Annotated in this window: 56 protein-coding genes (2 of these 56 cut by a window edge); 31 read left to right on the top strand and 25 right to left on the bottom strand. The window is 68.4% G+C overall.

Features of this window, described 5'->3' with window-relative positions:
• On the top strand, positions 1-575 hold the 3' portion of the coding sequence (gene pdxT / locus ACAG25_RS07655; protein WP_370487734.1) for a pyridoxal 5'-phosphate synthase glutaminase subunit PdxT. The gene continues 49 nt to the left of window position 1, outside the view; the window shows 575 of its 624 coding nt (coding positions 50-624); the start codon falls outside the window, past its left edge; its stop codon occupies positions 573-575.
• Here pdxT and ACAG25_RS07650 read toward each other — a convergent pair.
• Positions 561-1,136, bottom strand: coding sequence for a TetR/AcrR family transcriptional regulator (locus ACAG25_RS07650; RefSeq protein ID WP_370487733.1), 576 nt, complete (start codon positions 1,134-1,136; stop codon positions 561-563). The genes pdxT and ACAG25_RS07650 overlap by 15 nt on opposite strands.
• A gap of 139 nt (positions 1,137-1,275) precedes the next feature.
• Between ACAG25_RS07650 and ACAG25_RS07645 the strand changes: the two genes are divergently transcribed.
• Complete coding sequence (locus ACAG25_RS07645; protein ID WP_370487732.1) at positions 1,276-2,130, top strand: SDR family NAD(P)-dependent oxidoreductase; 855 nt, start codon at positions 1,276-1,278, stop codon at positions 2,128-2,130.
• 6 nt (positions 2,131-2,136) lie between these two features.
• Here ACAG25_RS07645 and ACAG25_RS07640 read toward each other — a convergent pair whose 3' ends face one another.
• Complete coding sequence (locus ACAG25_RS07640) at positions 2,137-3,348, bottom strand: acyl-CoA dehydrogenase family protein (protein WP_370487731.1); 1,212 nt, start codon at positions 3,346-3,348, stop codon at positions 2,137-2,139.
• A gap of 151 nt (positions 3,349-3,499) precedes the next feature.
• Between ACAG25_RS07640 and ACAG25_RS07635 the strand changes: the two genes are divergently transcribed.
• From ACAG25_RS07635 to ACAG25_RS07605, 7 genes are all read left to right on the top strand, one after another.
• The gene (locus ACAG25_RS07635) at positions 3,500-4,252 is read left to right on the top strand and encodes a YebC/PmpR family DNA-binding transcriptional regulator (protein WP_370487730.1); all 753 of its coding nucleotides are present in this window, start codon (positions 3,500-3,502) and stop codon (positions 4,250-4,252) included.
• 46 nt (positions 4,253-4,298) lie between these two features.
• Positions 4,299-4,649, top strand: a complete 351-nt coding sequence (locus ACAG25_RS07630) for a hypothetical protein (protein ID WP_370487729.1) — start codon at positions 4,299-4,301, stop codon at positions 4,647-4,649.
• Between the two features lie 74 nt (positions 4,650-4,723).
• A complete protein-coding gene (gene ruvC, locus ACAG25_RS07625) occupies positions 4,724-5,314 on the top strand; it encodes a crossover junction endodeoxyribonuclease RuvC (protein WP_370487728.1) in 591 nt (196 codons plus the stop codon).
• Entirely contained in the window at positions 5,311-5,898 is a 588-nt protein-coding gene (gene ruvA, locus ACAG25_RS07620) for a Holliday junction branch migration protein RuvA (protein WP_370487727.1), read from the top strand. Before ruvC ends, ruvA begins: the two co-directional genes overlap by 4 nt.
• A 4-nt stretch (positions 5,899-5,902) precedes the next feature.
• On the top strand, positions 5,903-6,973 hold the full coding sequence (gene ruvB / locus ACAG25_RS07615) for a Holliday junction branch migration DNA helicase RuvB (RefSeq protein ID WP_370487726.1): 1,071 nt from the start codon (positions 5,903-5,905) through the stop codon (positions 6,971-6,973).
• A gap of 65 nt (positions 6,974-7,038) precedes the next feature.
• Positions 7,039-7,728 (top strand): hypothetical protein, encoded by a 690-nt coding sequence (locus ACAG25_RS07610; RefSeq protein ID WP_370487725.1) that lies wholly within the window; start codon positions 7,039-7,041, stop codon positions 7,726-7,728.
• 160 nt (positions 7,729-7,888) lie between these two features.
• Positions 7,889-8,233, top strand: a complete 345-nt coding sequence (locus tag ACAG25_RS07605; RefSeq protein WP_370487724.1) for a hypothetical protein — start codon at positions 7,889-7,891, stop codon at positions 8,231-8,233.
• A 4-nt stretch (positions 8,234-8,237) separates the two neighbouring features.
• Here the strand turns inward: ACAG25_RS07605 and ACAG25_RS07600 are convergent, their stop codons facing one another.
• Positions 8,238-9,671, bottom strand: a complete 1,434-nt coding sequence (locus tag ACAG25_RS07600; protein ID WP_370487723.1) for a gamma-aminobutyraldehyde dehydrogenase — start codon at positions 9,669-9,671, stop codon at positions 8,238-8,240.
• 34 nt (positions 9,672-9,705) lie between these two features.
• Positions 9,706-11,037, bottom strand: coding sequence for a 4-aminobutyrate--2-oxoglutarate transaminase (gabT, locus tag ACAG25_RS07595; protein WP_370487722.1), 1,332 nt, complete (start codon positions 11,035-11,037; stop codon positions 9,706-9,708).
• Positions 11,038-11,299: 262 nt separating this feature from the next.
• On the opposite strand from gabT, the gene yajC reads away from it, so the two are divergent.
• From yajC to ACAG25_RS07565, 6 genes are all read left to right on the top strand, one after another.
• Positions 11,300-11,623: a preprotein translocase subunit YajC gene (gene yajC, locus ACAG25_RS07590; RefSeq protein ID WP_370487721.1), complete on the top strand. Its 324-nt coding sequence runs from the start codon at positions 11,300-11,302 to the stop codon at positions 11,621-11,623.
• 86 nt (positions 11,624-11,709) lie between these two features.
• On the top strand, positions 11,710-13,518 hold the full coding sequence (gene secD, locus ACAG25_RS07585) for a protein translocase subunit SecD (protein ID WP_370487720.1): 1,809 nt from the start codon (positions 11,710-11,712) through the stop codon (positions 13,516-13,518).
• A gap of 3 nt (positions 13,519-13,521) precedes the next feature.
• Positions 13,522-14,790, top strand: coding sequence for a protein translocase subunit SecF (gene secF, locus ACAG25_RS07580; protein ID WP_370487719.1), 1,269 nt, complete (start codon positions 13,522-13,524; stop codon positions 14,788-14,790).
• A 5-nt stretch (positions 14,791-14,795) separates the two neighbouring features.
• Positions 14,796-16,442, top strand: a complete 1,647-nt coding sequence (locus ACAG25_RS07575) for an ABC transporter substrate-binding protein (RefSeq protein ID WP_370487718.1) — start codon at positions 14,796-14,798, stop codon at positions 16,440-16,442.
• The gene (locus tag ACAG25_RS07570) at positions 16,439-16,975 is read left to right on the top strand and encodes an adenine phosphoribosyltransferase (RefSeq protein ID WP_370487717.1); all 537 of its coding nucleotides are present in this window, start codon (positions 16,439-16,441) and stop codon (positions 16,973-16,975) included. Before ACAG25_RS07575 ends, ACAG25_RS07570 begins: the two co-directional genes overlap by 4 nt.
• Before the next feature lie 38 nt (positions 16,976-17,013).
• Entirely contained in the window at positions 17,014-19,377 is a 2,364-nt protein-coding gene (locus ACAG25_RS07565; RefSeq protein WP_370487716.1) for a bifunctional (p)ppGpp synthetase/guanosine-3',5'-bis(diphosphate) 3'-pyrophosphohydrolase, read from the top strand.
• Here ACAG25_RS07565 and ACAG25_RS07560 read toward each other — a convergent pair.
• A complete protein-coding gene (locus tag ACAG25_RS07560) occupies positions 19,361-20,341 on the bottom strand; it encodes a hypothetical protein (protein WP_370487714.1) in 981 nt (326 codons plus the stop codon). The genes ACAG25_RS07565 and ACAG25_RS07560 overlap by 17 nt on opposite strands.
• Before the next feature lie 4 nt (positions 20,342-20,345).
• The gene (locus ACAG25_RS07555) at positions 20,346-21,233 is read right to left on the bottom strand and encodes a peptidylprolyl isomerase (protein ID WP_370487713.1); all 888 of its coding nucleotides are present in this window, start codon (positions 21,231-21,233) and stop codon (positions 20,346-20,348) included.
• A 75-nt stretch (positions 21,234-21,308) separates the two neighbouring features.
• On the opposite strand from ACAG25_RS07555, the gene ACAG25_RS07550 reads away from it, so the two are divergent.
• The 3 genes from ACAG25_RS07550 to ACAG25_RS07540 all read left to right on the top strand — a co-directional run bounded on the left by ACAG25_RS07550 (position 21,309) and on the right by ACAG25_RS07540 (position 23,906).
• A complete protein-coding gene (locus ACAG25_RS07550; protein ID WP_370487712.1) occupies positions 21,309-21,974 on the top strand; it encodes an MBL fold metallo-hydrolase in 666 nt (221 codons plus the stop codon).
• Positions 21,975-23,246 carry a histidine--tRNA ligase gene (hisS, locus tag ACAG25_RS07545; RefSeq protein WP_370487711.1) on the top strand — a complete coding sequence of 424 codons (1,272 nt, stop codon included), beginning with the start codon at positions 21,975-21,977 and terminating at the stop codon, positions 23,244-23,246.
• A 111-nt stretch (positions 23,247-23,357) separates the two neighbouring features.
• Positions 23,358-23,906 (top strand): hypothetical protein, encoded by a 549-nt coding sequence (locus tag ACAG25_RS07540; protein ID WP_370487710.1) that lies wholly within the window; start codon positions 23,358-23,360, stop codon positions 23,904-23,906.
• A 76-nt stretch (positions 23,907-23,982) separates the two neighbouring features.
• On the opposite strand, the gene urtE is transcribed toward ACAG25_RS07540, so the two are convergent.
• Genes urtE through urtA form a run of 5 tightly spaced genes read right to left on the bottom strand, consistent with a single transcriptional unit; the run spans position 23,983 to position 28,765 of the window.
• On the bottom strand, positions 23,983-24,675 hold the full coding sequence (gene urtE / locus ACAG25_RS07535; RefSeq protein WP_370487709.1) for an urea ABC transporter ATP-binding subunit UrtE: 693 nt from the start codon (positions 24,673-24,675) through the stop codon (positions 23,983-23,985).
• Positions 24,675-25,508 (bottom strand): urea ABC transporter ATP-binding protein UrtD, encoded by an 834-nt coding sequence (gene urtD, locus ACAG25_RS07530; RefSeq protein WP_370487708.1) that lies wholly within the window; start codon positions 25,506-25,508, stop codon positions 24,675-24,677. Before urtD ends, urtE begins: the two co-directional genes overlap by 1 nt.
• Entirely contained in the window at positions 25,505-26,614 is a 1,110-nt protein-coding gene (gene urtC, locus ACAG25_RS07525) for an urea ABC transporter permease subunit UrtC (protein WP_370487707.1), read from the bottom strand. The genes urtD and urtC overlap by 4 nt, the downstream gene beginning before the upstream one ends.
• On the bottom strand, positions 26,611-27,495 hold the full coding sequence (gene urtB / locus ACAG25_RS07520; RefSeq protein ID WP_370487706.1) for an urea ABC transporter permease subunit UrtB: 885 nt from the start codon (positions 27,493-27,495) through the stop codon (positions 26,611-26,613). Before urtB ends, urtC begins: the two co-directional genes overlap by 4 nt.
• A gap of 4 nt (positions 27,496-27,499) precedes the next feature.
• Positions 27,500-28,765: an urea ABC transporter substrate-binding protein gene (gene urtA, locus ACAG25_RS07515; protein ID WP_370487705.1), complete on the bottom strand. Its 1,266-nt coding sequence runs from the start codon at positions 28,763-28,765 to the stop codon at positions 27,500-27,502.
• A gap of 265 nt (positions 28,766-29,030) precedes the next feature.
• Here urtA and ACAG25_RS07510 point away from each other — a divergent pair, with 265 nt between their 5' ends.
• Positions 29,031-29,456, top strand: coding sequence for a hypothetical protein (locus ACAG25_RS07510; RefSeq protein WP_370487704.1), 426 nt, complete (start codon positions 29,031-29,033; stop codon positions 29,454-29,456).
• A gap of 1 nt (position 29,457) precedes the next feature.
• Here the strand turns inward: ACAG25_RS07510 and helR are convergent, their stop codons facing one another.
• Positions 29,458-31,659, bottom strand: coding sequence for an RNA polymerase recycling motor ATPase HelR (gene helR, locus ACAG25_RS07505; RefSeq protein ID WP_370487703.1), 2,202 nt, complete (start codon positions 31,657-31,659; stop codon positions 29,458-29,460).
• A gap of 55 nt (positions 31,660-31,714) precedes the next feature.
• Here helR and ACAG25_RS07500 point away from each other — a divergent pair, with 55 nt between their 5' ends.
• Entirely contained in the window at positions 31,715-32,722 is a 1,008-nt protein-coding gene (locus tag ACAG25_RS07500) for an Rv2578c family radical SAM protein (RefSeq protein ID WP_370487777.1), read from the top strand.
• A 151-nt stretch (positions 32,723-32,873) separates the two neighbouring features.
• A complete protein-coding gene (locus ACAG25_RS07495) occupies positions 32,874-33,413 on the top strand; it encodes a hypothetical protein (RefSeq protein ID WP_370487702.1) in 540 nt (179 codons plus the stop codon).
• Between the two features lies 1 nt (position 33,414).
• Here ACAG25_RS07495 and ACAG25_RS07490 read toward each other — a convergent pair whose 3' ends face one another.
• The 4 genes from ACAG25_RS07490 to ACAG25_RS07475 all read right to left on the bottom strand — a co-directional run bounded on the left by ACAG25_RS07490 (position 33,415) and on the right by ACAG25_RS07475 (position 37,854).
• Complete coding sequence (locus ACAG25_RS07490) at positions 33,415-34,674, bottom strand: acyl-CoA dehydrogenase family protein (protein ID WP_370487701.1); 1,260 nt, start codon at positions 34,672-34,674, stop codon at positions 33,415-33,417.
• Entirely contained in the window at positions 34,671-35,822 is a 1,152-nt protein-coding gene (locus ACAG25_RS07485) for an acyl-CoA dehydrogenase family protein (RefSeq protein ID WP_370487700.1), read from the bottom strand. The genes ACAG25_RS07490 and ACAG25_RS07485 overlap by 4 nt, the downstream gene beginning before the upstream one ends.
• A 43-nt stretch (positions 35,823-35,865) precedes the next feature.
• Complete coding sequence (locus ACAG25_RS07480) at positions 35,866-37,095, bottom strand: amidohydrolase family protein (protein WP_370487699.1); 1,230 nt, start codon at positions 37,093-37,095, stop codon at positions 35,866-35,868.
• A gap of 129 nt (positions 37,096-37,224) precedes the next feature.
• Positions 37,225-37,854 (bottom strand): TetR/AcrR family transcriptional regulator, encoded by a 630-nt coding sequence (locus ACAG25_RS07475; protein ID WP_370487698.1) that lies wholly within the window; start codon positions 37,852-37,854, stop codon positions 37,225-37,227.
• Positions 37,855-37,963: 109 nt separating this feature from the next.
• Here ACAG25_RS07475 and ACAG25_RS07470 point away from each other — a divergent pair, with 109 nt between their 5' ends.
• Entirely contained in the window at positions 37,964-38,848 is an 885-nt protein-coding gene (locus ACAG25_RS07470; RefSeq protein WP_370487697.1) for an acyl-CoA thioesterase, read from the top strand.
• Here ACAG25_RS07470 and ACAG25_RS07465 read toward each other — a convergent pair.
• Genes ACAG25_RS07465 through ACAG25_RS07455 form a run of 3 tightly spaced genes read right to left on the bottom strand, consistent with a single transcriptional unit; the run spans position 38,826 to position 41,922 of the window.
• A complete protein-coding gene (locus ACAG25_RS07465; protein WP_370487696.1) occupies positions 38,826-40,478 on the bottom strand; it encodes a DUF885 domain-containing protein in 1,653 nt (550 codons plus the stop codon). The genes ACAG25_RS07470 and ACAG25_RS07465 overlap by 23 nt on opposite strands.
• Positions 40,471-41,367: a neutral zinc metallopeptidase gene (locus tag ACAG25_RS07460; protein ID WP_370487695.1), complete on the bottom strand. Its 897-nt coding sequence runs from the start codon at positions 41,365-41,367 to the stop codon at positions 40,471-40,473. Before ACAG25_RS07460 ends, ACAG25_RS07465 begins: the two co-directional genes overlap by 8 nt.
• A gap of 48 nt (positions 41,368-41,415) precedes the next feature.
• A complete protein-coding gene (locus tag ACAG25_RS07455) occupies positions 41,416-41,922 on the bottom strand; it encodes an SRPBCC family protein (RefSeq protein ID WP_370487694.1) in 507 nt (168 codons plus the stop codon).
• Positions 41,923-42,061: 139 nt separating this feature from the next.
• Here ACAG25_RS07455 and aspS point away from each other — a divergent pair, with 139 nt between their 5' ends.
• The 3 genes from aspS to ACAG25_RS07440 all read left to right on the top strand — a co-directional run bounded on the left by aspS (position 42,062) and on the right by ACAG25_RS07440 (position 45,262).
• The gene (gene aspS, locus ACAG25_RS07450) at positions 42,062-43,837 is read left to right on the top strand and encodes an aspartate--tRNA ligase (RefSeq protein ID WP_370487776.1); all 1,776 of its coding nucleotides are present in this window, start codon (positions 42,062-42,064) and stop codon (positions 43,835-43,837) included.
• Positions 43,834-44,283, top strand: coding sequence for a nitroreductase family deazaflavin-dependent oxidoreductase (locus tag ACAG25_RS07445; protein ID WP_370487693.1), 450 nt, complete (start codon positions 43,834-43,836; stop codon positions 44,281-44,283). The genes aspS and ACAG25_RS07445 overlap by 4 nt, the downstream gene beginning before the upstream one ends.
• A gap of 73 nt (positions 44,284-44,356) precedes the next feature.
• Entirely contained in the window at positions 44,357-45,262 is a 906-nt protein-coding gene (locus ACAG25_RS07440; protein WP_370487692.1) for a DUF4436 family protein, read from the top strand.
• Here the strand turns inward: ACAG25_RS07440 and ACAG25_RS07435 are convergent.
• Positions 45,259-46,446: an acetyl-CoA C-acyltransferase gene (locus ACAG25_RS07435; RefSeq protein ID WP_370487691.1), complete on the bottom strand. Its 1,188-nt coding sequence runs from the start codon at positions 46,444-46,446 to the stop codon at positions 45,259-45,261. The two genes, ACAG25_RS07440 and ACAG25_RS07435, sit on opposite strands and share 4 nt — an antisense overlap.
• Before the next feature lie 95 nt (positions 46,447-46,541).
• Here ACAG25_RS07435 and ACAG25_RS07430 point away from each other — a divergent pair, with 95 nt between their 5' ends.
• The 4 genes from ACAG25_RS07430 to ACAG25_RS07415 all read left to right on the top strand — a co-directional run bounded on the left by ACAG25_RS07430 (position 46,542) and on the right by ACAG25_RS07415 (position 51,671).
• Positions 46,542-47,009 (top strand): winged helix-turn-helix transcriptional regulator, encoded by a 468-nt coding sequence (locus ACAG25_RS07430; protein ID WP_370487690.1) that lies wholly within the window; start codon positions 46,542-46,544, stop codon positions 47,007-47,009.
• A gap of 63 nt (positions 47,010-47,072) precedes the next feature.
• On the top strand, positions 47,073-49,697 hold the full coding sequence (locus ACAG25_RS07425) for a circularly permuted type 2 ATP-grasp protein (protein ID WP_370487689.1): 2,625 nt from the start codon (positions 47,073-47,075) through the stop codon (positions 49,695-49,697).
• Positions 49,664-50,593: a transglutaminase N-terminal domain-containing protein gene (locus tag ACAG25_RS07420; RefSeq protein WP_370487688.1), complete on the top strand. Its 930-nt coding sequence runs from the start codon at positions 49,664-49,666 to the stop codon at positions 50,591-50,593. Before ACAG25_RS07425 ends, ACAG25_RS07420 begins: the two co-directional genes overlap by 34 nt.
• Positions 50,586-51,671 (top strand): putative zinc-binding metallopeptidase, encoded by a 1,086-nt coding sequence (locus ACAG25_RS07415; RefSeq protein ID WP_370487687.1) that lies wholly within the window; start codon positions 50,586-50,588, stop codon positions 51,669-51,671. The genes ACAG25_RS07420 and ACAG25_RS07415 overlap by 8 nt, the downstream gene beginning before the upstream one ends.
• A 6-nt stretch (positions 51,672-51,677) precedes the next feature.
• Here the strand turns inward: ACAG25_RS07415 and ACAG25_RS07410 are convergent, their stop codons facing one another.
• Complete coding sequence (locus ACAG25_RS07410) at positions 51,678-52,466, bottom strand: SDR family NAD(P)-dependent oxidoreductase (RefSeq protein ID WP_370487686.1); 789 nt, start codon at positions 52,464-52,466, stop codon at positions 51,678-51,680.
• Between the two features lie 89 nt (positions 52,467-52,555).
• Between ACAG25_RS07410 and ACAG25_RS07405 the strand changes: the two genes are divergently transcribed.
• Both ACAG25_RS07405 and ACAG25_RS07400 read left to right on the top strand, forming a co-directional pair.
• The gene (locus ACAG25_RS07405; protein ID WP_370487685.1) at positions 52,556-53,395 is read left to right on the top strand and encodes a DUF3097 domain-containing protein; all 840 of its coding nucleotides are present in this window, start codon (positions 52,556-52,558) and stop codon (positions 53,393-53,395) included.
• Positions 53,396-53,405: 10 nt separating this feature from the next.
• Positions 53,406-54,734, top strand: a complete 1,329-nt coding sequence (locus tag ACAG25_RS07400; protein ID WP_370487684.1) for a replication-associated recombination protein A — start codon at positions 53,406-53,408, stop codon at positions 54,732-54,734.
• A 32-nt stretch (positions 54,735-54,766) separates the two neighbouring features.
• Here ACAG25_RS07400 and ACAG25_RS07395 read toward each other — a convergent pair whose 3' ends face one another.
• The 4 genes from ACAG25_RS07395 to ACAG25_RS07380 all read right to left on the bottom strand — a co-directional run.
• Positions 54,767-55,267, bottom strand: a complete 501-nt coding sequence (locus tag ACAG25_RS07395; protein ID WP_370487683.1) for a hypothetical protein — start codon at positions 55,265-55,267, stop codon at positions 54,767-54,769.
• 103 nt (positions 55,268-55,370) lie between these two features.
• On the bottom strand, positions 55,371-55,622 hold the full coding sequence (locus ACAG25_RS07390) for a hypothetical protein (protein WP_370487682.1): 252 nt from the start codon (positions 55,620-55,622) through the stop codon (positions 55,371-55,373).
• A gap of 140 nt (positions 55,623-55,762) precedes the next feature.
• Positions 55,763-56,074 carry a hypothetical protein gene (locus ACAG25_RS07385; protein WP_370487681.1) on the bottom strand — a complete coding sequence of 104 codons (312 nt, stop codon included), beginning with the start codon at positions 56,072-56,074 and terminating at the stop codon, positions 55,763-55,765.
• On the bottom strand, positions 56,074-56,107 hold the 3' portion of the coding sequence (locus ACAG25_RS07380; RefSeq protein ID WP_370487680.1) for a hypothetical protein. It continues 314 nt past the right edge of the window; the window shows 34 of its 348 coding nt (coding positions 315-348); the start codon falls outside the window, past its right edge; its stop codon occupies positions 56,074-56,076. The genes ACAG25_RS07385 and ACAG25_RS07380 overlap by 1 nt, the downstream gene beginning before the upstream one ends.

Below are 56,107 nucleotides of genomic sequence, written 5' to 3'. Positions count from 1 at the left end.
GGGTGCTCGCGCTGCAGGGCGACACCCGAGAACATCTTCAGGCGTTGCGTGCCGCCGGCGCCGAAGCCGTCACCGTGCGTCGTGTCGAGGAGCTGAATGCGGTTGATGCACTGGTGATTCCGGGTGGCGAGTCCACGACGATGAGCCATCTGCTGCGCGAGTTCGAACTGCTCGAACCGTTGCAGAAGCGCCTCGCCGACGGCATGCCGGCCTACGGGTCGTGTGCCGGGATGATCCTGCTGGCCGGAGAGATCCTCGATGCCGGGGTACCCGGGCGCGAGGCGCTGCCCCTGGGCGGTCTCGACATCACCGTGCGGCGCAACGCTTTCGGGCGGCAAGTCGACTCCTTCGAGGAGGATCTGGAGTTCGCCGGCATCGACGGTCGGGTGCGGGCGGTGTTCATCCGCGCTCCCTGGGTGGAGCGGGTGGGCCCCGGGGTGGAGGTGCTGGCCACCGCCGCGGGCCATCCGGTGGCGGTGCGTCAGGGCCGGATGCTCGCGACGTCGTTTCATCCCGAGGTGACCGGCGACCGCCGGGTCCATGCGATGTTCGTCGAATCGCTACGGGCGGGGTGAGCGCAACCCCAGGGTGCGCCGGCCTGCGGTGACCAGTTCGTCGCGCAGCCTGTCGGCGTCGCCGTCGCGGTAGTCCACACCGACGGCAGCCGAGATTCCCGCCATCACGATCGCAGCCTTGACCTGGCCGCCCAGGCCCGGTTCGACACCTGCGAACAGATCCATCTGTCGGGCGACGATCGCCCCCCAGGCCGGGCGTGTGCGCAGCAGTTCGCCGACGCTCGGGTCCCCGGTGAGCACGGGGATCAGCGTGCGGTTGGCCACCGCAAACGCCGCGAACCCGCTCAGCATCGCTTCGGCCTGCGCCCGCGGGGTGCGCTGGGAACCGGCGCCGGCGACCAACTGCGCAAGGTCGGTGATGACCGGCTCGACGATGGCTTCCAGAAGCTCCTCGCGGGTTCGGAAGTGGTGGTAGATGGCAGATTTCGTGAGCCCGAGCTCGTCGGAGATCATCTGCAGCGAGGTCCCCGCCACGCTGTGGCGACCGAACAGCTCGATGGCGGTGTCGATGAGCCGCTGGCGCGTGGTGCCGCTCACAGTCCCACCATCCAGGTAGAACATCTAACAATTGCCGATCGGCTGACCATTCGTACAGTCTATAGCTGTACGATTGGTCAGTGTCCGGCTGTACGCTTGGTCAGTTGGATCTGGCTCCAGGAGTGTGCTCGACCGGCAGTGCCCTCCACATGAAAGAGGAATCATGACAACCGATTTCGCCCGCAAGGGGCGCGCCGCCTTCGATCTGTCCGGCAAGGTGGTGGTCGTCGTCGGGGCCGGCCAGATGCCGGGCGACACCACAGGCAACGGTCGGGCCACCGCGATCCTGGCTGCCCGCCACGGCGCCGAGTTGGTCGCTGTCGACATCAACCTCGAGTCGGCGCAAGAGACCGCCGACATCATCACCGCCGAAGGCGGCAGGGCCTACGCGGTGTACGCCGACGTCGCCGAAAAGCAGGACTGCCAGAACATCTTCGACACCGTGCTGCAGCGCAGCGGGCGCGTCGACGGGATGGTCTACAGCGCGGCGGTCAATCCGCCGTTCGACTTCGAGACCAATTCGATGACCGTGGAGAACTTCAACCGCGGCATCAACGTCAACATGCTCGGGGCCTATCACTGCAATCTCTTTGCCGCGCAGTGCATGGAGAAAAACGAGGGCGCCTCCACCGGCAGCATCGTCAACCTCTCTTCGATCGCCAGCCTGAAGAACGAGATCGGGCTGAACATCGGGATCATGCCGTACGCCCTGGGCAAGTGCGGGCTGAACTACATCACCGAACTCACCGCGGTCCAGTTCGCCGCCTCCGGCGTGCGGGCCAACACCCTGATGCTCGGTCCGATCGACTCGACCCTGGGCAATCACGACTCCCAGGAGTTGTTCAATCACACCCCCGAGGAGGTCGCCGAGGCCTACGGCGAGGTCGTGAACCTCAAGATGGGCAAGGCCAGCACCTGGGAGACGGCCTACGCCGCCCTGTACCTGCTCGCCGACGAGTCGCGGTTCATGACCGGTCAGCAGATCCGGCTGGACGGAGGCGCTGCGCTGGTGCGCTGACCCCGGTCAGCGTAGCGGCAGCCCGGTGATCGCACGGGCCATCACCAGACGCTGAATCTCGCTGGTGCCCTCGAAGATCGTGAAGATCTTCGCATCGCGATGCATCCGCTCGACGGGGTAATCGCGGGTGTACCCGTTGCCGCCGAGGATCTGGATGGCCTCGTCGGTGACATAGACCGCGGTCTCGCTGGCCACCAGCTTGGCCATCGAGCCCTCGGCGGACTCGAAGGCCTTGCCGTTGCGGGCCATCCAGCCGGCCCGGTACACCAGCAGCCGGGCGGCGTCGATACGTGCCTTCATGTCGGCGAGCTTGAACGCGACCGCCTGGAACTCGCCGATCTTCCGACCGAATTGCTCACGCTCGCAGGCGTAGTCGCGCGCATACTCATACGCCGCGCGCGCCACGCCGACCGCCATGGCGCCGACGGTGGGCCGAGTGCGCTCGAACGTCGCCAGCGCGGCTTGGCCGGCGGCCTTCTTGCCTTCACGCACCTTGGCGATGCGCGCGTCGAACTTCTCCTTGCCGCCGACGATCAGCCGGCCGGGAATGCGTACGTCGTCGAGCACCACCTCGGCGGTGTGGGAGGCGCGGATGCCGTGCTTGAGGAACTTCTGTCCTTGGGAGAGTCCCTTGGTGCCCGGCGGGATGATGAACGACGCCTGCCCGCGGGTGCCGAGTTCGGGATGGACCGACGCGACCACGACGTGCACCTCGGCGATGCCGCCGTTGGTGGCCCAGGTCTTGGTGCCGTTGAGCACCCATTCGTCGGTGGCCTCGTCGTAGCGCGCGCGGGTCAGGATGGCGCCGACGTCGGAACCGGCGTTGGGTTCCGAGGAGCAGAACGCGGCGACCTTGGGGTCGTCGATGCTGCCGAACATCTGCGGGACCCACTCGCCGACCTGTTCCGGGGTGCCGTTGGCGGCCAGCGATGCCGCCGCCAGTCCGGTGCCCAGGATCGCCAGCGCGATGCCTGCGTCCCCCCAGAACATCTCCTCGAAGGCGACGATCATCCCGAGGCCGGTGGGCTCGGCGGCCTGCTCGGCGAAAAACTCCATGGAGTACAGGCCGATCTTGGCGGCTTCTTGGATGATCGGCCACGGCGTCTCTTCGCGTTCGTCCCACTCGGCGGCCGCCGGACGGACCACGTCGGCGGCGAACTCGTGCACCCACTTCTGCACGTCGAGCAGATCGGAGGACAGCTCCAGGGAGAAGGTCATGACGCCGATCTTACTGCGGAGTAAGATCGGGGTCATCGCGGTGTGTCGGACCTAACAGCGGACCCCTGTTGTCCCATGTGGTGGGGCAACAGTCCTGGCCGCCGTAAACTGGGCAATCGACTCTGATGTCGGCGGAAGAGGTAGTACCTGCATGAGCGGCCATTCCAAGTGGGCCACCACCAAGCACAAGAAGGCCGTGATCGACGCGCGTCGCGGCAAGAACTTCGCCAAATTGATCAAGAACATCGAGGTGGCGGCCCGGACGGGTGGCGGTGACCCGGGCGGAAACCCGACGTTGTACGACGCGATCCAGAAGGCCAAGAAGAACTCGGTCCCCAACGACAACATCGAGCGCGCGCGCAAGCGCGGCGCAGGTGAGGAGGCCGGCGGCGCCGACTGGCAGCCCATCACCTATGAGGGGTACGGACCCAACGGCGTGGCGATCCTCGTGGAGTGCCTCACCGACAACAAGAACCGCGCCGCAGGGGAAGTCCGGGTGGCCATGACCCGCAACGGCGGCAGCATGGCCGACCCGGGCTCGGTGTCCTACCTGTTCTCCCGCAAGGGAGTGGTGGTCCTGGAGAAGAACGACCTGACCGAGGACGACGTCCTGACCGCGGTTCTCGATGCTGGCGCCGAGGATGTCAACGACCTAGGGGACAGCTTCGAGATCCTCTCCGAACCCACCGACCTCGTCGCGGTCCGCACGGCACTGCAGGACGCCGGGATCGACTACGAGTCGGCGGAGGCCAGCTTCCAACCGTCGGTCACGGTGCCACTCGACGTCGAAGGCGCGCGCAAGGTGATGAAGCTCGTCGAGGCGCTCGAAGACAGCGACGACGTGCAGGACGTCTACACCAACGCCGACATCCCCGACGAGGTCCTGGCGCAGCTCGAGGACTGACGTCCTTCGGCTCACGCCGGTGCCGGCTGGGCCGTAGGCTCGCTCCGTGCCGCACATCGAAGGTGCCGACGGCGTGCGCTGGTCGGTGCGTCGCCACTGGATGCCGCTGCTCCATTACCTGGACATGGCCAGCTGGGGCAACAGCACGTTCGGGGCGGTGATGTTCGTCCTCGCGCTGCCGTTCATACTGGCCTGGCCGTTCTGGCTCCTGGCCAAATTCTGCGGTGTGCCGTGGAAGGTCGTGGTCAAGCGCGACGACGACGAGGTCGCGGTGGAGAAGATCACCGGCTGGCGGGCCTCCGGTCGACGCATCGACGAGATCGTGCGCGGCGTCCAGATCTGCGGTCGGGTGATCGAGCCGGGGGAGCAGGTGCAGGATCTGCGGCCCTACACCTGAGGTGTGTCGCACCGGCCCGCGTGTCGGCCCTGACGCTAGGCTATCGAACAAATGTTCTCGTCGAAGGGGCTGGCGTGCGGGTGATGGGAGTCGATCCCGGACTGACCAGGTGCGGTCTGTCGGTGATCGAGAGCGGCCGCGGCCGCCAGGTTGTCGCGCTCGACGTCGACGTCGTGCGCACTCCCGCCGATCACCCTCTCGCGCACCGGTTGTTGGCCATCAGCGACGCTGTCGAGCACTGGCTCGACACCCACCGTCCCGATGTCCTGGCCATCGAGCGCGTGTTCTCCAACCAGAACGCGAACACCGCGATGGGGACCGCCCAGGCCGGCGGGGTCATCGCACTGGCCGCGGCGCGACGCGACATCGACGTCCACTTCCACACTCCCAGCGAGGTCAAGGCGGCCGTCACCGGCAACGGACGCGCCGACAAGGCGCAGGTCACGGAGATGGTCACCAGAATCCTTGCGCTGCAACAGAAACCCACACCCGCCGATGCTGCCGACGCCTTGGCGCTCGCCATCTGTCACTGCTGGCGGGCCCCGATGATCGCGCGGATGGCCATGGCCGAGGAGATGGCCGCCGAACAGCGCCGCAGGTACCAGGCCACTCTCAAAGCTGCGAAGTCCGGCAAGGCCGGCCCCAGGGTGAGGAGCGCGACGTGATCGCCGCGGTCCGTGGTGAGGTCATCGACATCGCGCTCGACCATGCGGTCGTCGAGGCCGCGGGGGTGGGTTACAAGGTGATGGCGACGCCTTCCACGCTGGCCACGCTGCGGCGCGGCGAGGAAACCCGCCTGATCACCGCGATGATCGTGCGCGAGGACTCGATGACGCTCTACGGCTTCACCGACGCCGACGCCCGCGACCTGTTCCTGACCCTGCTCGGGGTCTCGGGGATCGGGCCGAGCATTGCGTTGGGTGCGCTGGCCATCTACGACGGCCCGGCGCTGCGCCAGGCCATCGGGGACGGTGACATCCCCGCGTTGACACGAATTCCCAAGGTGGGCAAGAAGACTGCCGAGCTGCTGGCCCTCAGTCTGCGAGACAAGATCGGCGCGACCACAGCCGCCGGCGTGACCTCGAGCACGGTTCACGGAGTGCGCGGCCCGGTCGTCGAGGCTCTGATCGGCCTGGGCTTCCCGGCCAAGCAGGCCGAGGAGGCCACCGACAAGGTGCTCGCCGACCAGCCCGAGGCCGACACCTCGACCGCATTGCGCGCCGCGTTGTCGATGCTGGGGAAGAAGTAGCACCATGGGCCGATTTCCCGAAGGAGGCTCGGCCGACGATCCCGAGGAGCGGGACGTCTCACCCGCGCTCACCGTGGGGGAGGGCGACATCGACGCCAGCCTGCGCCCACGCTCGCTGAGTGAATTCATCGGTCAGCCCCGCGTCCGGGAACAGCTGCAACTGGTACTCGAAGGTGCCAAAAACCGTGGCGGCACCCCGGACCACATCCTGCTTTCCGGCCCGCCGGGGCTGGGCAAGACCTCGCTGGCGATGATCATCGCCGCCGAACTCGGCTCCTCGCTGCGGTTGACCTCCGGTCCCGCGCTGGAACGCGCCGGAGACCTGGCTGCGATGCTGTCGAACCTGGTCGAGCACGACGTGCTGTTCATCGACGAGATCCACCGCATCGCCCGCCCGGCCGAGGAGATGCTGTACCTGGCGATGGAGGACTTCCGGGTCGACGTCGTCGTCGGCAAGGGCCCCGGGGCCACCTCGATCCCACTGGAGGTCGCGCCGTTCACGCTCGTCGGCGCCACCACCCGCTCCGGCGCGCTGACCGGACCGCTGCGGGACCGTTTCGGTTTCACCGCCCACATGGACTTCTACGAGCCCGCCGAGCTGGAGCGCGTGTTGACCCGTTCGGCCGGCATCCTCGGGATCGCGCTGGGCGCGGAGGCGGCCTCCGAGATCGCCCGCCGGTCGCGGGGCACGCCGCGCATCGCCAACCGGCTGTTGCGCCGGGTACGCGACTACGCCGAGGTTCGCGCGGACGGCGTCATCACCCGCGACATCGCCAAGGCCGCCCTGGAGGTCTACGACGTCGACGAACTCGGCCTGGACCGACTCGACCGGGCGGTGCTGTCGGCGCTGACCCGCAGTTTCGGCGGCGGACCGGTCGGCGTGTCCACCTTGGCCGTGGCGGTGGGGGAGGAAGCCACCACGGTCGAGGAGGTGTGCGAGCCGTTCCTGGTGCGGGCCGGCATGATCGCCCGCACCCCGCGCGGGAGGGTGGCCACCCAGTTGGCCTGGACCCACCTCGGCCTCACCCCGCCGGCGGGCGCGGTCGGGTTGGGGCAGTCCGCCCTCTTCGACTGAGCCTCCGGAGCGGTTATCGGGTCCCGGCACCGGGTATCCGCACCGCATACCCGAGGAGGCACATCATGGTTGACACATCTACCCGTCCCCGTGGGGGCAAGCTGCAGATCCCGCGCAGCCGCGGCGCACTCAGCGGACTTCTCGTGATGGTGTTGGGACTGTGGGGCGCGCTGGTGCCGTTCATCGGCCCCAACTTCGATTTCGCGTTCACCCCGGATCAACCCTGGGTCTGGACCATGGGCCGCGGTTGGCTGGAGGTCCTGCCCGGCGCGGTCGCCGTCCTGGGTGGCCTGCTGATGCTCGTGTCGCGCAACCGGGCCACCGCCATGCTCGGCTCGTGGTTGGCCGTCGGTGCCGGCGCGTGGTTCGTCATCGGGCGGGCGTTGGCCGGCCCACTGGGTCTCGGCTCAGCCGGTGTCCCGGTCGCCGACACCGAGTCCAAGCGCGTCTGGCTCGAGCTGACCTACTTCTACGGCCTCGGTGCGCTGATCGTGTTCCTCGGTGCGTTGGCGCTGGGCCGGCTGTCGGTGCGCAGCGCCCGTGACATCGCCTATGTCGAGACGCGCACCGCGCCCCACACCCCGGTGGCCGCGGAGCCGCATCCGGTTGTGGCGCAGACCGACACCGGACCGGTCACCCGGAACGACGACACCACCGTGCTCGATGCGCCCCGGCCCGCCGGGAAGGTGGGACGGCGTCGGCCGTCGCTGTTGAGCCGGTTCCGGCATCGCAACGACCGGAAGTTGACGGTGTGAGGCTGCCAGCGAAAGCTCCTGTGGCGCAGGCGATAACCTGCGCCACAGTGGTGTAGGCGGCGTTAGATCCGACACATTCGGGCGGTCGCGGGGCGGTTTCGGCCGGTGCTGGCGTTACGGTAGATGAATAGCTTTGCTAATCATCTTAGGAGGCCAGATCGTGCACCCGCATTCGGAGCGGCTGTCCGAATTGTTCTCGTCGCGCCTGACGGTTCCGGCCGACGACGACGTCGCCGGCATCGTGCTCGGGCCGCGCCTGCCGGGTCTGTGCCGCGCTCTCGGTGTGCCGGAGCGGGATTGGTGGACGATCGCCAGGCTGACCGACCGGCTTGCCGAGCCGGCCACTCTCGACGCGCTGGGTGCCTACGTCGACGTCCTGATCGCCGAGAGGTGCCGTCAGCCCGGTGACGATCTGATCAGCGACCTCATCGCCTACCACGTGGACGGCCAGGACCTGACCGCCGACGAGATCCGCGAACTGGTCGTCGATCTGATCGCGTTCTGACCGGTCAGCCCGTGTAGGCCATCACGTGCTTGATGCGGGTGTAGTCCTCCAGCCCGTACATCGACAGGTCCTTGCCGTGCCCGGACGACTTGAACCCGCCGTGCGGCATCTCGGCCACCAGTGGAATGTGGGTGTTGATCCACACGCACCCGAAGTCCAGCGCCGAGGACACCCGCAGCGCCCGTGACACATCCTTGGTCCACACCGACGACGCCAGACCGTACTCGACGCCGTTGGCCAAGGTGACCGCCTCGTGTTCGTCGGTGAACGACTGCACGGTGATCACCGGTCCGAAGATCTCCTGCTGGATCAACCTGTCGTCCTGGCGCAACCCGCCGATCACCGTGGGCTCCACATAGAATCCCTTGTCGCCCTGGCGATTCGCGCCGACCGCCACGGTCGCGTGCGACGGAATGTCCGAGAAGAACGAAAGTACGCGGTCCAGTTGGGCGGCGTTGTTGACCGGCGGCACCCAGGCGTCCTCGTCGTCGGCGGGTCGGCCGAACGTCGTCGTCGCACCCTTGGCCTGCTCGGCCAATGCGGCGGTGAGATCACCGGCGATCGATGCCGAGGCGAGCACGCGGGTCGCCGCGGTGCAGTCCTGTCCGGCGTTGAAGTATCCCGCTGTGGCGATGCCTTCGGCAGCAGCGGAGAGGTCTGCGTCGTCGAACACGATCACCGGCGCTTTCCCGCCCAACTCGAGGTGGGTGCGCTTGAGGTTGCCCCCCGCGCTGGTGGCCACCGCACGTCCCGCTGCCACGGACCCCGTGATGGCCACCATCTGCGGTGCCGGGTGGGCGACGAGGTTCGCTCCGGTGACCCGGTCACCGGTGACCACGTTGAGCACGCCGGGCGGCAGGTGCTCGGCGGCCAGCTCGGCGAGCATCACCGTGGTCACCGGGGTGGTGTCGCTGGGCTTGATGACGACCGTGTTGCCGGCCGCGATCGCCGGGCAGATCTTCCAGATCGCCATCATCATCGGGTAGTTCCAGGGGGCCACCTGGCCGATGACGCCGACGGGCTCGCGCCGGATCCAGGAGGTGTGGTCGGCCATGTACTCCCCGGCCGACTTGCCCTCCAGCACCCGGGCGGCGCCGGCGAAGAACCGGATCTGGTCGACCATCGGTGGGATCTCTTCGACGGCGGTGACATGGTTGGGCTTGCCGGTGTTGCGGCCCTCGGCGGCGACGAGCGCGTCCGCGTTCTTCTCCACCTCGTCGGCGAAGTCCAGCAGTGCCTTCTGCCGCTGCGACGGCGTGGTGCGCCGCCACTGGGCGAAGGCCTTCGTGGCGGCGGCGTATGCCGCATCGATGTCGTGCTCGTTGGACACCGGTGCCGTTCCGTACTGCTCGCCGGTGCTGGGGTCGATCAGGGGCATCGTCGCTCCGCCGGCCGAGTCGACGAGCTCTCCACCGATGAAGTTCTGCACCGTGGTCATGGGTTGGGCTCCCTGTCGTGGTCGGGGACTTCGATCAACGGTCGGTAAGGGCTCGGGCCACCACGTCGAGGCCCTCGGCCAGAAGTTCGTCGCTGATGGTCAGCGGCGGCAGAAAGCGCAACACATTGCCGAACGTGCCGCACGACAACACGATCACGCCTTCTCGATGGGCGGCCGCGCACACCGCTCGGGTCAGGTCGGGGTCGGGCTCGCGGGTGCTCGCAACCACCAGTTCCACGGCGATCATCGCGCCGCGGCCCCGGACGTCACCGATTCGGGGGTCGTCGGCCTGCAGGCGGTGCAACCGGTCTTTCATCAACGCCTCGATCTGCACGGCACGCCCCACGAGTCCTTCGGCCTCGATGGTCTCGATGGTCGCCAGCGCGGCCGCGCACGCGATCGGGTTTCCGCCGTAGGTGCCGCCCAGGCCGCTGACGTGGGCGGCGTCCATGATGTCCGCGTGGCCGGTGACCGCCGACAGCGGCATGCCGCCGGCAATACCCTTCGCGGTGACGATCAGGTCCGGGACGATGCCCTCGTGTTCGCAGGCGAACATCGTGCCGGTCCGGGCGAAACCGGTCTGCACCTCGTCGGCGACGAAGACCACATCGTTGTCCCGGCACCATTGCAGCAGCGTGGGCAGGAAGCCCTCGGCGGGCACGATGAAGCCACCCTCACCCTGGATGGGTTCGATCACCACCGCCGCGAGGTTGCCTGCGCCGACCTGCTTGTCGATGACGTCGATCGCCCGGCGCGCCGCCAGTTCCCCGTCCACGGCACCGAATTCGGCGTCCCGGAACGGATATGACAGTGGCGCGCGGTAGACCTCGGGAGCGAACGGGCCGAAACCGTGCTTGTACGGCATCGACTTCGCGGTCAGCGCCATCGTCAGGTTGGTCCGGCCGTGGTAGGCGTGATCGAAGGCCGCGACCGCCTGCTTGCCCGTGTAGGAGCGGGCGATCTTCACCGCGTTCTCCACCGCCTCCGCGCCGGAGTTGAACAGCGCCGTGCGCTTCTCCCCGTCACCGGGAGTGAGCCGGTTGAGCGCCTCGGCCACCGCCACATATCCCTCGTACGGCGTCACCATGAAACAGGTGTGGGTGAACAGTGCTGCCTGCTCGGTCACGGCGTCGACGACGCGGGGCGCCGAGTTGCCGACTGTGGTCACCGCGATACCCGAGCCCAGGTCGATCAGCCGGTTCCCGTCGACGTCCTCGACGATCCCGCCGAACGCGCGCGCGGCGAACACCGGCATCGTGGTGCCGACCCCGCGGGCCACCGCGGAGGCCCGGCGTGCCATCAGTTCGACCGATCGTGGGCCGGGAATGGCGGTGGTGAGCCGGCGACTCTGCTCGAGGACACTCACGCAGAAGAACCTCCTGGACCTGGTGCATCGAGCGTAGGCCACCTCAACACAATCCGTCGGTATCAGCGCGGAAATGCCGTGGAATCAGGCTATGACTCCTGCTTTTCCGACGGAATCCGTCGTCTGTGGGTGGCGGGTGAGGGAGTCGGCGGGCAGTGGCACACTGGTCAACGACTTCCGCACCACTCGGAGACACTCGGAGCCCCCGGACTATAGGTAGGGTTCTTCCACGCACGAACCGATACGAAAGATTTTTGCCGTCATGGATCTGGTCATCTTCCTGCCCCTGCTCATCATCATGGGCGCCTTCATGTTCTTCGCCTCGCGGCGGCAGAAGAAGGCGATGCAGGCCACCATCGACCTGCACAATTCGCTGCAGATCGGTGACCGCATCCACACCACGTCCGGACTGCAGGGCACGATCACCGGTATCAGCGACGATTACGTCGACGTCGAGATCGCCCCGGGCGTGGTGACGACGTGGATGAAGCTCGCGGTGCGGGATCGCATCACCGACGACCTCGACGACGACATCGAGCTCGACGAGTCGCCGGCCGACGCACCGAACACCAAGACTGACAGCTGACATCCCAGCTTCAGCACGTACGCTGTTGCCGTCGCGAACGCCCATCGGCGCACTTGACGAACTGATCCCGAGGAGACTGTAAACACGTGGCATCGTCTTCGGCGCCGGTGCAGCCATTCCGCTATCTGGCCCTCTTCCTGGCGCTGCTGATCGGCGCCTACCTGCTGGTGTTCCTGACCGGGGACAAGAAGGCCGAGCCCAAACTGGGTATCGACCTGCAGGGCGGCACACGTGTCACCCTGACCGCCCGTACCCCCGACGGTTCGGCGCCCACCCGGGAGTCGCTCAACCAGGCGCAGCAGATCATCAGCAGCCGTGTCGACGGGCTGGGCGTCTCCGGCTCCGAGGTGATCATCGACGGTCAGAACCTCGTCATCACCGTCCCCGGCAACGACGGCACCGAGGCCCGCAGCCTCGGGCAGACCGCACGCCTCTACATCCGGCCGGTGATCCACGCGATCCCGTCGGAGGCGGCGATGCCACCCGAGGAAGAAGGTGCGCAGGGCGCACCACCGGGAGGTGCCCCCGGGCTCCCGCCGGGGGTGATCCCGGGAATGCCGCCCGGCGGGCCCGGCGCCCCGCCGGCCCCCGGCGCCCCCGAACAACCGGCGCCGCCCGCGCAGGAACCCGCGCCGCAGCCGCGGCCGTTCCCGCAGCAGCCCGCACCCAGCCCCAGCCCCAGCCCGAGCCCTGAGCCGGCCCCGAGCCCGGCCCCCGGGCCGGGTCCGGACGCCGACACCTTCGCACCGCCGCCCGGCGCGCCGTACGAGAACAACCGCGACGTCCCGCTGGCCACCCGCATCCAGGACGAGAAGAAGCTCCGGCAGAGCGGCGAGCAGGCCATCCAGATCCTGGCCCTGCAGTTCCAGGCCACCCGCTGCGACGACGAGGACGTCCTGGCCGGCAACGACGACCCGAACCTGCCGCTGGTCACCTGTTCGACCGACGGCCAGGAGGTCTACCTGCTGGACAAGGCGATCATCAGTGGCGAGGAGATCGCCAACGCCAGCTCGGGTCTGGACCAGCAGCGCGGCGAGTACGTCGTCGACGTCGAGTTCAAGAGCGGCGCGTCCAAGACGTGGGCCGACTTCACCGCGGCCAACGTCGGCATGCAGACCGCATTCGTCCTGGACTCCAAGGTGGTCAGCGCACCTCAGATTCAGGAAGCGATCCCCGGCGGCCGCACCCAGATCACCGGGCAGTTCAACCAGGACACCGCACGTGAACTGGCCAACGTGCTCAAGTACGGGTCGCTGCCGTTGTCCTTCGAGTCCTCCGAAGCCGAGACGGTGTCCGCCACGTTGGGCCTGTCCTCGATGCGGGCCGGCCTGATCGCCGGTGCCGTCGGACTGGTCGCGGTGCTGCTCTACGCCTTGCTGTACTACCGCGCGCTCGGCCTGTTGGTCGCGTTGTCCCTGGTCGCCTCCGGCGCCATGGTGTTCGCGCTGCTCGTGTTGCTGGGCCGCTACATCAACTACACGCTCGACCTCGCCGGTATCGCTGGTCTGGTCATCGGTATCGGTATGACCGCGGACTCGTTCGTGGTGTTCTTCGAGCGCATCAAGGACGAGATCCGGGAGGGCCGGTCGTTCCGGTCGGCGGTCCCGCGGGGTTGGGCGCGCGCCCGTAAGACGATCCTGTCGGGCAACGCGGTGACCTTCCTGGCCGCGGCGGTGCTGTACTTCCTGGCGGTCGGACAGGTGAAGGGCTTTGCGTTCACCCTGGGCCTGACCACGATCCTCGACGTGACGGTCGTGTTCCTGGTGACGTGGCCGCTGGTGTTCCTCGCCTCGAAGTCCGCCCTGATGGCCAAGCCGTCCCTCAACGGGCTCGGCGCGGTCCAGCAGATCGCCCGGGAACGACGAGCGGCCGCGCACGCGGCGGGACGGGGCTGACCCATGGCACGCAACCGAACCGAGGACCTCGACTCGACGGCGATCGAGGCGCCCGATCTGGAGTCGGCCGCGGCCGACGCACCCAAGCACGGGTTCTTCGTCCGGCTCTACACCGGCACCGGCGCCTTCGAGGTCGTCGGACGACGCAAGCTCTGGTACACCGTCAGTGCACTGATCCTGTTGGTGTCGATCGGCGCGATGCTGATCCGCGGTTTCACCTTCGGTATCGACTTCGAGGGCGGCACCAAGGTGTCCTTCCCGCGCGGTGACGGCAGCATCAGCACCTCCCAGGTCGAGACCGTCTTCAACGACACGATCGGCAGCCCCCCGGAGTCGGTGGTGATCGTCGGCGCCGGCGACTCGGCGACGTTCCAGATCCGGTCGGAGACGCTCAGCAACGAGCAGACCGAGGAGTTGCGCACCGCGCTGTTCGACGCGTTCCAGCCGGTCGGCGCCGACGGACAGCCCTCCAAGCAGGCGGTGTCCGACTCGGCGGTGTCGGAGACCTGGGGCGGCCAGATCACCCAGAAGGCGCTGATCGCGCTGGGCGTGTTCGTGGTGCTCGCCGCGATCTACATCACCGCGCGCTACGAGCGCTACATGGCCGTCGCCGCACTGGCCACCCTGATGTTCGACCTCGTCGTCACGGCAGGTGTCTACGCCCTCGTCGGTTTCGAGGTCACGCCCGCCACCGTGATCGGTCTGCTGACCATCCTCGGCTTCTCGCTCTATGACACGGTCATCGTGTTCGACAAGGTCGAGGAGAACACCGAGGGCTACGAACACACCACCCGCCGCACCTTCGCCGAACACGCGAACCTGGCGGTGAACCAGACGTTCATGCGCTCGATCAACACCAGCGTCATCTCGACACTGCCGATCGTCGCGCTGATGATCGTCGCCGTCTGGCTCCTCGGCGTCGGCACGCTGATGGACCTCGCCCTGGTCCAGCTGGTCGGTGTGATCGTCGGTACCTACTCGTCGATCTACTTCGCCACGCCGCTGCTGGTCAGCCTGCGCGAGCGCACCGAGCCGGTCCGCAAACACACCCGCAAGGTGCTCAACCGCCGCGCGGCGGCGGCCCAGAAGGCCGGCAGCGCCGAACTCCTCGACGCCGACGACACCGAGAGCGTCGTCGAAGAACCTGCACGGACGGTGACGGTGCCCGCCACCCCGGCGCCGGACAAGCCGGCACCCGGCGCTCGGCCGGTGCGGCCGACGTCGAGTCGGACGGGGCGCCCGTCGGGTAAGCGAAGCCCGCGGAAGCAGTAGCAGCAGTGGCACGACGTTGGGCCGCGCTGGCGACGGTGGCGGCGGTCGTGGCCGGTGTCGGCCTCAGCGCGTGTTCGCGCGGCTCCGCCGACACGATCGACTACGCCGTCGACGGCGCGCTGGTCACCTACAACGCCAACACCGTGGAGGGCGCGGCCTCCGGAGGTCCCCAGGCATTCGCCCGCGTGCTCACCGGGTTCAACTATCACGGCCCGGAAGGGCAGGTGGTCGGTGACCACGACTTCGGCACCATCGCAGTCGTCGGCCGGACCCCGCTGATCCTCGACTACGAGATCAAGCCCGAGGCGGTCTACTCCGACGGGAAGCCGATCACCTGCGATGACATGGTGCTGGCCTGGGCCGCGCAGTCCGGCCGCTTCCCGGCGTTCGACGCCGCGAGCCGCGCCGGATACGCCGACATCGCAGCCATCGACTGTGCCCCGGGTCAGAAGAAGGCCCGGGTGTCCTTCGCCCAGGACCGGGGCTTCGTCGACTACGGGCAGCTGTTCGACGCGACGGCACTGATGCCGTCCCACGTGATCGCCGACGAACTCCAACTCGGTGAGGGCGGGGTTACCGCCGCGCTGCAGAACAACGACGGACCCGTCGTCGAACGGGTGGCCACGGCGTGGAACACCATCTGGAAGCTGACGCCCGACGTGGATCTGGCCAAGTTCCCGTCGTCCGGTCCCTACAAGCTCGACGCGGTGACCGAGGCCGGTGCCGTGCAGTTGGTGGCCAACGACAAGTGGTGGGGCACCCCGCCGGTCACCGAGCGGGTCACCGTCTGGCCGCGCAGCGCCGACCTGCAGGACCGGGTCAACGAAGGCGCCTACGACGTGGTCGACATCGCCGCCGGATCGTCGGGGACGCTGAACCTGCCCGAGGACTACATCCGCACCGACTCGGCGTCGGCCGGCGTCGAGCAGATGATCTTCGCCCCGCAGGGACCACTGGCAGCCGTTCCGGCCCGGCGCGCCCTCGCGTTCTGCACCCCGCGCGACGTGATCGCCCGCAACGCCGAGGTGGCGGTGGCCAACGCCCGGCTGAACGCCGCCACCGAGGACGCCTACAGTCCGGCCGAGGCCACCCCGCAGGCCGGCGAGTTCACCGTCGCCAACCCCGAGGCGGCCCGCACCGAGTTGGGTGGTCAGCCGCTGACGGTGCGCATCGCCTACCAGTCGCCCAACGCCCGGCTTGCCGCTGCGGTGGGCGCCATCGCCGACGCCTGCGCGCCGGCCGGCATCACCGTCGAGGATGCGGCCGCGGAGAACACCGGGCCGTTGTCGTTGCGCAACAACGAAATCGACGTGTTGATCGCCGGCGTCGGGGGAGCGGCCGGCAGTGGCTCCTCGGGCTCGTCGGCGATCGACGCCTACGCGCTGCACAGCGGGAACGGCAACAACCTGTCGCGCTACGCCAACGAGCGCATCGACGGGATCATCGCCACCATCGCGGTCACCTCCGATCCGAAGGAGCTGGCGCGTCTGCTCGCCGAGGCCGGACCGATCCTGTGGGGTGACATGCCGACCCTGCCGCTGTACCGGCAGCAGCGCACCCTGATCACGTCATCGAAGATGTACGCGGTCAGCAGTAACCCGACCCGTTGGGGCGCCGGCTGGAACATGGACCGCTGGAGACTGGACCGATGACGGAGCCCTCCGGCGACATCGCCGACGTCATCGCTTCGCTGCTGCGCGAGGTCCCGGACTTCCCCGAGCCCGGAGTGCAGTTCAAGGACCTCACCCCCGTCCTCGCCGACCCCCGGGGTCTGGCCGAGGTGTGCGCGGCGATCGCCGAAGCCGCCCGCGGTGCCGATCTGATCGCCGGCGTCGACGCGCGCGGTTTCCTGCTGGGCGGCGCGGTGGCGCTGCATCTCGGCATCGGCGTGCTGGCGGTGCGCAAAGGCGGCAAACTGCCGCCACCGGTGTTGAGCCAGACCTACGACCTCGAGTACGGCACCGCCACCCTGGAGGTCCCGGCCGACGGCATCGCGCTGGCGGGCCGATCGGTTGTCGTCATCGACGACGTGCTGGCCACCGGGGGAACACTGGCAGCGACCAACCGGTTGCTCATGTCAGCAGGTGCCACGGTGTCGCGTGCCGTCGTGATGCTCGAACTGACCGGGCTCGGTGGCCGAGCAGCGGTGGCGCCGGTCCCGGTCACCAGCTTGTACACCGTCTGAACGGGATATCCTGCCCAGAGCGAGTCCTGGAGGTGAGTATGGCCGACGAGGTCCCAACCGGTCCGCGCACGGGCCAGGCCGTCCAGCCGCCACCGTCACCCCCTGCCGCCGACGCGCCGGCGTCGGAGGTCGCCAAGACCTCGACCAGCGCGTCGCGGCGCGTCCGCGCCCGTCTGGCGCGACGGATGACCTCGCAGCGCAGCGCGATCAATCCGGTGCTCGAACCGTTGGTCTCGGTGCACCGGGAGTTCTACCCCAAAGCCAACCTGACCTTGCTGCAGAAGGCCTACGAGGTCGCCGAGCAGCGCCACGCCGACCAGATGCGCCGCTCGGGTGACCCGTACATCACCCATCCGCTCGCGGTGGCCAACATCCTCGCCGAACTGGGCATGGACACTACCACGCTCATCGCGGCGCTGCTGCACGACACCGTCGAGGACACCGGCTACACGCTCGAGGCGTTGACCGCGGAGTTCGGTGTGGAGGTCGGTCATCTGGTCGACGGCGTCACCAAGCTGGACAAGGTCGCGCTCGGCACCGCCGCCGAAGGCGAGACCATCCGCAAGATGATCATCGCGATGGCCCGTGACCCGCGGGTGCTGGTGATCAAGGTCGCCGACCGCTTGCACAACATGCGCACCATGCGCTTCCTGCCACCGGAGAAGCAGGCCCGCAAGGCTCGGGAGACGCTGGAAGTCATTGCCCCCCTTGCTCATCGGTTGGGCATGGCGACCGTCAAGTGGGAACTCGAAGACCTCGCGTTCGCGATCCTGCACCCGAAGAAGTACGAGGAGATCGTGCGGCTGGTCGCCGACCGCGCACCGTCGCGCGACACGTACCTGGCCAAGGTGCGCGCCGAGATCACCAACACACTGACCGCGTCGAAGATCAACGCCGTGGTCGACGGCAGGCCCAAGCACTACTGGTCGATCTACCAGAAGATGATCGTCAAGGGCCGCGACTTCGACGACATCCACGACCTGGTGGGCGTGCGCATCCTGTGCGACGAGATCCGCGACTGTTATGCCGCTGTCGGCGTGGTGCATTCGCTGTGGCAGCCGATGGCGGGCCGGTTCAAGGACTACATCGCCCAGCCCCGCTACGGGGTGTACCAGTCGCTGCACACCACGGTGGTGGGGCCGGAGGGCAAGCCGCTGGAGGTGCAGATCCGCACCCGGGACATGCACCGCACCGCCGAATACGGCATCGCCGCGCACTGGCGCTACAAGGAGAACAAGGGCCGCAACGGTTTACCGGCCGGCCACGCCGCCGCCGAGATCGACGACATGGCGTGGATGCGCCAGCTGCTCGACTGGCAGCGGGAAGCCGCCGACCCCGGCGAGTTCCTGGAATCGCTGCGCTACGACCTGGCGGTCCAGGAGATCTTCGTGTTCACCCCGAAGGGTGATGTGGTCACGTTGCCTGCCGGGTCGACCCCGGTCGACTTCGCCTACGCCGTGCACACCGAGGTCGGGCACCGCTGCATCGGTGCCCGCGTCAACGGCCGCCTGGTGGCGCTGGAACGCAAGCTGGAAAACGGTGAGGTCGTCGAGATCTTCACCTCCAAGGCGCTCAACGCCGGCCCGTCGCGGGACTGGCAGAGCTTCGTGGTGTCGCCGCGCGCCAAGGCCAAGATCCGGCAGTGGTTCGCCAAGGAGCGCCGCGAGGAGGCCCTCGAGGCGGGCAAGGAGGCCATCGCGCGCGAGGTCCGCCGCGGCGGACTTCCGTTGCAGCGCCTGATGACCGCCGAATCGATGGCCGCTCTGGCCCGCGAACTGCGCTACACCGACCTCTCGGCGCTCTACACCGCTGTCGGCGAAGGCCATGTCTCGGCCCGGCACGTGGTCCAGCGCCTCGTCGCCGCGGTCGGCGCCGACGACGACGCCACCGACGAACTCGCCGAGCGGTCCACACCGTCGACCATGCCGGTGCGGCAGCGCACCAGCGACGACGTCGGGGTCGCGGTGCCGGGTGCGGCGGGGGTGCTGACCAAGCTTGCGAAGTGCTGCACGCCGGTGCCGGGTGACGTCATCATGGGCTTCGTCACCCGCGGCGGCGGTGTCAGCGTGCACCGCACCGACTGCACCAACGCCGCGTCGCTGCAGCAGCAATCCGAACGGATCATCGACGTCGAATGGGCGCCGTCGCCCCACTCGGTGTTCCTGGTCGCCATCCAGGTCGAGGCACTCGACCGGCACCGGTTGCTGTCCGACGTCACCCGTGTCCTGGCCGACGAGAAGGTCAACATCCTCTCGGCGTCGGTGACCACCTCCAACGACCGGGTCGCGATCAGCCGGTTCACGTTCGAGATGGGCGACCCGAAGCATCTGGGCCACGTGCTGAACGTGGTGCGCAATGTGGAGGGCGTGTACGACGTCTACCGGGTCACATCCGCGGCGTGACCCGGCGGCGCGTGACCACCAGGTAGATCACCGTGCCCAGCACGGCCAAGCCCACCAGCGCGCCGGCCACGATCAGGCCCGTGCGGACCGCGGATCGGCCGGTCAGGGTTGTCGGTACAGAGTCCTCCACCGTGAGCGTGAGCGGTGATTGGCCGCCGGCGAGGATGGCCCGCAGCTCCCGCGCGTCCTGCTCGGACAGCCCGGTGATCCGCACGGCGCCTGTCTGCGGGGTCTGCGCCGGTCCGATGACCTCGGTGTCGAGGACCGCGGCGAGTTCGTCGCCTGCGGTCGTGGCCGTGGACTTCAGCTCGACGGCGTAGCCGCCCCCGTCCGCTGCGATCGTGGGGTCGGTGAGCTGGTCGCCGGTGGCGGTCGCGCTGTCGAGGAGGAAAACCTCGGTGTCGTCGCGGGCGCAGGTGATCAGCGGCAGGTCCGGGTCGTCGGCGCCGGCCAGCCCGTCCGGTTGTCCGCAGCGCGACGAATGGAACTGCAGCGCCAGCGCCTGCATGGTGCCGTCGGTGTTCTGCCGCAGTTCCGCCTCGTCGGAGGCCTTCGACGGCGAGGCGCTCGTCGGTGGAACCGGAACAGCCGGCAGGGACAGCAGGACCGGGCGCAGAACGAGCTGACCTCGGGCACCGGCGATGCGCGTGATCTCGGCGCCGTCACCCGGTGCTGTGACGGTCACGGTGTCACCGTCGGCCGTCACCGACGCGCCACGAAGTTTCAGCGCCTCGACCCGACGGGTCAGGACATCCGCGGTGGCGGCGAGTTCCTCCGGCGTCGGCTGCGCACCGTCCGGCGCGGCGGCGGCGAAGGTGACCGCCGTGGCGGCGGTGTCGCCGCTCCCGGACCACTGCTCGCGCGTCGCCAGCAGCGCCATCCCGTAACCGATGACCAGAACGATCACCGTCGCGGTGATCAGATAGCGGGCCGCGTTGGGTTGCCCGTGCTGCGGCCCGACCATCGCGTCAGTCCAGCGCGATCGACTTCACCGTGGTGGCCAACTGCGGCGGACCGTCGGGCCCGCCGCCCTCGACGCCCTCGGCAGCGATCTTGTCCAGCGTGGCCAATCCGGTCTCGTCGATCGTGCCGAACACCGTGTACTGCGGCGGCAGCTGGGAGTCCTGGTAGACCAGGAAGAACTGGCTGCCGTTGGTGCCGGGACCCGCGTTGGCCATCGCCAGCGTGCCGCGCGGATACACGACCGGCTCGTTGAGCTGTGGGTCGCCCGGCTGGTACTGGTCGGTGGGGTACTCGTTGGCGAACTCGTAGCCGGGACCCCCGGTGCCCTGACCGGTCGGATCGCCGCACTGCAGCACGCCGAGGGACTCACTGGTGGTCAGGCGGTGGCACGGGGTGTCGTTGAAGTAGCCCTGCTGGGCCAGGCTCGCGAAGCTGTTGACGGTGCACGGCGACTTGCCGTTGTCGAGCAGCAGACCGATGTTGCCCTGGTTGGTGGCCATGCTGGCGCTGACCTGGGCGGGCTCGGTCGGGACCCGGCCGGTGCGCGGCGGGGTGTTGGGCTTGCTGGCCTCCTCGGCCTCGGGGTACTGGCAGTTGCTGCCCAGGTCGTCGGCGGCGGTGAACTCGGGCAGCGAGCCGACCTCGGCCGGACCGGGGATGTCGAACGGCGACGACGTCTCCGGCGCGCTGGTGGGCGCCGATGCGGTCTCCTCACCGGAATCACGGTTGGTGATGACGATGGTGGCCACCACGGCGCCGACGACCACGACCGCGGCGACCGCCGAGCCGATGATCGTGTACAGGCGGCGCTTGCGTTCGTTCTCGGCGCGCCGCTCCATCTGACGCTCGAGCTTGCGTTTGGCGGCGGCTCGCCGTTGTTCGTTCGTCGGCACTGCCGGTGTCCTCCTCGGTGTCGATCAGGTCGGCACCGAGTGTGCCACGCGCACCCGACGTGGGAAGCTGGGCAGGTGTTGATCACCGGGTTCCCGGCCGGCATCCTGGCGTGCAACTGCTACGTGCTGGCCCCGCGGCAGGGCGCCGACGCCGTCGTCGTCGACCCCGGTCAGCGCGCCATGGGACCGCTGCGCCGCATCCTCGACGAGAACCGGCTGACCCCCGCCGCGGTGCTGCTGACCCACGGTCACATCGACCACATGTGGTCGGCCCAGAAGGTCGCCGACACCTACGGCTGCCCGGTCTACATCCACCCGGCCGACCGTTTCATGCTCACCGACCCCATCCACGGCATCGGGCCGCGGCTGGCGCAGCTGGCATTCGGGGTGATGTTCCGCGAACCCCGCCAGGTCGTCGAACTCGACCGCGACGGCGACAAGCTCGAACTGGGCGGGATCACCGTGGCCGTGGACCACACGCCTGGCCACACCATGGGTTCGGTCTGCTTCCGCGTCGAACGGGGACCCGAACAGGTCGCCTTCACCGGCGACACCCTGTTCCGCCAGTCGGTGGGACGCACCGACCTGGTGGGCGGTAGCGGACGCGATCTGCTGGAATCCATCGTGACAAAACTGTTGGTGCTCGACGACCGCACCCTGGTACTACCGGGGCACGGCGAGCGCACCACGATCGGCGCCGAGCGTCGCACCAACCCGTTCCTCGAAGGTCTGACATCGTGAGTGGAAACTGTGACTGAATCCTTCAAGGCGCCCAAGGGCGTCCCTGACTATCTGCCGCCCGAGTCGGCCGAGTTCGTCGCCGTGCGGACCGGACTGCTCGACACCGCGCGCCGCGCCGGCTACGGCGACATCGAACTGCCGATCTTCGAGGACACCGCACTGTTCGCGCGCGGCGTCGGCGAATCCACCGACGTGGTGTCCAAGGAGATGTACACCTTCGCCGACCGCGGCGAACGGTCGGTGACCCTGCGCCCGGAGGGCACCGCGGGGGTGATGCGCGCGGTGATCGAGCACGGACTCGACCGCGGGGCGCTGCCGGTCAAGCTGTGCTACTCCGGGCCGTTCTTCCGGTACGAGCGTCCGCAGGCCGGGCGCTACCGGCAGTTGCAGCAGGTCGGTGTCGAGGCCATCGGTGTGGACGATCCGGCGCTGGACGCCGAGGTGATCGCGGTGGCCGACGCCGGCTTCCGTGCGCTGGGCCTGGACGGCTTCCGGCTGGAGATCACCTCGCTCGGTGACGACTCGTGTCGTCCGCAGTACCGGGAACTGCTGCAGGACTTCCTGTTCAAGCTGGACCTCGACGAGGAGACGCGTCGTCGCGCGGAACTGAACCCGCTGCGCGTCCTCGACGACAAGCGTCCGCACATCCGTGAGATGACCGCCGACGCGCCGGTGATGCTCGACCACCTCTCCGACGGCGCCAATGCGCACTTCGACACCGTGCTGGCCCACCTGGACGCGTTGTCGGTGCCGTACGTGATCAACCCGCGGATGGTGCGCGGGCTGGACTACTACACCAAGACGACCTTCGAGTTCGTCCACGACGGCCTCGGCGCGCAGTCCGGGATCGGCGGCGGGGGCCGCTACGACGGGCTGATGAGCCAGCTCGGCGGAAAAGACCTGTCCGGCATCGGTTTCGGGCTCGGGGTGGACCGCACGCTGCTGGCCCTTCGGGCCGAGGGCAAGACCGCCGGCAACGGCGCCCGCGTGGACGTGTACGCCGTGCCGCTCGGGGCGGACGCGAAGGTGCGCCTGGCGGTGCTGGCGGCGCAGCTGCGGGCCGCGGGCGTGCGGGTCGACGTGGCCTACGGCGACCGCAGCCTCAAGGCCGCGATGAAGGGCGCCGACCGCTCCGGTGCGGCGATCGCGCTCGTCGCGGGGGAGCGGGACCTGGAAGCCGGCACGGTCGGTGTGAAGAGCATGGCCACCGGGGAGCAGGTCGACGTCGCGATCGACGCCGCCGTGACCGAGGTCCTCACCCGCCTCCGCTGACTGCGGCCGTCGTCACCTCGTTGTGCCGAGCGCGCGCGTCTGCTGCTCGACGCGCCGTACTTGGGCCTGCATTTGCGCGCGCTCGCTCGGCATTTCGTTCACACTCGGGCCATGGACACGCCGCTGCAACCGGTCGTCGTGGCCGAGTACGGCGGGGTGGCGGTCGTCGAACGCGGGCCGATCGTGCTCGTGGTCGATCGGGGAGGCGGCCCATCGGAGCTCACCGTCGCGGGATTGGCGATGGCGTCGGTGAGCTGTGCCGTTTTCGGTTGCGCCGCTTTGTGGTCGGCGCTGGCCGGCGGTTGGGCGCTGCGCTCGGTGCTGCTCGCGGCGATGATCCTCGCCGTCGGCGTCGGTGCGTTCGCCGTCATGGTGCGGTGCGGCAACAGCATTCGCCGCCGCCAGGCCTGTCCGTTGCGCGAGGTGCGTCCCGTCGCCACCTTCGACCGGCAGCGCCGCGTCTTCCTCGACGAGTTCGGCGAGGTCGTCGCACCACTGGACCAGGTGAGCTTCGTCTGCCGTCGTCGGTTTTTGTCCGCGGTGTTGACGGTGGTGACAGCTTCGGGTACCCGGATCCTCAAGAGGGGGAGCCTGTTCAGTGGCGGCGTCGGACCGCTCGACGAGATCCTGACCGAGCTGGTTCACGGCGCTCGCCGCTGACGAGCGCGCGCAAATGCACAGCGAGACTCGGCGTGTCGAGGAGCAGGCGCGCGCGCTCGCGGGACAACTGGACCAGCTAAATGGCCATTGCGGCGCGGACGTCGGCTTCGGAGGACGAGCCGCCGGTGCCGCTGGAGGTGATCCGGCCCGCCTCGAGGATGTAGTAGCGCTGCGAGGACTCCAGCGCGAAACCGATGTGCTGCTCGACGAGCAGCACACCCAGATCGCCACGCGCGGTCAGCGCCGTGATGGCCTGCTCGATCTCGGCGACCACCGACGGCTGGATTCCCTCTGTCGGTTCGTCGAGGATCAGGCACCGCGGTGAGGTGATCAGCGCCCGCGCGATGGCCAACTGCTGACGCTGGCCACCCGAGAGCAGCCCGGCGCGCCGGTTGAGGAGTTCCTTGAGCGCGGGGAACAGATCGAGCTGTTCGTCGATGAGCGTCTTACCGTTCTTGCGGCCGTCGGCGACCACCTGAAGGTTCTCGGCGGTCGTCAACTGACCGAACGACTGCTGGCCCTGCGGGACATAGGCCAGCCCGCGGGCCACCCGCGCGCTGGGCCGCAGCTTGGTGATGTCCTCACCGTCGAACAGCACTTTGCCGGAGGCGCATTTGAGCAGGCCCACCGCCGCGCGCAGCAGCGTCGTCTTGCCTGCGCCGTTGTGTCCCATCACCGCGGCCACGCCGTCGGCCGGGACTTCGATCCCGGCCCCGTGGATCACCTCGCTGCGCCCGTACCCGCAGCGGACGTCGACCAGTTGCAACATCAGATGTTCTCCTCGACCAGTTCGATTCCGTCGGCTCCGGCCGCGGCGGTCCCGAGATAGACCTCCTGGACCTTCGGGTTGGCTTGCACCTCGGCGACCGAGCCCTCGGCGATCACCTGGCCGCGCGCCAGCACCGTGACCGAGGTCGCGAACGCGCGCATGAAGTCCATGTCGTGTTCGACGACGACCACGGTGCGTTCAGCACCTATGCGCCGCAACAGGTTTCCGGTCTCCTCACGTTCCTCGGTGCTCATCCCCGCGACCGGTTCGTCGAGCAGCAACACGTCGGCGTTCTGCACGAGCAGCATGCCGATCTCGAGCCACTGCTTCTGCCCGTGGGCCAGAACCCCGGCGGGTTGGTCGGCCAGATGCGTCAAGCCGGTGGTGTGCAGGGCCTGCTCGATCGACGGCAGGATGCCCCGACGTCGACGCAGCAACGTCCACGCCGAGCGGCCGGCGCCGGCGGCGATGTCGAGGTTCTGCAGCACGGTGAGCTGTTCGAAGACACTCGCGGTCTGGAAGGTGCGGCCCACACCCTGACGGGCGATCCGGTGCACCTTCTTGCCGAGCAGTTCCACACCGGACTTATTGACCGAGCCGGTGGCCGGCACCAGCCCGGTGATGGCGTCGATGACGGTGGTCTTGCCGGCGCCGTTGGGACCGATCAGGAACCGTAGGTCGCCCTGAAACAGCGTGAGATTGACATCGCTGACCGCTTTGAACCCGTCGAAATCGACTGTCAGATCACGAACTTCGAGATACTGCGCACTCATGCCGGCATTGCCGCCGGCCACCGGTTCCTTGCCGGCGGCGCTGGCCTGGATGTCGCTCATGTGCCGGCACCCACCTTCTGTGCGTCGGAATCGGTGTCGGGTGCCGCCTCCGGGGGCGGGTCGGCCTTCTTGCGGCGACGCTTGAGCAGGACGCCGAGCCCGGCGAGCCCGGCGGGGAAGAAGCCGACCACGACGATGAACAGCAGCCCCTGGGCGTAGGTCCACTCCGACGGGAAGCGTTCGGAGAACAGGGTCTGCGCCCATGCCACCCCGATCGCGCCGAGGACGGGCCCCAGCAGTGTCGTGCGGCCGCCGATGGCGACCCCGATCAGGAACGCGATCGAGGGCAGGATGCCGACCTGCGACGGTGCGATGAACCCGACGATCGGGGCGAACAGTGCGCCGGCGATGCTGGCGAACAGCGCGGCCACGGTGTAGGCCACCACCTTGATGTTGGCCGGGTCGTAGCCCAAAAACCGCACCCGCTCCTCGCCGTCACGTACGGCCACGAGCAGCTCCCCGTAGCGGCTCTGCATCAGCTGGCGCACGACCGCCACCACGATCAGCAGCACCGCGGCCGCGATGAAGTACAGCATCCGCCGGTTGACCGGGTCGCTGAGAGTGAAGCCGAAGAACGTGCGAAACCGGTTGAGCCCGTTGGATCCGCCGAGGCTGGTCTGCCCGACCAGCAGGATCGCCAGCGCCGCGGCCAGTGCCTGCGACAGGATCGCGAAGTAGGCGCCCTTGACCTTGCGTTTGAACACGCCCAGCCCGAGCGCCGCGGCGATCCCGGCCGGGATCACCAGGATCGCGAACAAGGTGAACGCGGGGGAGGCGAAAGGCTGCCAGTAGCCCGGCAACTCGCGCACCCCCTGGATCTGCATGAAATCCGGCACGTCGTCGCCGAGCACCTGTGCGTCGGCGATCTTGAGGTGCATCGCCATCATGTAGCCGCCGAGACCGAAGAACACGCCCTGGCCGAGTACCAGCATGCCGCCGCGGCCCCACGCGAGACCGATGCCGACCGCGACGATCGCAAAGCACAGGAACTTGCCCAGCAGCGAGAGCCGGAAGTCCGACAGCACCGCCGGGGCGATGACGAACAGCACCAGCGCCGCGACCCCGAAGCCGGCCCAGGTCTGCCAGCGCCCCAAGAGGGTCCTCATACGAGACTCCTTGTCCGCACCGTGAACAACCCCTGCGGACGGGCCTGCAGGAAGATCACGATGATCACGAAGACGAGCACCTTGGCCAGTGACGCGGTGGTGTTGTACTCGATGAACGAGTTCAGGAACCCGAGGGTGAACGCCGCGATCACCGTGCCCTTGATCTGCCCCAGTCCGCCGACCACGACGACGAGGAACGCGTCGATGAGATAGCTCTGTCCGATCGTCGGGCTGGTGGAACCGATCAGCGTCAGCGCCACCCCGGCCACCGCCGCCAGCCCGGAGCCGATGAAGAACGTGGTGATGTCGGTCTTGCGTGACGAAATGCCGCTGGTCTCAGCGAGATCCCGATTCTGCACCACCGCCCGGATGCGCCGCCCCATCGGGGAGGTCTTGAGCACGAAGGCCAGGACCGCGACGCACACCAACGCCAGCACCAGGATGAACAGGCGGGTCTTGGGGACGACGGCGCCGAGGATCTCCACGCCCCCCGACAACCATGCGGGAGCCACGACGTTGACCGCCGGGGCTCCGAAGACGTCACGGGCCACCTGTTGCAGGATCAGCCCGACGCCGAAGGTGACCAGCAGCGTGTCCAAGGGACGGTGATACATCCGCTGGATCAGCGTCACCTCCAGCAGGGCGCCCATCGCGCCGCCGATGACGAACCCGACGACCAACGAGATCAGCAGGGACGCACCGGCACTCGAGACGACCTGCTGGACGACGTAGGCGGTGTAGCAGCCGGCCATGATGAATTCACCGTGCGCCATGTTGATGACGCCCATCTGGCCGAAGGTCAGCGACAACCCCAGGGCTGCCAGCAACAGGATCGAGCCGAGGCTCAATCCTGTTGCCAGCTGCCCGATCAGGACATCCACGACGTCAGCCGGACAGGCCGGCGGCCCACGGGTAGGACTTCAGGAACGGGTCGGGATCGATGGGTCCGGGGGACTCCCACACCGTGTAGATCAAGCCGTCGGGCCGGATCTCACCGATGCGCGCGGTCTTGGTGATGTGGTGGTTCTCGCCGTCGATGGTCACCTTGCCTTCAGGGGCATCGAAGCTGACGCCGTCGGCGTTGTCCTGAATCGCCTTGACGTCGAACGACTGTGCCTTCTCGACGGTGTTCTTCCACAGGTAGACCGAGACGTAGGCGGCTTCCATCGGGTCCGACGTCGGCTTGTCGGCGCCGTACTTGGCCTTGTAGGCCGCGACGAACTCGTTGTTCACCGGCGTGTCGATGGTCTGGTAGTAGTCCCACGCGGTCAGTTGGCCGGTGATGTTCTGCACGCCGATGCCGCCGACCTCTTCCTCGGCGATCGACACCGAGACCACCGGCATGTCGGCCGGGGTCAGGCCCACGTTGCGGTACTCGCGGAAGAACGCGACGTTGGAGTCGCCGTTGAGCGTGTTGAAGACCGCGTCCGCGTCGGCGGTGCGCACCTTGTTGATGATCGTGGAGAAGTCGGTCGAGCCCAGCGGGGTGTAGTCCTCACCCTTGATCTCGATGCCGTTGGCCTGGGCGTAGGCCTTGATGATGCGGTTGGCCGTCTGGGGGAAGACGTAGTCGCTGCCCACCAGGTAGAGCGAGGTGATGCCCTTTTCCTTCAGGTAGTCCAGCGCCGGCACGATCTGCTGGTTGGTGGTGGCGCCGGTGTAGAAGATGTTGGGCGAGGACTCCAGGCCCTCGTACTGCACGGGGTAGTACAGCAGGGAGTTCGCGCTCTCGAACACGGGCAGCATCGCCTTGCGGCTCGACGAGGTCCAGCCGCCGAACACCGCGGCGACGCAGTCACTGCTGATCAGCTTCTCGGCCTTCTCGGCGAACACCGTGGGCTCCGACGCGCCGTCCTCACCGACCAACTGGATCTGCTTGCCCAGGACACCGCCGTCGGCGTTGATCTGCTCGACCGCCAGATCGATGGCGTTGCGGACGGTGACCTCCGAGATCGCCATGGTGCCCGACAGGGAGTTCAGTGCCCCGACCTTGATGGTGTCGCCGGAGGTGTCCACACAGGACTGCGCATTTGCTGCATCGGTGTCGCTGGCCTTGCTGCCGCATCCCGCCAGCAGCAGGCTCGTCACCGCCACGACACTTCCGGCAACAAGAGCGGAACGTCTGACGGGGGAGCGCCGGGGTTCTTCCATGGGCGGCCTTTCTGGGTGTGCACGGCGTCCCGTCGGCTCATGAAGCCTGATGGGACACGGTGTTTGCGTACATTCAGCGACCGGGATCGCGACACCGCGGCGGTGTCGATCGGGACGTTAGAGCGCCCGTGTTTCTGTCAAGTGTCTGTGTGTGACGAACAAATTAACCGTGAGGCCTACGGGAACTTCTTTGCCGTCACGGCGCCGAGGGGGACGAAACCGCAGCGGCTGTAACGATCCGGTACGGTCCGGCGATGTGACCATCATGCGAACAGCTACAGCCAAAGCAGGAGCGGCGCTCGGTGCGGCAGCGTTGGTGGCGGCCGCCGGGATGATCAACCCGGCGGCGGCCGGTGCGCAGGACGGCCAGACGGTCCGATACACCGTGACCTCCGCCGGCGCCTACGAGTTCGAGCTCTTCTATCTGACGTCGCAGCCGCCGAGCATGGCGGCCTTCAACGCCGACGCGTACGCCTACGCCAAGCGGGAGAAGGTCCAGCTGGCTCCGGGTGTGCCGTGGGTGTTCGAGACGAACTTCGCCGATCCGCAGTGGGCGATCCTGACCGCGAGCAGCACTGCCCGCGGCGGGCAGGCCGCACCGAACGCGCACTGCGACATCGCCGTGGACGGCCAGGTCCTGGTCAACCACGACGACCCGCACAACGTGCGGTGCCAGCTCGGCCAGTGGTGAGTCAGCGCGGCGTCAGCCCGGTCAGGACGGGCGGCAGCTCGTCGCGGTGCAGCACGCCCAGGCGCTGCGTGGCGCGCGTCAGCGCGACATAGAGGTCTGCGGCACCGCGCGGCCCGTCGGCCAGGATCTGTTCCGGGGAGACGATGAGCACCGCGTCGTATTCCAGACCCTTGGTGTCGGCGGGCCGCACCGCGCCGGGAACGTCGGCCGGTCCGATTACCACGCTGGTGCCCTCACGTGCAGCCTCGGCGCGCACGAATTCCTCGATGGCCGAGGGTAATTCGGCGTCAGTGACTCGTCGCGACCACGGCGGTGACCCGCTGGCGCGCACAGAGTCGGGTGGTGTCGCGTCCGGTGCGAACTCGGCGAGGACCCCGGCCGCGACCGCCATGATCTCGGTGGGTGTGCGGTAGTTCATCGTCAGCGACCGGTACTGCCAGCGGCCGGGCACGTAGCGGTCGAGCATCGCGCCCCACGACAGCGCCCCGGCCGCGGACCGTCGCTGCGCGAGGTCGCCGACCACGGTGAACGACCGGCTCGGGCAGCGCCGCATCAGCACCCGCCAGTCCATCTCCGAGAGTTCCTGCGCCTCGTCGACGACGACGTGCCCGTAGGTCCACTCCCGGTCGGCGGCCGCGCGCTCGGCCAGATCGCGGGTGTCGCGTTCCAGGAAGCGCTCGGCGAGATCCTCGGCCTCGATGACGTCGCGTGCCAGCAGCAGGTCCTCGTCTTCCATCAGGTCTTCACGGTCGACCATGAGGTCGAGCACTCCGGCTGCGTAGGCGGCCTCCTCCCGGCGTTCGCGTTCGGCGGCCTCCTCGCCGGACTTGTCGCGGCCCAGCAGGTCGACGAGTTCGTCGAGCAGCGGTACGTCCGCCACCGTCCAGGCTGCCCCGTCCTCGCGGTACAGAAGCGGGTCGGCCCCGGCCGCACGGAGACGTTCGGGCGACGAATACAGTTCGGAGAGAAGCTTTTCCGGGGTGAGCACGGGCCACAGCTGGTCGAGTGCCGCGGTGAACGCGGCATTGTCCTCGAGCTCGTCGAGCAGGTCGGCGCGCAGATGTTCCCAGGCGGCGCGGTCGTCGCGGGTCAACCAGCCGCGGCCGATCCGGCCGATGGCGCGTTCGGTCACCGCCCACGTGATGACGTCGACGAACGTCGCCCGCGCGTCGTTGTGCGGTTGTTCGGTGGCGCGGGCCTCGCTGATCGCCCACTCCGCGACCCCGGCGTCGATGCGCACCGACACGTCGGACAGGTCGATCGGCAACGGCTCCGGCGGGACGCGCTGGCGGTCGGCGACCGCGGCGGCCAGTACGTCGAGCATGCTCAGCGATCCCTTGATGCGCGCGACCTCCGGCGGGTCGTGTGCAGTGACGTGCAGGCCGGGAACCAGGTCGCCGGTGGTCATGAACACGACGTTGGTCTCACCGAGGGACGGCAGGACGCGGTCGATGTGGCTGAGGAACGCGGCGTTGGGTCCGATGACCAGTACGCCGTGGCTCTCCATCCGCTTGCGTTGGGTGTAGAGCAGATACGCGACCCGGTGCAGCGCGACGACGGTCTTGCCGGTGCCGGGACCGCCTTCGATGACGAGCACCCCGGGGTGGTCGAGACGGATGATCGCGTCCTGCTCGGCCTGGATGGTGGCGACGATGTCACGCATCCCGTCACCCCGCGGCGCGTTGACCGCGGCCAGCAGCGCGACGTCGCTGGACGTGCCGGGCTGTGCGCCGGTCTCGTCGGCCAGCGGGCGTCCGAACACCTCGTCGGTGAAGTCGACCAGGCGCCGCCCGATCGAGTGGAACTGACGACGGCGGCGCATGTTCTCCGGGTGGGCCCCGGTGGCGGTGTAGAACGGCCGGGCCGCCGGTGCCCGCCAATCCAGCAGCAGCGGTTCGCGGTCGGCGCCGTCGTCGAGGATGCCGATGCGGCCGATGTAGAGCCGTTCACCGGTCAGCGCATCGAGGCGTCCGAAGCACAGACCCGCGTCGGCGACGTTGAGTCGGTCGATCCGCGCGGCGGTCGCACGGACGGCGGCGTCGCGCTCCACCAGCGTGGAGCCGGCCTGCGGGTCGACATCGCTGCGCAGCGCCGCGGCGTGCCTGTCCCGCACGTGGACGCGTTCGGCGTCCAGCCGGGCGTACAGGCCGTCTACGTACTGCTGTTCGGCGGCCAGTTCGTCGTCGTAAGAGTGGTGCGGCACCCGACCAGCCTAGCGACTCCCTTGACACTGTTTCGAACGTGTGTTCGCATGGGGTATGCGCTGGGCGGGTCAGGCACTGCAGGTCGACGACGGCGCGCTGCCGGGGTTGGCGCGGCTCGGTCTGGTGCGCAGCGTGCGCACCCCACAGTTCGACGGCATCACCTTCCACGAAGTGTTGTGCAAGTCGGCGCTCAACAAGATCCCGGCGGCCTCGATGCTGCCGTTCCGATACACGGTCAACGGCTACCGGGGATGCTCGCACGCGTGCCGCTACTGCTTTGCGCGGCCCACCCACGAGTACCTCGAATTCGATTGCGGGCGTGACTTCGACACGCAGTTGGTGGTCAAGACCAACGTTGCCGACGTGCTGCGGCGCGAGTTGCGTCGCCCGTCGTGGACGCGCGAGACGGTGGCGCTGGGCACCAACACCGACCCCTATCAACGGGCCGAGGGGCGGTACGCGCTGATGCCCGGCATCATCGGTGCGCTGACCGAGTCGGGGACCCCGTTCTCGATCCTGACCAAGGGCACGTTGTTGCGCCGGGATCTGCCGTTGCTCGTCGATGCGGCGTGCTCCGTCGATGTCAGTGTCGCGATCTCGCTCGCTGTCGGGGACGCGGAACTGCACGGCCGGATCGAGCCTGGGACGCCGACGCCGCAGGCACGGCTGGACCTGATCTCGGCCATCCGCGCCGCCGGACTGCGCTGCCATGTGATGGTCGCGCCGGTGCTGCCCGGGCTGACCGATTCCCGTGCGCATCTCGACGACCTGCTGGGCCGGATCGCGGCCGCGGGCGCGACCAGCGTGACGGTGTTCGGGCTGCACCTGCGGGGGAGCACCCGGGGCTGGTTCATGGATTGGCTGGCCCGCGACCACCCAGACCTCGTCGCCGAGTACCGCCGGCTGTACCGGCGCGGCGCCTATCTGCCGGCCGATTACCGAGCGATGCTCGCGCGGCGGGCCGCCGAGCTGGTTGCCAAGCACGGCCTCGCAGGTGCGCCCCGTATGGCCGTTGCCGCCCCGGCCGCCCTCGCCGAGCCGGCCCAACCGACACTGTTCTGAGTTCGCCGGTTTCGCTGCGGTGTAACCGACCTCGCCATGTGGGGTGGAACCGGCGCCAGATCTCTCGCAGCCGCCGGTGTGACTGAATTGACCCGGGAAGAATTCGCTCTTACCCGCGGTGCATGAAATGATTAGGTCATCAAAGTTTTTGTTGACGACCGAAGAGGCCCGCATGTTCATGGCGTCGGAATACCAGGGTGATCCCCTCGACACAGCGCCTTTGGACGTTCTCGCCGCTGTCGACGCGGGAGAGCTCTCCATCGACGACGCCGCTCGCTGGCACGGCGTCGTCATCGTGGGCTCCGCCGTCGACGCATCGGCCACCGCTGTTCTGCGGGAGCGCATCCGAGACGAACGGAAGAGCTGGAGCAGAACTCCCGGCGCGCATTGCATCCGAGTGGCGTTGCCCCGCAACACTGTCCAGATCGGCGACCATCTGGTACTCGCCCGCGGCCTCGACAGCGCGGTGTACGCGTGTGACTGCGGGACCGTGCTGGCGCCGGCCGACCGCGACTGGAAGCCGCAGGCGTGCCAGGCCGAACTCACCGCCGAAGACCTCGGCGCCAAGGTGCGGCTGCACCCGGGTCTGCGTGCGGACGCCTATGCGTGCCCGGGGTGTGGGGCATTGCTCGCCGTGGATGTCCGAGCGCGAGACGACGAGCCGCTACGGGAGTTCGAGCTGGCTCGTTGAGTCAGCTCTTGTTGCGCTTGACCTCATTGAACGGGACTCCACGGTCGGCTGCGAATTCCCGCGGGAACCCGAGGATGCGCTCACCGATGACGTTGCGCGCCATCTCCGAGGTGCCACCGCCGATCGATCCCGTCTGACGCGACAGATAGCGCACGCCGACGTCGAGCAGACCCTCGAGGTCACCGCCCTCATCGACGACACCGGCGGTACCGGCGATGGCGAGCGCGGTGTCGACCTCGAGCTCGGTGGTCTCGGCGTGGAACAACCGGATCATGGTGCCTGCGTTGGGCGGCAGCGATCCGCTGGTGATGCCGCGGAACACATGCTCGATGAGCTGCTCCTTGACGATGCGTCGGGTGAACGCACGACCGGCCATGTCCTGGATGACGGGGTCATCGCCCTGTCCGGTGAGCTCGGCAAGCCCGATGTGGTCCGGCGGCATCTCGTTGGCGTTCTCCGCGGCGGTGCCGCTGGCGAACTCCGAGCCGCCGCCGACCGCGCGTCGCTCGTGGTGCAGCTGACGTGAGGCCACGGTCCAGCCGTCGTTGACCTCACCCACGACGGCGTCGAGCGGCAGTTCGAGGTTGTCGAAGAACTCTTCGCAGAACTCCTCGTTGCCGTTGACCTCTTTGATGCGCCGCATCGTGATGCCCGGCGCGTCCAGCGGCACCAGGAACATGGTCAGGCCCTGATGCTTGGGGACCGTCCAGTCGGTACGGGCGAGCATCAACCCGTAATCACCGGCGAAAGCGCTGGTGCTCCAGGTCTTGGCGCCGTTGATGATCCACTTGTCACCCTGCTGCTCCGCGCGGGTGATCACCCCGGCCAGATCGGATCCGCCGTTGGGTTCGGAGAGCAACTGCACCAGGATCTCGTCGCCGCGGATGGCCGCCGAGATGCGTTCGCGCTTCTGGTCTTCGCTGCCCATGTCGAGGATGGTCGCCGCGCAGATGGTGAACGACGGGGTATTGAGGATCAGCGGCATCTCGTAGCAGTAGCACTCCGCGTTGAACGCTTTCTGATACGCGTAATCCAGGCCCAGGCCGCCGTATTCGCGGGGGAAGCAGATGCCGGCGAATCCGCCCTCGTACAGTCGCTTCTGCAATTCCTTGGCGCGGTCCCAGGACGCCTGCTCGGCACGCACGGAGAACGGCGGATTCTCGGGGTCGACGCGCGGCATGTTCTCGGCCAGCCAGGCCCGCGCTCGCGCGGCGAACTCCTCGACCGACTCGGTGGTGGTCGCCGTGGCGGTCTCGGTCATGCGGGGATCTCCGTCTTCTTGCTCAGGGCGTACACCGCGCGGTGGTGGTCCTCGGGCGAGCCGAACATCGCGCGGTAGAGCGCGGCGCGGCGCAGATACAGATGCAGGTCGTGCTCCCAGGTCACGCCGATCCCGCCGTGCATCTGGACGCAGTCCTGCAGCATGACCGGAGCGCGTTCGGCCACATAGGCTTTCGCGACGCTGACCAGCTTCGCCGCGTCGGGGGAGCGCTGCGCGACCGCCTCGACCGCGCCGGAGGTGGTGGCCCGGCACGCCTCGAACCACATCTTCATGTCCGCGGCCCGGTGCTTGAGGGCCTGATAGGACGCCAGCGGACGACCGAAACTGTGCCGGTCGAACAGCCACTGGTTGGTCATCGTCAGCACGGCGTCGAGAATGCCGACCAATTCGGCACACTGCAGGATCAGGGCGACCTGGCGTTGCCGCTCGATGATCGCCGGCGTCTGTTCGGCGGTACCGACGGCCGCCGACGCGTCGACCTCGACACCATCGAATTCCACCCGCGCATAACGCTTCACCAGGTCGACCGACGCCTGGGGCGTAACCGTGACCCCGGCGGCGTCGGTCGGGACCAGGAACTGCCGAAGTGCGCCGTCGCACGCCGCGACGACGAGTACCGCGCCGCTCTCCGCGCCGGCCTCGACACGATCCTTGACGCCGTCGATGCGGTAACCACCGTCGGTGCGCGCAGCCGTGGTCTGCACAGCGGTCACGTCGGCGGGCGCGAACGGGCGCTTCGGTTCATAGACCGCCCACGATGCGACGAGCTCACCGGCGATGAGGGCCTCGATGCTGTCCTCGTGGCCGTCGGACGCCTCGACCAGCCCCGTAAGGACCACGCTGACCGGATGCAGCGGGCCGGGCGCGACGGTGTGGCCGATCTGCTCGGCGACCAGCGCCAGGTCGGACACACCGCCCGCCACACCGCCGGAGACACTGCCGCCGCCCAACTCCTCGGGCACCAGCAGGCTCGTCCAGCCCAATTCGGCGGCGCGCTGCCACCATTCGGGCTGGAAGGACACCTCCGACGCGTGCAGACCGCGCACGTGGGTCAGGGAGGCCTGCTTCTCCAGGAACGTCTGCGTCGTCGAGACGAACAACATCTGTTCCGGATCGGCCACGGTCATGAATGCTCCTCGTCGGTGATCGTGTGTGGGGAGGCCGAACGGGTCAAGCGATGACCAGCGCGGGCACGTCGGGCTTGTGGACTTTCTTGTTCTCGACCTTGAACAGGTCGACGAGGTTGCCGCCCATCACCTTTCGGATACCTTCCTCATCCAGACCGTTCTCTTCGAGCTGGTCGACAAGGGTGATCGGGTCGGCGAGGCCCTCCGGATGCGGCCAGTCCGAGCCGAAGATGACGCGGTCGATGCCCAACAGGTCGGCCATCTGACCGAAGTTGTCCTCCCAGAACGGTGCGACGTACACGCACCGCTTGAACGCCTCGATCGGGTTCTCGGGGAACTCCTGCGGCATCTTCTTGTAGACGTCCTCGAACTGGTGGAAGAGGTAGGGCACCCAGGACGCGCCGTTCTCGATGGACAGGATGCGCAGATCCGGGTTGCGCGACAGGGCGCCGTGGCAGACCAGGGCCGCCATGGTGTCCTCGATGGGGCGCTTGCCCATCGCGACCATCCGGAAAGCGGTAGGGCGGAACGGCAGGAACTCGTCGGCGGGCTCCCAGTCGTTGAGGTACTGGGCGTAGCCGCTGTCGGAGGCGTGCATGCAGACCGGGATCCCGGCCTTGACGCAGGCATCCCAGAACGGGTCGAACTCGGGCAGTCCGAGCGAGCGTGTGCCGCGGTAGCCGGGCACCGGCGCAGGGCGCACCAGCACGGTCTTGGCGCCGCGCTCGAGGCACCACTCGAGTTCCTCGAGGGCACGGTCGACGACCGACAGGTTGATCACCGGGGTGGACAGGATGCGGCCCTCGTAGTCGAACTGCCACGTCTCGTACATCCACTGGTTCAGCGCGTGGATGATGTCGAGGATCAGGTCCGGATCGTCCTTCATGCGCTCCTCGACCAGGCTGGCCAGCGTCGGGAACATGATGGTGTAGTCCAGCCCCAGGCCGTCGAGGACCTCCAGACGCGCTTCGGGGTTGCGGAAGGCGGGGATGGCCTTCATCGGCTTGCCCATCACCTCGCGGAAACTCTTGCCGCCGCTGCCGTGGCGGAAGTACTCCTCCTGGGCGCCGGGGCGGGCGACGACCTCGAAGGTCGGGTTGGGGATGTAGTCGCTGATGTGGTTGCGCACCACGATCTTGGTGCGGCCGTGTACGTCGATGTAGTCGATGACGCCCTTGCGGTGATCCGGCAGGAACTGGGTCAGCGCTTCCTTGGGCTCGTAGAAGTGGTTGTCGGCGTCGAACACCGGATAGTCGAGAGTCCGTGACGGCATGGTGGCCTCCTGACGTGCGAATTTTCTTGGGCTGGTAACCGTATTACCGGAAGGTGGTAACGACATTACCACGCGTGAGTGTAACGGCGCCAGAGCCGCTGCCGTCGCCTGTCGTCGCAGCTCAGCGCGTTATCCGGTGAGTCCCCGCAGGCACAGTGTGTAGATGCGCGCGCCGTCGATGGGGACCCCGTTCAACTCGGCTCCGAGTTCGCGCAGGCGTAGCGCGCCCAGGACCGTCTGCATGAGGATCGCCGCGTCGGTGTCGACATCCAGATCGGTCCGGAACGCACCTTCGGCGACGCCGCGACGCAGTAGGTCGGCGATCAATTGGTGCAGCGGCGCGAGCACCTTGGCGAACTCTTTCGGCCGGTGCTCGAGCAGGCGGTCGTTGTAGTAGGTCAGGCCGCGGTTGATGCTGTCCTGGGTGCTGGACTCGGCCGGCGCGCCGATGCGGTCGATCAGACGGCGCAGCGCCTCGGGGCTGGAGAGCTCAGCGGTCTCGGCGCGCCACCGGTCGGTCGCGTCGGCCATGATCTTCTCGACCAGCGCCAGGAGCAGTTCATCTTTCGTCGCGAAGTGCTGATAGAACGCCCGCAGCGAGGTTTTCGAGCGTTCCACGACCTCGAGCACGGTGAAGTCGGTGCGTCCGGTCTCCCCGAGAATGGCCAGCGCAGACCGCATGAACCGGGTGGCCCGCGACTCGTCCTGGTCCGCAGATCCCGTGGCGGACTTCGTCGCTCTGGGGCCTTTCGCGGCCATCGACGCCATCCTTCCGCTGCGCAGCACTTGTCGGTAATGACGTTACCGCGATCGGGAAACCTCGGTTACTGTTCCCACCGACAATCACTTTCAGCGGAGGCGAGCACACATGACAGCGGAATCGGAGCAGACGCAGTGGACCGTGCAGGGTCTGCTCGACTTGTTCGAGGCCGAGCCGAGCGGTGAGAACACCTACACGGTGCCGACGGGACCGGCCGGTGAGGACGAGCGCCAGGTCGTCGAGGGCACCCAGATCCTGGCCGCTTCGATCGTGGCTGCTGCCAAGCGATTTCCGGACAAGTCGATCCGCTCGGTGTACTCGGTGTTCGCGCGCGCCGTGATGGTCGGCGCCGGCCCGGTCGAACTTCAGGTCGACGTGGTCAGTGCCGGTCGGTCCACGGCATCGGCGGTGATCACCGCCGTGCAGAACGGCAAGCGGTGCATCACCACCACCGTGCTGGCCGATGTCCCGACCGAGGATGTCATCCGCCACCACGTGCCCAAGCCCGACGTCGCCGGTCCCGCGGAGGCCAACGTCTCGCCGATGCCGATGGTCGGCCGGGAGTTGCGCCTGGTCGACGTCGTCGACGTCAACAGTCCCGACGAGGTCGGGCCGCCGGAGATCCACGCGTGGCTGCATTACGACCCGATCCCGTCGCGCGACGACCTGGCCAAGGCGTTGGTCGCGTATTTCACGGGCCACCTTGGTATCTCGACGACGATGCGCGCGCACGAGGGCATCGGCACCAGCCAGGCGCACCTGACGGTGTCGACAGCTCCGATGACGGTCTCGGTGAGCTTCCACGAACCGTTCGGCTGGGACGGGTGGCTGCTCTACAGCCATGAGAGCACCCAGGTGGGGGCGGGTATGTCCTACGTGCGCGGCACGGTGCACACCGAGGCCGGCGAGCTGCTCGCGTCGTTCACCCAGGACGCGCTGATCCGGCCGCTGCGTACCACCGACACCGCGATCAAGGAACAGTCGAGGCTGTAGCCGATCTCAGGGCGGACTGCAGCACTTCCAGCGGCAGTCCGCCGAGATCGAGTGCGCGCCGGTGAAAGTCCTTGAGTGCGAGGCCTTTTCCGGTGATCTCGGCGCGGAGCTGTTGCCAGATCCGCGCGCCGATGGCATACGACGGTGCCTGGCCGGGCCAGCCGAGGTAGCGGTCGAGTTCGAACTGCAGGTGCTCGGCGTTCATCGCACTGTGCGCGGTCAAGAAGCTCCACGCCCGCTCGGCGTCCCAGACGCCGCCGTCGGGTGCGCGCATCCCGCAGTGCACACCGATGTCGAGGACCACCCGGGCCGCGCGGAAACGCTGCGCGTCGAGCATGCCGATGCGGTCGCCGGGGTCGTCGAGCCAGCCCAACTCGGCCATCAGCCGCTCGGCGTAGAGCGCCCAGCCCTCGCCGTGTCCGGAGACCCAGCAACCGAGCCTGCGCCACCGGTTGAGCCGGTCGGCGAGCAGGACCGCGCGGCCGATCTGAAGATGGTGGCCCGGGACCCCCTCGTGGAACACCGTGGTGGTTTCCTGCCACGTGTGGAACGTGTCCACACCGTGGGGCACCGACCACCACATCCGTCCGGGCCGGCTGAAGTCCTCCGAGGGACCGGTGTAGTAGATGCCGCCGGCGTGGGTGGGCGCGATGCAGCACTCCAGTTGCCGCAACGGTTCGGCGATGTCGAACTCGGTGTCGGCCAGGGCCGCCACCGCCCGGTCGGACAGATCCTGCATCCAGGCCTGCAGCGCGTCGACCCCGTGGATCAGGTAGCGCTCCTCCTGATCGAGGCGGCGCAGTGCCTCGTCGACGGAGGCGTCGGGATACAACCGCCGGGTCAGTGCTTCCTGCTCGGCCACCACGTCGTCGAGCAACGACAGGCCCCACTCGTAGGTCTCGTCGAGGTCGATCGTGGCGCCGAGGAACATCCGCGACCACAACCGGTAGGCATCGCGGCCGACGCCGTCCTGCGTGCGCGCGTGCGGGGCGATCTCGTCGCCGAGGACGCGCCCGAGTTCCCGGAAGGCGTGCGCGGCGTTGGCGGCGTGACGCTGCAGATCGTCGTGCAGCGTGGGATTGCCGGGAACCGCTTCGGCGACCAGGTCCAGCAGCAGTTGCTGGACGCTGGAGGACTGGTCGATGCCGCGGGCGACCTGCCGGACCGCCGGTGGATTCCCGTCGGTCACCGCGGCGCGCAGCGCATCCGCATAGCCGGCGACCCGGTCGGGCAACCGCGACAGCCGCCGACCGATGGTCTCCCAGTCCTGCTCGCTCTCGGTGGGCATCAGGTCGAACACCTTGCGCATCGTCTGCAACGGCGAGGCGATGACGTTGAGCTCACCGACGTCCAGACCGGCGTCGTTGAGTTCGACGACCACACCCAGTCGCTCACGCATCGCGGCCATCGTGACGACGTCGACATCGTCGGCAGCGGTGAGGGTGTCGAGCTCGCGCAGTGCGCGACGGGCCGCGTCCGCGCGCGCGGCGACACCGTCGGGGGAGTAGTCGGTGATGTCGTCGTCGTGGCCGGTGATGCCCGTTTCCGTTGCGGCGCAGGGATCGAGCTGTGTCAACATCTGCAGGTACCGCTCGGCGACGGCGTCGACGGCGGTGGCCGGCCTACCCAAGGTTGCGTGCCGCGAACGTGTCGCAGGTCGCCGGGTCGCCGGTGCGGTACCCCTCGGTGAACCACTTCTGGCGCTGCGCCGCCGACCCGTGGGTCCAGGCCTCGGGATTGACCCGTCCGGTCGCGGCTTCCTGGATGCGATCGTCACCGACGGCGGCGGCCGCCGACAGGGCGTCCTCGATGTCCCGGTCGGTCAGCGGTTGCAGGAACGCGACGTCGGTCCCCTCCTGCGTGGTCGTGGCGGCGTGGTGCGCCCAGACCCCGGCGTAGCAGTCGGCCTGCAGTTCGGTGCGCACCCCGGCGCCGGTCGGACCCTGGGCGCCGGGTCCCTGGGCCCGGCCCAGCACGCCCTGCAGATTCTGGACGTGGTGCCCGAACTCGTGGGCCACCACGTACTCCTGGGCCAGGGGGCCGCCGCTGGCGCCGAACTGGTGCTGCAGCACGTCGAAGAACCCGACGTCGAAGTAGGCGGTCGTGTCGGCCGGGCAGTAGAACGGTCCGACGTCGCTGGTGGCGTTCCCACAGGCGGTGTCCACGTCGTTGGTGAACAACCGGACCTGCGGCCGGGTGTACTGCCCGGGCAGCAGTTGCGCCCAGATGGTGTCCAGTGAGTTGCCGGTGGCCAGCACCCGGCACTCGACGATCGCGTTGGCGTCGGCGCCGGTCTGGCACTGCTCGAGGTCGAACCCCGGGGCGGCGAAGCCGTCGGTGTTGTACGGCTGCTGGGGCGCCACGGTGCTGGGATCGACGCCGAGCAGCAGGGCCACCACGACGATCAGCAGCCCGCCCACACCGCCGCCGACGGCGATGCCGCGGCCCGGGCCGCGGCCGGAGCCACCGCTGGACGAGGCCGTACTGGTGTCGATGCGGATGCCTTCGTTGAAGGTCATGCCGGCTAGCTTCGCACATGGCGGCATGCCGGCACACCGACTCGAGGACTACACGGAGGCGAAACGCTTCGCGCTGTAGTCCCGCAGGTTGTAGAGGAATTTTTGGAACAGCCAGGCCATCACCGGCCGGCCCAACGTCATGCCGGCGCTGGCGGCCAGTCCCTTGGGCTTCATCGCCATCACCCAGGTCAGGTGGCAACCACCGGGGGTGCGCACCACGCGGTAGTCCTCGGCGAATGCTGCGATGCTTCCCGTGGAGGCTGCGTTGAACCGAAATGCCATGCGCCGGTACGGCTCCCAGGCCAGGAACTCCTCGTCGCCGACGATGCCGCCACGCATGGTGACCGTCCGGGTGGTGCCGACGCCGCGCGGTTCCGGGCTGGTCCATTCCACGTCGGTGATGACGGTGGCCCATTGTGGCCACGACCGGGCGTCGGCGAGCACCTCGAACAGTTGCTCGGGGGTGATCGACAGGTCGACGGTGCTGACGAACCGGAACGGCGCCGACTCGGTGAAGCTCAGGTCAACGGGTTCGCACGGGTGGCGCTGGGCCATGGCACCTCCTCGGTGAGTGAACAACTCGCGCATATTGTCTACCTGAGGGTCTGCGCGTGCCACCACACGGTGGTCCGGTTCGACCTGCGGGGCCTCTAGACTGATCCGTCGACCTTTGTCCCGCGAACAGGAGTACTTCGTGCTGCGCAGTCATGCCGCCGGATCGCTGCGGCCCACCGATGCCGGCCAGACCGTCACGCTGGCCGGGTGGGTCGCGCGCCGACGCGACCACGGTGGCGTGATCTTCATCGACCTGCGCGACGCGACCGGGGTCTCGCAGGTCGTCTTCCGCGAGGGGGAGGTGCTGGCCCAGGCCCACCGCCTGCGCGCCGAGTTCTGCGTCCTGGTGACCGGACGGGTCGAAATCCGTCCCGAGGGCAATGCCAACCCGGAGATCGCCACCGGTGAGGTCGAGGTCAATGCGACCGAGCTGACCGTGCTGGGGGAGAGCGCGCCGCTGCCGTTCCAGCTCGACGAGACCCCCGGCGAGGAGGCCCGACTCAAGTTCCGCTACCTGGACCTGCGCCGGGAGGGCCCGGGAAAAGCGTTGCGGCTGCGCTCGCAGGTCAACGCCGCGGCTCGCGGTGTGCTGGCTGCCCATGATTTCGTCGAGATCGAGACGCCCACCCTGACGCGGTCCACCCCGGAGGGTGCCCGCGACTTCCTGGTCCCGGCGCGTTTGCAACCGGGTTCGTTCTACGCCCTGCCGCAGAGCCCCCAGCTGTTCAAGCAGCTGCTCATGGTCGCCGGGATGGAGCGCTACTACCAGATCGCGCGGTGCTACCGCGACGAGGACTTCCGGGCCGACCGCCAGCCGGAGTTCACCCAGCTCGACCTGGAGATGAGCTTCGTCGATGCCGATGACGTCATCGCGGTGTCCGAGGAGATCCTGCGCGCACTGTGGGCGTTGATCGGTCACGACCTGCCGCTGCCGCTGCCGCGGATCAGCTACGCCGAGGCAATGCGTCGCTTCGGCACCGACAAGCCCGATCTGCGGTTCGGGCTGGAATTGGTCGAGTGCACCGACTACTTCAAGGACACCCCGTTCCGGGTGTTCCAGGCGCCCTACGTCGGCGCGGTGGTCATGCCCGGCGGTGCGTCGCAGCCGCGACGCACGCTCGACGGGTGGCAGGAGTTCGCCAAGCAGCGCGGACACAAAGGCCTCGCCTACGTGCTCATCGGTGAGGACGGCGAACTCGGTGGGCCGGTGGCCAAGAACCTCTCCGACGCCGAGCGCGCCGGACTGGCCGCCCACGTCGGCGCCAATCCCGGTGACTGCGTGTTCTTCTCGGCCGGTCCGGCCAAGGCCGCCCGCGCGCTGCTGGGAGCCACCCGCATCGAGGTCGCCAAGCGACTGGACCTGATCGATCCCGATGCCTGGGCGTTCACCTGGGTGGTGGACTGGCCGATGTTCGAGTCTGCCGAGGAGGCGACGGCTTCCGGCGACGTGGCGGTGGGCTCGGGCGCGTGGACCGCGATGCATCACGCGTTCACGGCCCCCAAACCCGAGTCCGAGGCCACGTTCGACACCGACCCGGGATCGGCGTTGTCCGACGCCTACGACATCGTCTGCAACGGCAACGAAATCGGCGGCGGCTCGATCCGTATCCACCGCCGCGACGTCCAGGAACGGGTGTTCGCGATGATGGGCATCGACAGTGCCGAGGCCCAGGACAAGTTCGGTTTCCTGTTGGACGCGTTCACCTTCGGCGCGCCTCCGCACGGCGGCATCGCCTTCGGGTGGGACCGCATCACCGCGCTGCTGGCCGGCGTCGACTCGATCCGCGAGGTGATCGCCTTCCCGAAGTCCGGCGGCGGCGTGGATCCGCTGACCGACGCCCCGGCCCCGATCACCGCCCAGCAGCGCAAGGAGTCCGGAATCGACGCCAAACCGGACAAGCTCGACAAGGCATGAGCGACAAGCGGACGCTCTACAGCGACGCCGCAGCTTTGTCTGCCTTCAACCGCGACGTCGTCGAGGAGTTCCGCGCCAACGAGGGACGGGTCGGCGGCTCGTTCGAGGGAGCCACGCTGCTACTCCTGCACACCCGTGGCGCCCGATCGGGACAACCGCGGCTGTCTCCGCTGGCCTATCTGACCATCGACGACAAGATGATCATCGTGGGTTCCTACGCAGGAGCGCCGAACAACCCCGCGTGGGTGCACAACCTGCGAGCCGATCCGGCGGCGCGCATCGAGGTGGGCACCGACAGCTACGACGTCGTCGCCCGCGAGCTGACCGCCGAAGAACGTGACCGGACGTATCCGAGAATCGTCGCGCTCGCGCCCGTGTTCGCCGACTACCAAGCCAACACCGCGCGGCTGATCCCGCTCTTCGAGCTCGTTCGCGTCCAACCGTAGGTTGACGTTGCACGCAATTTTTTCGGCGCAAAAATGAGAGCGGCTAACCACATCACGATACGATCCGCCGGTGATGGCCGCTGAGGAGCCCAAGTCCACGTCGCGTCCCACCCGAGCTCAGCGCGCCACCGTCCTGACGACGTTGTTCGCCGTGCTCGCGGTGTACATCGCCTCGATCGTCGGGTACCAACTGCTGAATACGTCGCCGGAGCCCTTCGAGTTCTCCGAGGCCGCCGTCGACGACCAGACCTCGGTGATCATCCGGCTGCGCGACCTGGAGACCGCCGAGAACCGGCTCGCGGTCGACGTGCTGCTGCACCCGGGGCAGGACCTGATCGCCGACGGACCGGAGGTGCTCAGCAATCCGGTTGTGCGCCTGAGCTCGTGGACCGACACCCACGAGTTGATCTATGTGCGCGACGAACTCAAGAGCAACTCGTCAACCACGGAACTGACCGCCGTCGGCGATCCCGACAACTGGCCGCTGGACACCTACGTCAGCAACGTGCACGGGGTGGAGGCGTTCCTGGGTGAGGGCGATGCCCGGCGCCGACTCGACGCGCGGATCATCGTCGCGGGCAACGTGAACGGCTGGACCGTCGAGAGCAACCTCGACACCATCGATGCGCCGTGGGGCACGATCCCCAGCGTTCAGTTCACCCTCGAACGGACCCGCGGGGCCCACGCCATCGACGTGGGCATCCTGCTGGTGTTGCTCGTACTGCCGGCCACCGCCTTGTTCGTCGCCATCGAGATGCTGCTGGGCAGGCGAAAGTTCCTGCCGCCGTTCATCACCTGGTTCGCGGCCATGCTGTTCGCGGTGGTACCGCTGCGCAACGTCCTGCCCGGGTCACCCCCGCCGGGTTCGTGGGTCGACCTTGCCGTGATCCTGTGGGTGCTGCTGGCGCTGGCCGGGGCGATGGTGATGTTCATCATGGCCTGGTGGCGGCAGACGAAATCCGAACTCGGGCACCCTTAGTCGAGTCGCTCGATGATCGTGGCGTTGGCCATCCCGCCGCCCTCGCACATGGTCTGCAACCCGAAGCGTCCACCGCGTTGATGCAGCGCATTGACCAGGGTGGTCATGATGCGCGCCCCGCTGGCGCCGAGCGGGTGGCCGATCGCGATCGCGCCGCCGTTGACGTTGGTCCTGGCCAGATCGGCACCGGTGTCACGCGCCCACGCCAGCACCACCGGCGCGAAGGCCTCGTTGACCTCGAACAGGTCGATGTCGGCCAACCCCAGTCCTGCGCGCCCCAGCACCTTCGCCGTCGCCGGAATCACGCCGGTGAGCATGTAGAGCGGATCGGAACCCACGGCGACCGTGGTGTGGATCCGGGCCAGCGGTCGCAGCCCCAGCCGGCGGGCCGCGGCACCGCTGGTGATCATCAGCGCGGCGCTGCCGTCCGACAGCGGGGAACTGTTGCCGGCCGTGATGTGCCAGCCGATCTGCGGGAACCTCGCGGCCACCGCGTCGCTGTAGAACGCCGGCCGCAGCCCGGCCAGCGTCGCCACCGTGGTGTCGGGGCGGACGATCTCGTCGGCCGCCAACCCGGCGATCGGTGCCAGTTCGGCGTCGAACAGTCCGTCCTTGGCGGCCCGGGCGGCCTTCTGGTGGCTGGCGGCGGAGAACTCGTCGAGCTCGGTACGCGAGAGCTGCCATTTCGCCGTGATCAGCTCGGCGCTGATGCCCTGCGGGACCAGCGGTTCGGGGTAGCGGGCGGCCATTCCCGCGCCGAACGGGTCACTACCCGGCAGCACCGACGAACCCATGGGGACCCGGCTCATCGACTCCACCCCCGCGGCGATCACGACGTCGTAGGCGCCGGCCACCACGCCGTGGGCGGCGAAGCTGACGGCCTGCTGGCTGCTGCCGCACTGTCGGTCGACGGTCGTGCCGGGCACGCTCTCGGGGAAACCCGCTCCGAGAAGCGCATTGCGGGCGATGTTGGCGGCCTGGTCGCCGGCCTGCGTCACCGCGCCGGCGATGACGTCGTCCACCTCGGCAGGGTCGACGCCGGTCCGATCGACCAGCGTGCGCAGGCTGTGGGCGAGCAGGTCGGCGGGTAGGACGTGGTGCAGTGCGCCGCCGGGCTTGCCCTTCCCGACGGGGGTGCGCACGGCACCGACGATGACGGCATCGCGATCGGAATAATCGGACATCGGGTCCTCCTGGACTCAGCTCTGAGTATGGATATCTATACTCAGATCTAACACCTGAGTTCAGTTTCTACAACCCAGCCGGGGAAGTGATGTGCATGACAGTTCTGCAGGGTGCGCTGGCCGACCGCGACGCCTGGTCGGCGCGCGGCCACTGTCCGATCGAGAAGACCATCGGCGTCGTCGGCACCAAGTCGGCCCTGCTGCTGATGCGCGAGGCCTACTACGGGACAAGGCGATTCGACGACTTCGCACGCCGCGCCGGGATCACCAAGGCGGCGGCCTCGGCCCGCCTGTCCGAACTGGTCGACGCTGGACTGCTGACCAAACAGCCCTACCGTGAGCCCGGCCAGCGGGTGCGCGAGGAATACGTGCTCACCGAGGCCGGTTTCGACTTCATGCCCGTGGTCTGGGCGATGTTCGAATGGGGTCGCAGACACCTCGGCGGCAGTCCGGTCCGGCTGACCCACCGCGACTGCGGCGCGCCGACGTCGGTGGTGTTGCGCTGCGCCCAGGGCCATGACGTGACCCCGGACGAGCTCGGCGTCGAGGCGGTGGAGGGCTGAGGCGGTCAGCGTGGCCGCGTCGGGTGTGATGGGATCAATGACCATGGGCAGTAGGGGCGCGTGATGATCTCGCCTGCTCCCGGTGTGGGACACCTCGAGGACCCGCTGGCGCGCTACCGGCGCAGGCGGGCGCAGCAGGCGCTGTTCGATGTACAGGCCCGCGGCCCGAGCCCCGGCTACGACGAATTCGTCGACGCGGCAGGCGATGTACGTCCGGCGTGGGAGGAATTGGCCGGCGTGGTCCGGGACCGCGGCCGGGTGGGGCTGGACCAACTGCGCGCCACCGTCCGCGACCTCGTCGACAACGACGGCATCACCTACATCCGGGTCGACGACCCCGACGACGACACCGGACCCACTCCGGTTCCGTGGCGGCTGGACCCGCTGCCGATCGTCGTGTCGGCCACCGAGTGGGACCGGTTGGAAGCCGGTCTGGTGCAGCGATCCCGGCTGCTCGATGCGGTGCTGGCCGACATCTACGGCCCGCAGCGCGCCGTCACCGACGGGGTGCTGCCGCCGCAACTGCTCTACGGCCACCCCGGCTACCTGCGCGCCGCCCACGGACTCGCGATCCCGGGGCGTCACCAACTGTTCCTGCACGGTTGCGACGTCAGCCGAGCGTCCTCGGGCGACTTCCTCGTCAACGCCGACTGGACACAGGCCCCCTCGGGGGCCGGCTACGCGCTGGCCGACCGACGGGTGGTCGCACACGCGGTGCCCGACCTCTACGAACAGATCGCACCTCGGCCCGCCTCACCCTGGGCGCAGGCGCTACGCCTGGCACTGATCGACGCCGCACCGGAGTCGGCGGAGGAACCCGTGGTGGTCGTGCTCAGCCCGGGCAACCACTCCGAGACCGCGTTCGACCAGGCCTACCTGGCCGGCCTGCTCGGTTTCCCGTTGGTCGAGAGCGCCGACCTGGTCGTACGGGACGGCAAACTGTGGATGCGTTCGATGGGCACCCTCGAGCGCGTGGACGTGGTGCTGCGCCGCGTCGACGCCGACTACGCCGATCCGCTCGATCTGCGCGCCGACTCGCGCCTCGGTGTCGTGGGGCTGGTGGAGGCGCTGCGCCGCGGATCGGTCACGGTCGTCAACACCCTGGGCAGCGGAATCCTGGAAAGTCCCGGGGTACAACGGTTCCTGCCGGACTTGGCGCAGTCGCTGCTGGGGGAGACCCCGCTGCTGGCGACCCAGCCGATGTACTGGTGCGGTATCCGGGCCGAGCGGTCCCACGTGCTGGCCAATCTGACGTCCCTGCTGATCAGACCGGTCACCGGCGGCGACGTCATCGTCGGGCCCGAGCTGTCGAATGCCCGACGTGCAGAACTCGAAGCCGCGATCACGGCCGAGCCGTGGCAGTGGGTCGGTCAGGAACTGCCCGAGTTCTCCTCTGCCCCTGCGGCACATACGGTCGGCGGCCTGACGTCCTCGACGATCGGGATGCGGCTGTTCTCCGTGGCCCAGCGCGGTGGGTACGCGCCGATGGTCGGGGGGCTGGGCTATGTGCTGGCGCAGGGCACCTCGGCGTATCGCCTGAACTCCGTTGCGGCCAAGGATGTCTGGGTACGCACCGCGGCGCGGGCGACCGCCGAGAAGAAGGCCGAGGTGTCCGGGCTGCCCTCGCCGGCGATCTCGAGCCCGACGCGCGAGGTCAGTTCGCCACGGGTGCTGTCGGACCTGTTCTGGATCGGCCGCTATGCCGAAAGGGCCGAGCACATGGCCCGTCTGCTCACCGTCACCCGGGAACGGCACCACGAGTTCCGCTACCGCAAGAACGCCGACGGCAGCCAGTGCGTGCCGGTCCTGTTGACCGCGCTGGCCGAACTCACCGGCGAGCCGGTCGACACCGAGGACATCCCCGAGATGCTGGCCACCGTGCCGTCGACGTTGTGGGCGCTGACCGCCGACCGGCACCGGGCCGGCTCGCTGGCGCAGTCGATCGAACGCCTCGGCCTGGCCGCCCGCGCGGTGCGCGACCAGATGTCCAACGACATCTGGATGGTGCTGGCCGCGATCGAGCGTGCGCTCCTGCGGGCCCCCGAACGCCCGCCCGAGTCCAAGGTCGAGGGCGAGACCTTCCTGGCCACCACCAACAACCTCGCGCTGGCCGGGATGCTGGCCCTGTCGGGGATGATCGCCGAGTCGATGGTGCGCGACGTCGGCTGGACGATGATGGACATCGGCAAGCGGATCGAACGCGGACTGGGACTTTCGGCCCTGCTGGGCAGCGCGCTGACGACGGCGCGGACCCCGGCGGCCGAACAGACCGTCATCGAGTCGGTGTTGGTGGTGTGCGAGTCGCTGGTGATCTACCGGCGGCGCAACCCTGGTGTGGCAAGTGTGGGCGCGGTGGCCGAGCTCGTGCTGTTCGATGCGACGAATCCGCGCTCGCTGGTCTACCAACTCGAACAGCTCCGCGCAGATCTCCGGGTGCTGACCGGCGCCTCGGGATCCTCCCGCCTGGAACGCATGCTCGACGACATCGCGGCGCGGCTGCGGCGCACCGAACCCACCGACCTCGAAGACGTCGACGCCGACAGCCGACGTCGCGAGCTCGCCGGGCTGCTGGCGGCCACGCACCGCGACCTGGCCGATCTGGCCGCAGCGATCAGTGCCACGCACCTTTCGTTGCCCGGAGGGATGCAGCCGCTGTGGGGGCCCGACCGGCGGAGGCTGCTGCCGTGAGCGCACGCTGTTACGAGATCACCCACCGCACCGAGTACCGCTACGCCGATGAGGTCACCAGTTCCTACGGGCGGGGTTTCCTCACCCCCAGGGACTCGCCGCGGCAGCGCTGCCTGTCGCACGAGCTGATCATCGACCCCGAGGCCGACGACAGCTCCACCAGCCGTGACGTCTACGGCAACCTCACGTCCTACTTCCACGTCGTCCACCCCCACCGCAGCCTGCGCATCACCAGCCGATCGGTGGTCGAAGTCGACCCACCCCCACCCGAGCTCTATGCGGGTCCGTCGGCGCGCGCGCCGTGGGAGATCGCCCGCCCGGTGGGGCCCGACGGAGCCCGAGCCGTCGAGTTCACGCTGGACCTGCAACCGCCGGAGATCACGGATGAGTTGCGTGCCTATGCGGCACCGAGTTTCGTCTCCGGACGGCCGCTGATCGAGGTCCTGACCGACCTGAACACACGCATTTACACCGATTTCACCTACCGCTCGGGGTCGACCACGGTGTCGACCAAGGTCAGCGAGGTTTTGGCGGCGGGCGAAGGGGTATGTCAGGACTTCGCGAGGCTCGCGATCGGATGCCTGCGCGCCAACGGACTGGCAGCCAGTTACGTCTCCGGATATCTGGCCACCGACCCTCCGCCCGGAAAGGACCGCATGGTGGGCATCGACGCGACTCATGCCTGGGCGTCGGTATGGACGCCGCAGAACGAATGGTTGGGCCTGGACCCGACCAACGATCAGATGGTCGACGAGCGCTACGTCACCGTCGCTGTCGGCCGCGACTACGCCGACGTGCCCCCGCTGCGGGGGATCATCTACACCGACTCCGAGAGCAGTGTCATCGACGTCTCGGTGGACGTGGCGCCATGTGAAGGGAAGATGACGCATGCGTGACTTCACGTGCCCCAACTGTGGGCAACGACTGGCCTTCGAGAACTCCCTGTGCCTGAATTGCGGCAGCTCCCTGGGGTTCTCGCTCGACGAGATGGCACTGCTGGTGATCGCGCCGACCGAGGAGAGCGAGCACGCCGGCGCCGTCGACGAACACGAGTACCAGCTGTGTGCGAATCTCTATCTGGCAGAGTGCAACTGGTTGGTGGAGAAGAGTCCGCTCGGCAAGTTGTGCGTGTCCTGCGCGTTGACCCGCACCCGTCCCAACGACGCCGACACCATCGCGCTGGCGGCGTTCGCGGCCGCCGAGCGCGCCAAGCGCCGGTTGATCGCGGAACTGCACGAACTCAAGCTGCCCGTCGTCGGCCGTGACGTCGACCCGGAGTTCGGGCTGGCGTTCGACCTGCTGTCCAGCCAGTTCGAGAAGGTGTTCACCGGGCACGCCGACGGCGTGATCACCCTCGACCTCGCCGAAGGCGACGACGTGCACCGCGAGCAGTTGCGCATCTCGATGGACGAGCCGTACCGCACCCTGCTCGGACACTTCCGGCACGAGATCGGTCACTACTACTTCTATCGCCTGGTCGGCAGGTCGCCCCGCTACCTCGAGCGGTTCGGCGAACTCTTCGGCGACCCCGACCTCGACTATCAGGCCGCCCTGGACCGGCACTACAGCGAGGGGGCGCCCGCGGGCTGGGAGGACGACTACGTGTCCTCCTACGCCACCATGCACCCTGCCGAGGACTGGGCCGAGACCTTCGCGCACTACCTGCATGTGCGTGACACCCTCGACACGGCCGCGGCGTTCGGGTTCGCCCCGGCCAACGCGACCTACGACAGGCGGTTCCTCGGGCCCAGCGGCTTCGACACCATCATCGACATGTGGCTGCCGCTGTCGTGGGCACTGAACATGGTCAACCGCTCGATGGGCAAGGAAGACCTGTATCCGTTCGTGCTGCCGCCGCCGGTGCTGGACAAGATGCGGTTCATCCACACCGTGGTCGACGAGGTCACCTCCGACCCGGCCAAGCTCGCCGAGATCGGCGCCCCGCTCGCGGATCAGAAGCAACAGCTCGGGTGAGCGGCGTCAGGCGTCGCCGCCGATCAGCTTCTGCATGAACCGGTGCGTGCCGAGGACCACCGCCGCGCGGTCGGGGTGATTGCGCCGGGCCACGTCGTCGGCGTTGCCGCCCGCCACGTGCACCGGTCCATGTGGCAGCCGCTCCAGACCCTCGGCGGCCACGTCCGCAGGCTCGGCCACCCGCAGACCCGGTAGGTCGAAGTTCAGCCCGACCCGCTCCATGGCCGGGGTGCGCGTCACCCCGAGCACCAACTCCAGTACGTGCACGTCGTGATCGCGCAACTCCAGCCACAGGCTCTCGGCGAAGATCCGGCCGAATGCCTTGACCCCGCCGTACACGGAGTGCCGCACCGACCCCAGGTAGCCGGCCATGGACCCGACCAGCAGGATGCCGCCGCGGCGGCGCTCGCGCATCGGGCGGGCGTAGTGCTGGACCAGGGCCATCATGGCGGTCACGTTGAGGTCGATCACCCGGCCGAACTCCGAGAGCTCGCCGTCGAGGAACTCCTCGCTGCACGTGTTGGCGCCGGCGTTGAAGATCAGCAGCCCCACCTCCAGATCCGCCGTCGCCGTCATCACCTCGTCCACGCCGTCGACGAGATCGACTGCCAGCGTGCGTGCCTGGACGCCCAACTGGCGGCAGCGGGCCGCCGTCTGCTCGAGCGGACCCTCTTTGCGGGCCACCAGCACCAGATTGATACCCGCCTGGGCGAGCAGGGCGGCGAACTCCGCGCCCACCCCCTCGGAGCCGCCGGCGATCACCGCCCAGGGGCCATAGGCGCTCAGATCCGTCATGTCGTCGATCATCTCGCCGCACCGGGTGTGGGCAACACGCGCCCCCGACGTGCGCCGCGCGGAGGAGGGGGCTTCCTACGATCACCTGCGTGGCTGATCGCTATGGCTCCGACATCCTCGCCGACGACCCGCACCGGGCCCGACGGCCCCGCTCCGTCGAACGGCCGATCGAGATCGGACTGGTCGTCGAGGACGCGCAGACCGGGTTCGTCGGCGCGGTGGTGCGGGTGGAGTACGGCCGGATGGAACTCGAGGACCGGCACGGCCGTACCAAACCGTTCCCGGTCGGCCCCGGGTATCTGATCGACGGCGAACCGGTGATCCTGACCGCACCCAAGAAGGCGCCGCCGAAGGCCCCGGCGCGCACCGCGTCGGGTTCGGTCGCGGTGGCGGGGGCGCGCGCCAAGGTCGCCGCCGCGAGCCGGATCTACGTGGAGGGCCGCCACGACGCCGAGCTGGTCGAGCAGGTGTGGGGGGAAGACCTACGCATCGAGGGGGTGGTCGTCGAATACCTCGGCGGGGTCGACGATCTGACCGCCGTGGTCGCGGAGTTCCGGCCCGGCCCGGGCCGCCGGCTCGGTGTGCTGGTCGACCACCTGGTGCCCGGCTCCAAAGAGGCCCGGATCGCCGAGGCGGTCCGGCGCGGTCCCGGCGGCGAGCACACACTGGTGGTCGGTCACCCGTTCGTCGACATCTGGCAGGCCGTCAAACCGGCCCGGCTGGGGGTCGCTGCCTGGCCGGTGATCCCGAAAGGGCAGGACTGGAAACACGGCATCTGCGCGGCACTGGGCTGGAAGCACCGCGATCAGGCGGACATCGCCGCCGCGTGGCAGCACATCCGCTCCCGCGTCCGGGACTGGACCGACCTGGAACCCGAACTGATCGGACGCGTCGAGGAACTGATCGACTTCGTCACCGCACCGGTGTAAGCACGACAACGTGTCCGACAGCCTCTTCGACGTTCCCGGCGACACGCCGCCCGCCACCGGGCCGGTCGGAGCGTCGGTGCCGCTGGCCGTGCGCATGCGGCCCGCCTCGCTCGACGAGGTCGTCGGCCAGGAGCACCTGCTCACCACCAACGCCCCACTGCGCCGGCTGGTCGAGGGCTCCGGCGCGGCGTCGGTCATCCTCTACGGCCCGCCGGGCACCGGCAAAACCACCCTGGCGTCGCTGATCTCGCAGGCCACCGGCCGGCGCTTCGAAGCGCTCTCGGCGCTGTCGGCCGGCGTCAAGGAGGTCCGCGCGGTCATCGACCAGGCCCGCCAGGCCGCGATCCGCGGCCAGCAGACCGTCCTGTTCATCGACGAGGTCCACCGGTTCTCCAAGACCCAACAGGACGCGCTGCTGGCCGCCGTCGAGAACCGCGTGGTGCTGCTCGTCGCCGCAACCACGGAGAACCCGTCGTTCAGCGTGGTGGCTCCGCTGCTGTCGCGGTCGCTGATCCTGCAACTGCAACCGTTGACGCCCGACGCGGTGGCCACGGTGCTGCGACGCGCGATCACCGACGAACGGGGGCTGGCGGGCAGGGTTCCGGTGTCCGACGAGGCCGTCGACCTGCTGGTACAACTGTCGGCCGGTGATGCGCGCCGCGCGCTGACCGCGCTGGAAGTCGCCGCCGAGACCGGCGAGGTGACCGTCGAGGTCATCGAACAGTCCCTCGACAAGGCCGCCGTGCGCTACGACCGCGACGGGGACCAGCACTACGACGTGGTCAGCGCGTTCATCAAGTCGGTGCGCGGCTCCGATGTCGACGCGGCACTGCACTACCTGGCGCGGATGCTGGTGGCAGGGGAGGACCCGCGCTTCGTGGCGCGCCGGTTGATGATCCTGGCCAGTGAGGACATCGGGATGGCCGATCCGACCGCGCTGCCGCTGGCGGTGGCCGCTGCCCAGACCGTGCAGCTGATCGGCATGCCCGAAGCGCAACTGACGCTGGCGCACGCGACCGTGCACCTGGCGACCGCACCGAAGTCCAACGCGGTGACCACCGCCCTCGGCGCGGCCATGGCCGACATCCGGGCCGGCAAAGCGGGTCCTGTACCAAGGCACTTAAGGGACGGGCATTACAGCGGAGCGGAGAAGCTCGGCAACGCGGTCGGCTACCGCTACGCCCACGACGACCCGAACGGGGTGTCATCGCAGCAATACCCGCCCGATGAGCTGGTCGGAGTCGACTACTACCAGCCCACGAATCGCGGCGCCGAACGGGACATCGGGGCGCGTGTCGAACGTCTCCGCGCCATCGTTCGGCAGTCGGAGAATCCGTAGACGCAGCTATCTGACCAGCGGATGTAGGCGGGTTACGTCCGCCCGTTGGACGCATACAGCGCCCGGTCGACCGCGCGCAGATTGCGCCCGCACCGCTCGCTGATCGCCTTGCACACCGTCAGGTACTCGATGTACGGCGGGTACTTGTTCGGAGACGGGTCGGCCATCTCGCCCATGTGCACCAACGAGGCGACAGCACGAATGTCGATCACAGTGTGGATGTCTGGTCGCCACACCATCAGCAGCGATGACGCCATCGGCACCTCGACGCCCTTGAGCAACCTCAAGACCAGATGCTGGATCGGCAGCGGCGCAGTGAGTGCTGTCGCGGTGATGTCGTGGATCATCTCGTCGGTGTTCGACGCCATCCGCGACTTCGCGCGCTGACTCTTCCAACGCCCGACCGTGATGAAGTCCGCGCGGTCGTAGTAGCCACGTTCACGCACCCGCGCGCCGACCTGGTTGAGCACCTCGTCATCGGCTGGCTCGTTGTAGCGGTCTGCCCAGTGGTCAATCCAACTCGCGTCAATCATGGGCGCAGTATCGCCGCCCACGAGATTGCCGTGGTCCTATTTCGGCGTGTCTGCGCAGTGCCGTTACCTCGCTGCCTGGACACCTGTGGGGCCGCTCGGACTGCTACTGCCCTTTGAGACGCTGGCCTATCGTCCTCAGCTGCTGGTCAATGTCGCCGAGAGAGTTAATGATCTCCAGCTGCGAGGCCAGCATCAGTCCGAGCATCTCGTTGAGTCTCTGCACGCCCGCCTCAGGGGTCTGGGAGTGCGTGTCGGCCTCGACGTGGGCCTTCATGTAGTCGACCAGCGTCTGACAATTGGTCAGAGCTGCTGGCACCGTCACGGTCCTCAGGACATTGAGCAGTTTCTCGTCCACCATTTGGCATCTCCTGTCACTTTCGGGTTGATCCGAGGTTATGGGAGCGAGGCTGCGATTTCTGGGAAGTTTGCGGTCGACAGGCCGGACTTTCTGCTCAGCGGTATTGCCCGCTGGAACCGTCCGCCCACGGCCAGGACTCAGATGCTGGTGTCGACCGGCCCGTAGTCGACGCCGTACACCGCTTCACGGACCCGGTCATCCGGCGTCACCACAAAGTGCTTCCCGCCACTGCCGCGCGGCAGAACACCGGGCGGGAGCATGCCGCCCTCCACCACCACCGGCTCATTACGGCGGAACTGGTCGCGCAGGAACGGCGGACGGCGCATCTTGCCGACCCTGCCGAACCGCTCGTGACGCTTCTCCTCCAAGTCCCATAGCGCCCGGTACAGCGGGCCGATCCCATCCGGCCCGATCTGCCCGACGCTGGGATTCTCCGCACGGCGCGCCATCACGCCTCCCGCTGCCGTTTGCGGTCCCAGCGT

Origin of the sequence: Mycobacterium sp. pV006 (assembly GCF_041287115.1) — a bacterium.
GTDB lineage: Bacteria > Actinomycetota > Actinomycetes > Mycobacteriales > Mycobacteriaceae > Mycobacterium.
This window is presented reverse-complemented; position numbering and strand designations above follow the sequence as displayed.

Coding starts and splice junctions, on each gene's coding strand:
- ACAG25_RS07650 (WP_370487733.1), bottom strand. CDS start 1,136: ATGTTCTACCTGGATGGTGGGACTGTGAGCGGCACCACGCGCCAGCGG.
- ACAG25_RS07645 (WP_370487732.1), top strand. CDS start 1,276: ATGACAACCGATTTCGCCCGCAAGGGGCGCGCCGCCTTCGATCTGTCC.
- ACAG25_RS07640 (WP_370487731.1), bottom strand. CDS start 3,348: ATGACCTTCTCCCTGGAGCTGTCCTCCGATCTGCTCGACGTGCAGAAG.
- ACAG25_RS07635 (WP_370487730.1), top strand. CDS start 3,500: ATGAGCGGCCATTCCAAGTGGGCCACCACCAAGCACAAGAAGGCCGTG.
- ruvB (WP_370487726.1), top strand. CDS start 5,903: ATGGGCCGATTTCCCGAAGGAGGCTCGGCCGACGATCCCGAGGAGCGG.
- ACAG25_RS07610 (WP_370487725.1), top strand. CDS start 7,039: ATGGTTGACACATCTACCCGTCCCCGTGGGGGCAAGCTGCAGATCCCG.
- ACAG25_RS07600 (WP_370487723.1), bottom strand. CDS start 9,671: ATGACCACGGTGCAGAACTTCATCGGTGGAGAGCTCGTCGACTCGGCC.
- yajC (WP_370487721.1), top strand. CDS start 11,300: ATGGATCTGGTCATCTTCCTGCCCCTGCTCATCATCATGGGCGCCTTC.
- secF (WP_370487719.1), top strand. CDS start 13,522: ATGGCACGCAACCGAACCGAGGACCTCGACTCGACGGCGATCGAGGCG.
- ACAG25_RS07570 (WP_370487717.1), top strand. CDS start 16,439: ATGACGGAGCCCTCCGGCGACATCGCCGACGTCATCGCTTCGCTGCTG.
- ACAG25_RS07565 (WP_370487716.1), top strand. CDS start 17,014: ATGGCCGACGAGGTCCCAACCGGTCCGCGCACGGGCCAGGCCGTCCAG.
- ACAG25_RS07560 (WP_370487714.1), bottom strand. CDS start 20,341: ATGGTCGGGCCGCAGCACGGGCAACCCAACGCGGCCCGCTATCTGATC.
- ACAG25_RS07540 (WP_370487710.1), top strand. CDS start 23,358: ATGGACACGCCGCTGCAACCGGTCGTCGTGGCCGAGTACGGCGGGGTG.
- urtE (WP_370487709.1), bottom strand. CDS start 24,675: ATGTTGCAACTGGTCGACGTCCGCTGCGGGTACGGGCGCAGCGAGGTG.
- urtD (WP_370487708.1), bottom strand. CDS start 25,508: ATGAGCGACATCCAGGCCAGCGCCGCCGGCAAGGAACCGGTGGCCGGC.
- urtC (WP_370487707.1), bottom strand. CDS start 26,614: ATGAGGACCCTCTTGGGGCGCTGGCAGACCTGGGCCGGCTTCGGGGTC.
- urtA (WP_370487705.1), bottom strand. CDS start 28,765: ATGGAAGAACCCCGGCGCTCCCCCGTCAGACGTTCCGCTCTTGTTGCC.
- ACAG25_RS07510 (WP_370487704.1), top strand. CDS start 29,031: ATGCGAACAGCTACAGCCAAAGCAGGAGCGGCGCTCGGTGCGGCAGCG.
- ACAG25_RS07500 (WP_370487777.1), top strand. CDS start 31,715: ATGCGCTGGGCGGGTCAGGCACTGCAGGTCGACGACGGCGCGCTGCCG.
- ACAG25_RS07490 (WP_370487701.1), bottom strand. CDS start 34,674: ATGACCGAGACCGCCACGGCGACCACCACCGAGTCGGTCGAGGAGTTC.
- ACAG25_RS07485 (WP_370487700.1), bottom strand. CDS start 35,822: ATGACCGTGGCCGATCCGGAACAGATGTTGTTCGTCTCGACGACGCAG.
- ACAG25_RS07480 (WP_370487699.1), bottom strand. CDS start 37,095: ATGCCGTCACGGACTCTCGACTATCCGGTGTTCGACGCCGACAACCAC.
- ACAG25_RS07475 (WP_370487698.1), bottom strand. CDS start 37,854: ATGGCCGCGAAAGGCCCCAGAGCGACGAAGTCCGCCACGGGATCTGCG.
- ACAG25_RS07470 (WP_370487697.1), top strand. CDS start 37,964: ATGACAGCGGAATCGGAGCAGACGCAGTGGACCGTGCAGGGTCTGCTC.
- ACAG25_RS07460 (WP_370487695.1), bottom strand. CDS start 41,367: ATGACCTTCAACGAAGGCATCCGCATCGACACCAGTACGGCCTCGTCC.
- ACAG25_RS07455 (WP_370487694.1), bottom strand. CDS start 41,922: ATGGCCCAGCGCCACCCGTGCGAACCCGTTGACCTGAGCTTCACCGAG.
- ACAG25_RS07445 (WP_370487693.1), top strand. CDS start 43,834: ATGAGCGACAAGCGGACGCTCTACAGCGACGCCGCAGCTTTGTCTGCC.
- ACAG25_RS07440 (WP_370487692.1), top strand. CDS start 44,357: ATGGCCGCTGAGGAGCCCAAGTCCACGTCGCGTCCCACCCGAGCTCAG.
- ACAG25_RS07435 (WP_370487691.1), bottom strand. CDS start 46,446: ATGTCCGATTATTCCGATCGCGATGCCGTCATCGTCGGTGCCGTGCGC.
- ACAG25_RS07430 (WP_370487690.1), top strand. CDS start 46,542: ATGACAGTTCTGCAGGGTGCGCTGGCCGACCGCGACGCCTGGTCGGCG.
- ACAG25_RS07425 (WP_370487689.1), top strand. CDS start 47,073: ATGATCTCGCCTGCTCCCGGTGTGGGACACCTCGAGGACCCGCTGGCG.
- ACAG25_RS07415 (WP_370487687.1), top strand. CDS start 50,586: ATGCGTGACTTCACGTGCCCCAACTGTGGGCAACGACTGGCCTTCGAG.
- ACAG25_RS07410 (WP_370487686.1), bottom strand. CDS start 52,466: ATGACGGATCTGAGCGCCTATGGCCCCTGGGCGGTGATCGCCGGCGGC.
- ACAG25_RS07395 (WP_370487683.1), bottom strand. CDS start 55,267: ATGATTGACGCGAGTTGGATTGACCACTGGGCAGACCGCTACAACGAG.
- ACAG25_RS07385 (WP_370487681.1), bottom strand. CDS start 56,074: ATGGCGCGCCGTGCGGAGAATCCCAGCGTCGGGCAGATCGGGCCGGAT.